At 72.0% G+C, this 55,519-nt stretch carries 56 protein-coding genes and 1 pseudogene; 35 read left to right on the plus strand and 22 right to left on the minus strand.

The window, feature by feature from the left end; genetic code table 11:
* The 5 genes and pseudogenes from DMB66_RS15010 to DMB66_RS15030 form a co-directional block, all read right to left on the minus strand.
* A pseudogene (locus DMB66_RS15010) lies at positions 1 to 499 on the minus strand (IS1380 family transposase); the annotation flags it as partial.
* A 153-nt stretch (positions 500 to 652) separates the two neighbouring features.
* Positions 653 to 3,190 carry a caspase family protein gene (locus DMB66_RS15015; RefSeq protein ID WP_158647245.1) on the minus strand — a complete coding sequence of 846 codons (2,538 nt, stop codon included), beginning with the start codon at positions 3,188 to 3,190 and terminating at the stop codon, positions 653 to 655.
* Positions 3,191 to 3,192: 2 nt separating this feature from the next.
* Complete coding sequence (locus DMB66_RS15020) at positions 3,193 to 3,567, minus strand: hypothetical protein (RefSeq protein ID WP_125804699.1); 375 nt, start codon at positions 3,565 to 3,567, stop codon at positions 3,193 to 3,195.
* A gap of 169 nt (positions 3,568 to 3,736) precedes the next feature.
* Positions 3,737 to 3,937, minus strand: coding sequence for a hypothetical protein (locus tag DMB66_RS15025; protein ID WP_125804700.1), 201 nt, complete (start codon positions 3,935 to 3,937; stop codon positions 3,737 to 3,739).
* Positions 3,938 to 4,017: 80 nt separating this feature from the next.
* Positions 4,018 to 5,529, minus strand: coding sequence for a carboxylesterase/lipase family protein (locus DMB66_RS15030; RefSeq protein ID WP_125804701.1), 1,512 nt, complete (start codon positions 5,527 to 5,529; stop codon positions 4,018 to 4,020).
* An 83-nt stretch (positions 5,530 to 5,612) separates the two neighbouring features.
* Here DMB66_RS15030 and DMB66_RS15035 point away from each other — a divergent pair, with 83 nt between their 5' ends.
* The 3 genes from DMB66_RS15035 to recQ all read left to right on the plus strand — a co-directional run bounded on the left by DMB66_RS15035 (position 5,613) and on the right by recQ (position 10,197).
* Positions 5,613 to 6,452 (plus strand): VOC family protein, encoded by an 840-nt coding sequence (locus DMB66_RS15035; protein WP_125804702.1) that lies wholly within the window; start codon positions 5,613 to 5,615, stop codon positions 6,450 to 6,452.
* Positions 6,453 to 6,627: 175 nt separating this feature from the next.
* Entirely contained in the window at positions 6,628 to 8,301 is a 1,674-nt protein-coding gene (locus DMB66_RS15040; RefSeq protein ID WP_233624570.1) for a PHP domain-containing protein, read from the plus strand.
* A gap of 57 nt (positions 8,302 to 8,358) precedes the next feature.
* Entirely contained in the window at positions 8,359 to 10,197 is a 1,839-nt protein-coding gene (recQ, locus tag DMB66_RS15045) for a DNA helicase RecQ (protein ID WP_125804703.1), read from the plus strand.
* 76 nt (positions 10,198 to 10,273) lie between these two features.
* Here recQ and DMB66_RS15050 read toward each other — a convergent pair whose 3' ends face one another.
* Positions 10,274 to 11,245, minus strand: a complete 972-nt coding sequence (locus tag DMB66_RS15050; protein WP_125804704.1) for a hypothetical protein — start codon at positions 11,243 to 11,245, stop codon at positions 10,274 to 10,276.
* Positions 11,246 to 11,309: 64 nt separating this feature from the next.
* Here DMB66_RS15050 and DMB66_RS15055 point away from each other — a divergent pair, with 64 nt between their 5' ends.
* The 3 genes from DMB66_RS15055 to DMB66_RS15065 all read left to right on the plus strand — a co-directional run bounded on the left by DMB66_RS15055 (position 11,310) and on the right by DMB66_RS15065 (position 13,821).
* Positions 11,310 to 11,672: a nuclear transport factor 2 family protein gene (locus tag DMB66_RS15055; protein ID WP_125804705.1), complete on the plus strand. Its 363-nt coding sequence runs from the start codon at positions 11,310 to 11,312 to the stop codon at positions 11,670 to 11,672.
* The gene (locus DMB66_RS15060) at positions 11,669 to 12,508 is read left to right on the plus strand and encodes a class I SAM-dependent methyltransferase (protein ID WP_125804706.1); all 840 of its coding nucleotides are present in this window, start codon (positions 11,669 to 11,671) and stop codon (positions 12,506 to 12,508) included. The genes DMB66_RS15055 and DMB66_RS15060 overlap by 4 nt, the downstream gene beginning before the upstream one ends.
* Positions 12,509 to 12,579: 71 nt before the next feature.
* Positions 12,580 to 13,821: an EAL and HDOD domain-containing protein gene (locus DMB66_RS15065; protein WP_233624571.1), complete on the plus strand. Its 1,242-nt coding sequence runs from the start codon at positions 12,580 to 12,582 to the stop codon at positions 13,819 to 13,821.
* Positions 13,822 to 13,838: 17 nt separating this feature from the next.
* Here DMB66_RS15065 and DMB66_RS15070 read toward each other — a convergent pair whose 3' ends face one another.
* Together DMB66_RS15070 and DMB66_RS15075 are read right to left on the minus strand one after the other, a co-directional pair.
* Positions 13,839 to 14,996, minus strand: coding sequence for an RNA polymerase sigma factor (locus DMB66_RS15070; RefSeq protein WP_199752364.1), 1,158 nt, complete (start codon positions 14,994 to 14,996; stop codon positions 13,839 to 13,841).
* Positions 14,997 to 15,052: 56 nt separating this feature from the next.
* Entirely contained in the window at positions 15,053 to 15,409 is a 357-nt protein-coding gene (locus DMB66_RS15075; RefSeq protein ID WP_125804750.1) for a YciI family protein, read from the minus strand.
* Positions 15,410 to 15,531: 122 nt separating this feature from the next.
* On the opposite strand from DMB66_RS15075, the gene DMB66_RS15080 reads away from it, so the two are divergent.
* Positions 15,532 to 16,686: a hypothetical protein gene (locus tag DMB66_RS15080; RefSeq protein ID WP_233624572.1), complete on the plus strand. Its 1,155-nt coding sequence runs from the start codon at positions 15,532 to 15,534 to the stop codon at positions 16,684 to 16,686.
* On the opposite strand, the gene DMB66_RS15085 is transcribed toward DMB66_RS15080, so the two are convergent.
* Complete coding sequence (locus DMB66_RS15085) at positions 16,683 to 17,684, minus strand: 3-oxoacyl-ACP synthase III family protein (protein ID WP_125804707.1); 1,002 nt, start codon at positions 17,682 to 17,684, stop codon at positions 16,683 to 16,685. The genes DMB66_RS15080 and DMB66_RS15085 overlap by 4 nt on opposite strands.
* A gap of 118 nt (positions 17,685 to 17,802) precedes the next feature.
* On the opposite strand from DMB66_RS15085, the gene DMB66_RS15090 reads away from it, so the two are divergent.
* Both DMB66_RS15090 and sodN read left to right on the plus strand, forming a co-directional pair.
* Complete coding sequence (locus DMB66_RS15090; protein ID WP_125804708.1) at positions 17,803 to 18,066, plus strand: hypothetical protein; 264 nt, start codon at positions 17,803 to 17,805, stop codon at positions 18,064 to 18,066.
* 105 nt (positions 18,067 to 18,171) lie between these two features.
* Positions 18,172 to 18,573 carry a superoxide dismutase, Ni gene (sodN, locus tag DMB66_RS15095; RefSeq protein ID WP_125804709.1) on the plus strand — a complete coding sequence of 134 codons (402 nt, stop codon included), beginning with the start codon at positions 18,172 to 18,174 and terminating at the stop codon, positions 18,571 to 18,573.
* A 23-nt stretch (positions 18,574 to 18,596) separates the two neighbouring features.
* Here the strand turns inward: sodN and DMB66_RS15100 are convergent, their stop codons facing one another.
* From DMB66_RS15100 to DMB66_RS15110, 3 genes are read right to left on the minus strand one after another with little or no spacing between them, the layout of a single operon-like run.
* On the minus strand, positions 18,597 to 18,779 hold the full coding sequence (locus DMB66_RS15100; RefSeq protein ID WP_199752366.1) for a hypothetical protein: 183 nt from the start codon (positions 18,777 to 18,779) through the stop codon (positions 18,597 to 18,599).
* A gap of 31 nt (positions 18,780 to 18,810) precedes the next feature.
* On the minus strand, positions 18,811 to 20,187 hold the full coding sequence (locus tag DMB66_RS15105) for a serine hydrolase (RefSeq protein WP_125804710.1): 1,377 nt from the start codon (positions 20,185 to 20,187) through the stop codon (positions 18,811 to 18,813).
* On the minus strand, positions 20,184 to 20,441 hold the full coding sequence (locus DMB66_RS15110) for a hypothetical protein (protein ID WP_125804711.1): 258 nt from the start codon (positions 20,439 to 20,441) through the stop codon (positions 20,184 to 20,186). The genes DMB66_RS15105 and DMB66_RS15110 overlap by 4 nt, the downstream gene beginning before the upstream one ends.
* Before the next feature lie 185 nt (positions 20,442 to 20,626).
* Between DMB66_RS15110 and DMB66_RS15115 the strand changes: the two genes are divergently transcribed.
* On the plus strand, positions 20,627 to 21,565 hold the full coding sequence (locus tag DMB66_RS15115; protein WP_125804712.1) for a MarR family transcriptional regulator: 939 nt from the start codon (positions 20,627 to 20,629) through the stop codon (positions 21,563 to 21,565).
* A gap of 70 nt (positions 21,566 to 21,635) precedes the next feature.
* Here the strand turns inward: DMB66_RS15115 and DMB66_RS15120 are convergent, their stop codons facing one another.
* Positions 21,636 to 24,509 carry a M36 family metallopeptidase gene (locus DMB66_RS15120; RefSeq protein WP_125804713.1) on the minus strand — a complete coding sequence of 958 codons (2,874 nt, stop codon included), beginning with the start codon at positions 24,507 to 24,509 and terminating at the stop codon, positions 21,636 to 21,638.
* Between the two features lie 155 nt (positions 24,510 to 24,664).
* Here DMB66_RS15120 and DMB66_RS15125 point away from each other — a divergent pair, with 155 nt between their 5' ends.
* The 4 genes from DMB66_RS15125 (at position 24,665) to DMB66_RS15140 (ending at position 29,220) form a co-directional block, all read left to right on the plus strand.
* Positions 24,665 to 26,113, plus strand: a complete 1,449-nt coding sequence (locus tag DMB66_RS15125) for an FAD-linked oxidase C-terminal domain-containing protein (protein WP_125804714.1) — start codon at positions 24,665 to 24,667, stop codon at positions 26,111 to 26,113.
* A 5-nt stretch (positions 26,114 to 26,118) separates the two neighbouring features.
* Positions 26,119 to 27,252, plus strand: coding sequence for an FAD-binding oxidoreductase (locus tag DMB66_RS15130; RefSeq protein WP_125804715.1), 1,134 nt, complete (start codon positions 26,119 to 26,121; stop codon positions 27,250 to 27,252).
* Positions 27,252 to 28,631, plus strand: a complete 1,380-nt coding sequence (locus DMB66_RS15135) for a (Fe-S)-binding protein (protein ID WP_125804716.1) — start codon at positions 27,252 to 27,254, stop codon at positions 28,629 to 28,631. The genes DMB66_RS15130 and DMB66_RS15135 overlap by 1 nt, the downstream gene beginning before the upstream one ends.
* Before the next feature lie 64 nt (positions 28,632 to 28,695).
* A complete protein-coding gene (locus DMB66_RS15140) occupies positions 28,696 to 29,220 on the plus strand; it encodes a 2TM domain-containing protein (RefSeq protein ID WP_125804717.1) in 525 nt (174 codons plus the stop codon).
* Positions 29,221 to 29,223: 3 nt separating this feature from the next.
* Here the strand turns inward: DMB66_RS15140 and DMB66_RS15145 are convergent, their stop codons facing one another.
* Positions 29,224 to 31,062, minus strand: coding sequence for a rhamnogalacturonan lyase (locus DMB66_RS15145; protein WP_125804718.1), 1,839 nt, complete (start codon positions 31,060 to 31,062; stop codon positions 29,224 to 29,226).
* Positions 31,063 to 31,201: 139 nt separating this feature from the next.
* On the opposite strand from DMB66_RS15145, the gene DMB66_RS15150 reads away from it, so the two are divergent.
* Complete coding sequence (locus DMB66_RS15150; RefSeq protein ID WP_125804719.1) at positions 31,202 to 32,287, plus strand: cellulose binding domain-containing protein; 1,086 nt, start codon at positions 31,202 to 31,204, stop codon at positions 32,285 to 32,287.
* Between the two features lie 92 nt (positions 32,288 to 32,379).
* Here the strand turns inward: DMB66_RS15150 and DMB66_RS15155 are convergent, their stop codons facing one another.
* A complete protein-coding gene (locus DMB66_RS15155; RefSeq protein WP_125804720.1) occupies positions 32,380 to 32,709 on the minus strand; it encodes a putative quinol monooxygenase in 330 nt (109 codons plus the stop codon).
* 187 nt (positions 32,710 to 32,896) lie between these two features.
* On the opposite strand from DMB66_RS15155, the gene DMB66_RS15160 reads away from it, so the two are divergent.
* The 5 genes from DMB66_RS15160 to smpB all read left to right on the plus strand — a co-directional run bounded on the left by DMB66_RS15160 (position 32,897) and on the right by smpB (position 37,843).
* A complete protein-coding gene (locus tag DMB66_RS15160; protein WP_125804721.1) occupies positions 32,897 to 34,171 on the plus strand; it encodes an ABC transporter substrate-binding protein in 1,275 nt (424 codons plus the stop codon).
* Positions 34,168 to 35,127, plus strand: a complete 960-nt coding sequence (locus DMB66_RS15165) for a carbohydrate ABC transporter permease (RefSeq protein ID WP_125804722.1) — start codon at positions 34,168 to 34,170, stop codon at positions 35,125 to 35,127. Before DMB66_RS15160 ends, DMB66_RS15165 begins: the two co-directional genes overlap by 4 nt.
* 2 nt (positions 35,128 to 35,129) lie before the next feature.
* Positions 35,130 to 35,963: a carbohydrate ABC transporter permease gene (locus DMB66_RS15170; protein WP_125804723.1), complete on the plus strand. Its 834-nt coding sequence runs from the start codon at positions 35,130 to 35,132 to the stop codon at positions 35,961 to 35,963.
* A 35-nt stretch (positions 35,964 to 35,998) separates the two neighbouring features.
* A complete protein-coding gene (locus DMB66_RS15175; RefSeq protein WP_125804724.1) occupies positions 35,999 to 37,165 on the plus strand; it encodes an ABC transporter ATP-binding protein in 1,167 nt (388 codons plus the stop codon).
* Positions 37,166 to 37,345: 180 nt separating this feature from the next.
* A complete protein-coding gene (gene smpB, locus DMB66_RS15180; protein ID WP_125804725.1) occupies positions 37,346 to 37,843 on the plus strand; it encodes an SsrA-binding protein SmpB in 498 nt (165 codons plus the stop codon).
* Between the two features lie 2 nt (positions 37,844 to 37,845).
* Here smpB and DMB66_RS15185 read toward each other — a convergent pair whose 3' ends face one another.
* Both DMB66_RS15185 and DMB66_RS15190 read right to left on the minus strand, forming a co-directional pair.
* Positions 37,846 to 38,106, minus strand: a complete 261-nt coding sequence (locus tag DMB66_RS15185) for a hypothetical protein (protein WP_125804726.1) — start codon at positions 38,104 to 38,106, stop codon at positions 37,846 to 37,848.
* Between the two features lie 57 nt (positions 38,107 to 38,163).
* Positions 38,164 to 38,688: a hypothetical protein gene (locus DMB66_RS15190; RefSeq protein ID WP_125804727.1), complete on the minus strand. Its 525-nt coding sequence runs from the start codon at positions 38,686 to 38,688 to the stop codon at positions 38,164 to 38,166.
* 106 nt (positions 38,689 to 38,794) lie between these two features.
* Here DMB66_RS15190 and DMB66_RS65870 point away from each other — a divergent pair, with 106 nt between their 5' ends.
* The gene (locus tag DMB66_RS65870) at positions 38,795 to 38,872 is read left to right on the plus strand and encodes a hypothetical protein (RefSeq protein ID WP_370318463.1); all 78 of its coding nucleotides are present in this window, start codon (positions 38,795 to 38,797) and stop codon (positions 38,870 to 38,872) included.
* Here the strand turns inward: DMB66_RS65870 and DMB66_RS15200 are convergent.
* Entirely contained in the window at positions 38,853 to 39,602 is a 750-nt protein-coding gene (locus DMB66_RS15200) for an SDR family oxidoreductase (protein WP_125804728.1), read from the minus strand. The two genes, DMB66_RS65870 and DMB66_RS15200, sit on opposite strands and share 20 nt — an antisense overlap.
* Positions 39,603 to 39,747: 145 nt before the next feature.
* Here DMB66_RS15200 and DMB66_RS15205 point away from each other — a divergent pair, with 145 nt between their 5' ends.
* Entirely contained in the window at positions 39,748 to 40,587 is an 840-nt protein-coding gene (locus DMB66_RS15205) for a helix-turn-helix transcriptional regulator (RefSeq protein ID WP_125804729.1), read from the plus strand.
* A gap of 67 nt (positions 40,588 to 40,654) precedes the next feature.
* On the opposite strand, the gene DMB66_RS15210 is transcribed toward DMB66_RS15205, so the two are convergent.
* Positions 40,655 to 42,109 (minus strand): FAD-dependent monooxygenase, encoded by a 1,455-nt coding sequence (locus DMB66_RS15210; RefSeq protein WP_125804730.1) that lies wholly within the window; start codon positions 42,107 to 42,109, stop codon positions 40,655 to 40,657.
* An 81-nt stretch (positions 42,110 to 42,190) separates the two neighbouring features.
* Positions 42,191 to 42,817 (minus strand): TetR family transcriptional regulator, encoded by a 627-nt coding sequence (locus DMB66_RS15215; protein ID WP_125804731.1) that lies wholly within the window; start codon positions 42,815 to 42,817, stop codon positions 42,191 to 42,193.
* Positions 42,818 to 42,942: 125 nt separating this feature from the next.
* On the opposite strand from DMB66_RS15215, the gene DMB66_RS15220 reads away from it, so the two are divergent.
* The 10 genes from DMB66_RS15220 to DMB66_RS65225 all read left to right on the plus strand — a co-directional run bounded on the left by DMB66_RS15220 (position 42,943) and on the right by DMB66_RS65225 (position 49,466).
* A complete protein-coding gene (locus tag DMB66_RS15220) occupies positions 42,943 to 44,253 on the plus strand; it encodes a hypothetical protein (protein ID WP_125804732.1) in 1,311 nt (436 codons plus the stop codon).
* Positions 44,254 to 44,276: 23 nt separating this feature from the next.
* Entirely contained in the window at positions 44,277 to 45,134 is an 858-nt protein-coding gene (locus DMB66_RS15225; RefSeq protein WP_125804733.1) for a hypothetical protein, read from the plus strand.
* A gap of 72 nt (positions 45,135 to 45,206) precedes the next feature.
* Entirely contained in the window at positions 45,207 to 45,932 is a 726-nt protein-coding gene (locus tag DMB66_RS15230; RefSeq protein WP_125804734.1) for an energy-coupling factor ABC transporter permease, read from the plus strand.
* On the plus strand, positions 45,929 to 46,276 hold the full coding sequence (locus DMB66_RS15235; RefSeq protein WP_125804735.1) for a PDGLE domain-containing protein: 348 nt from the start codon (positions 45,929 to 45,931) through the stop codon (positions 46,274 to 46,276). Before DMB66_RS15230 ends, DMB66_RS15235 begins: the two co-directional genes overlap by 4 nt.
* Positions 46,276 to 47,037 (plus strand): cobalt ECF transporter T component CbiQ, encoded by a 762-nt coding sequence (cbiQ, locus tag DMB66_RS15240; RefSeq protein ID WP_125804736.1) that lies wholly within the window; start codon positions 46,276 to 46,278, stop codon positions 47,035 to 47,037. Before DMB66_RS15235 ends, cbiQ begins: the two co-directional genes overlap by 1 nt.
* A complete protein-coding gene (locus DMB66_RS62570; protein WP_199752368.1) occupies positions 47,034 to 47,195 on the plus strand; it encodes a hypothetical protein in 162 nt (53 codons plus the stop codon). Before cbiQ ends, DMB66_RS62570 begins: the two co-directional genes overlap by 4 nt.
* Entirely contained in the window at positions 47,192 to 47,932 is a 741-nt protein-coding gene (locus tag DMB66_RS15250; RefSeq protein ID WP_125804738.1) for an energy-coupling factor ABC transporter ATP-binding protein, read from the plus strand. Before DMB66_RS62570 ends, DMB66_RS15250 begins: the two co-directional genes overlap by 4 nt.
* 69 nt (positions 47,933 to 48,001) lie before the next feature.
* Positions 48,002 to 48,619, plus strand: a complete 618-nt coding sequence (locus tag DMB66_RS15255; protein ID WP_125804739.1) for a metalloregulator ArsR/SmtB family transcription factor — start codon at positions 48,002 to 48,004, stop codon at positions 48,617 to 48,619.
* Between the two features lie 22 nt (positions 48,620 to 48,641).
* Positions 48,642 to 49,154: a DUF3291 domain-containing protein gene (locus tag DMB66_RS15260; RefSeq protein ID WP_125804740.1), complete on the plus strand. Its 513-nt coding sequence runs from the start codon at positions 48,642 to 48,644 to the stop codon at positions 49,152 to 49,154.
* Between the two features lie 186 nt (positions 49,155 to 49,340).
* Positions 49,341 to 49,466: a hypothetical protein gene (locus DMB66_RS65225; protein ID WP_255440688.1), complete on the plus strand. Its 126-nt coding sequence runs from the start codon at positions 49,341 to 49,343 to the stop codon at positions 49,464 to 49,466.
* A gap of 11 nt (positions 49,467 to 49,477) precedes the next feature.
* On the opposite strand, the gene DMB66_RS15265 is transcribed toward DMB66_RS65225, so the two are convergent.
* Complete coding sequence (locus DMB66_RS15265) at positions 49,478 to 51,049, minus strand: MDR family MFS transporter (protein ID WP_125804741.1); 1,572 nt, start codon at positions 51,047 to 51,049, stop codon at positions 49,478 to 49,480.
* Positions 51,049 to 53,208, minus strand: coding sequence for an RNA polymerase recycling motor ATPase HelR (gene helR / locus DMB66_RS15270; protein WP_125804753.1), 2,160 nt, complete (start codon positions 53,206 to 53,208; stop codon positions 51,049 to 51,051). Before helR ends, DMB66_RS15265 begins: the two co-directional genes overlap by 1 nt.
* A 186-nt stretch (positions 53,209 to 53,394) precedes the next feature.
* On the opposite strand from helR, the gene DMB66_RS15275 reads away from it, so the two are divergent.
* The 3 genes from DMB66_RS15275 to DMB66_RS15285 all read left to right on the plus strand — a co-directional run bounded on the left by DMB66_RS15275 (position 53,395) and on the right by DMB66_RS15285 (position 55,120).
* Entirely contained in the window at positions 53,395 to 53,811 is a 417-nt protein-coding gene (locus DMB66_RS15275) for a nuclear transport factor 2 family protein (RefSeq protein WP_125804742.1), read from the plus strand.
* 94 nt (positions 53,812 to 53,905) lie between these two features.
* Positions 53,906 to 54,559: a hypothetical protein gene (locus DMB66_RS15280; protein ID WP_125804743.1), complete on the plus strand. Its 654-nt coding sequence runs from the start codon at positions 53,906 to 53,908 to the stop codon at positions 54,557 to 54,559.
* Between the two features lie 93 nt (positions 54,560 to 54,652).
* Positions 54,653 to 55,120: a MarR family transcriptional regulator gene (locus DMB66_RS15285; protein WP_125804744.1), complete on the plus strand. Its 468-nt coding sequence runs from the start codon at positions 54,653 to 54,655 to the stop codon at positions 55,118 to 55,120.
* The last annotated feature ends 399 nt before the right edge of the window (positions 55,121 to 55,519 follow it).

The following is a 55,519-nucleotide window of genomic DNA, read 5'->3' on the forward strand; positions in this document are numbered from 1 at the left end:
AGCGGGTTGTATCCGCGTAGGTAGACGTTGTAGCCGCCGACCTTGGCGTGGCGAACCCGATGSCCTGTTTCTGTTTGCCGTAGACGCGGCGCAGCATCGAGTCGATGTCCACAAAGCACAGCGTGTCGGCGCCGTCCAGTAGCGGCACCCGGCCGGCCAGGCCGATCAAGGTGTCGCGGGCGGCGGCCTGCAACTGCCGCACGTGGCCGTGGGTGAACGTGCGCAGGAACGATCCGAGCGTCGAGGGCGCGTACACGCTGGTGAACAGCGACCGCATGCCACCGTGTCGGGCGATGTCGAGGTCGTCGATGCTGTCCGCGCCGGCGAGCATCGCCGCGACGATCGTGGCGAGCTTGCCCGCGGGGTTCGACCCTTTGTCCGTCGGCAGCCGGACCCGGCCGGCGACCGCGTCGTGCAGGCCGACCTGATCGGCCAGGCGCATCACCGGCACGAGCCCGGCGCACGACACGAGATTCGGATCGTCGAACGTTGCGCGCACGACTGGCGTGTCTTGGCGTAATCTCACCTGCGAGGTGCCCTCTCGAACCGGTGGAATAGAAGCGTCGTAACTCCTATCCTCCCAGTTCAGAGGGCACTTTCTATATCGGCACGCCGCCACCCATCAACATTCATCGGTGGATCGAGGCTAAGCTCAGCCAGAGACGCTGATGACGTCTTTGCCACAGAGAATGCCGACGTTGTGGGGCGAGACGGGTCCGAGCCCATCGAACGGCTGACCCTTGGGGCAGCCCTGGGCCGCTCTCTCGCGGCCGGTGTGCATGTCCACGATGTACACCCCCGACTCCGCCTCCAGGAACAGCAGATCGTTCCGGTGGATCGCCTTGAGCTGGGCTGTGCCCGCCAGGTTGGGTCGGACGCTCACGGTCCACAAGGCGAGGTTCGGCGCCCGCACCGAGAGGCCGATCAACTGCCACGATTGCGAGGCGGGTCGCCACAGCGGAATCACGGCGGTGACGAGGGCGCTGTCCTCGGTGATCCACCAGTCATCGGTCTTACGGACGGATCCGTCCGGCAACTCCAGCCGGCCGGTGGGGAGCCCGTTCACGTAGACGTCCGCCGCTCGGCAGCTGTCCGCTGTCTGCTTTGTCCAGACCAGCACCACCACCGATACGCCTTGGAGCTTGTCTGTCGCGCACCCCGACAGAATCGGTCGGTATTGGCTGTCGAGCAGCACACCATGCGCTTTCGCGTACGAGGTGAGCCGTTGCAGCGCGTGGCCGTCCCAGCGGCCGCGGATGAGGGGCAGGCTGGCGGCGACGATCCCGATCACCAGGAAGGCGACCACCGTGCCGCTGCCGCCGTCGAGCCAGCGCCGTCGCCAGAACTGGCGCACGGCGATGATCATGATGGTTGCCGGGGTCAGCAGCAGCAGGCCGACCAGAAGGTCGATCCCGAGGTAAGTGCCGTCGATGCTGTAGGCCTCCGGCGAGAAGCCCGGATTCGTCCAGGTCCGGGTGGCCGATGTCCCGACGATGCCGGACGTCACCAGGGTCGCCGCGGCAAGGAGCAACCAGCGGCGCTGGCGCCTTCGACGGCGTCGTCGGTCCTGCCGCTTGGCCGGTGCGGTGTGCGGCGCCGTCGACCGGGCCTCGTCCTGGCCCGCGCTCGCCAGCAACGCCAGCCGGGCCTCGTCTCGTTCGGCGATGGCGGCTTTGCAGGTCAGTGCCGCCACGGCAAGCGGACCGAGACGCGCATCGCCGCCGTCCGCCGTGACACGCGCGTCCAGCACCAGGCGTAGCCACCAGGGCGGCATGTCCCGATGCGGCGGCAACTCCCGTCCCACGGGGTCGAGAATCATGAGCAGCAACTGAGCGGCGATCGCCTCCTCTGTGGGGCGGGCCGCAGCCGGCACCTCGTCGATCGCGGCCCGCGCCGACGGCAGCACGTCGTCCCATCGCGAGGCGGCGGCCAGCAGCACGCCGCAGGCATTGCCGGGACCGCAGGGGTGTCCCAGGTCCGAGCAGTCGTGGCGGGAGAGCGTGCGCAACACGTTGTGGTGGTGGATGTCGGCCACGATGCGGGCGGCATCCGGGTGGCCGTCGACGGCGGCGGTGGCGATGGCAGCCAGGCCGGCAGCGTTCGCCCGCCAGCCGCGGAACGCGGCGTGGAGATGCGGCGCGAACGTGGCGATGAAGATGGCCGCCGCGGCCTCAGCCGCCGCGTGATCGCGCGGAGGCTTACGCAGAATGCTGCGCTCCAGGTTGCGGTCGCCGACGTCGTGATCGATCCAGTCGTAGAGCGCGCAGCGTTCCTCTTCGGAGACGAACAGGTCCGCGGCTGCCTCCGGCCGGCCGGCCATCGCCTCGGCGAGCGCGGTGGGAGTCGCGCGGTTCTCCCGAGCGAAGTGGAAGGGCGGGAATCGTGGGGCGAAGAAGTACGGCGTGCGGGTCACCCTCGTGGCGGCGATCGCAACCGGTATGCCGTTTCCCGCCTTGCCGGGAACCCGCGCGACGCGGATCTCCTTCTGCAGACCGGTTGCGAAGTAGGACGGTGTCTGCCGTCCGGCACACCGGACCTTGTCGTACGCGTATCTGTACAACTCCCCGGTCTCGACCCAGCCGTCGCCGTCCAGGTCCGCCGCGCCGGTCCGCAGGCCCTCGATGACCGCCTCGGTGAAGTGCGACGGCGTCGGCCGGTCGAGCACCACGTGGTCACCCTCGTAGGCGAGCTCATACTCGTTGCAGGCCGTCAGGCAGACGTAGCCGCGCGAGCCGCCGATCTCACCATCCAGCGGCCGCGGCGAACTCTTGGCGAAGCCGCGCGCGAACGCCCCGCTGTAACAGCAGTCAAGCAACAGCAGCCGGCCGCCGGCGACCGTGTGCTCGAGCTGATCGGAGACGAACGCGGCCGGGACAGCGGTGCTCGCCGGGCGAGCGAACCGGGTCCTGGTGGTGGCGAAGTGCAGTCGCCCGTGAATGTCCTGCAGGCCATGGCAGGAGAAGTAGACCAGCACGAGGTCATCGCTCTGGCGCTCGGCCACGAGATCCTCCAGTGCCCGGCGGATCTGGTGGTCGGGCGCATTCTCCAGCACGGTGACGTCGAAGCCGCCGATCATCGGATCCCGCAGTAGAGCGGCCAGCCCACGGACATCTTGGGCCGGCGACCTCAGCTGCGCGAAGTACGGGTCCTCGTAATCGCTGGCCGCCACGAGCAGGGCATAGCGACCCACGGTCAGGCTTCGTCGATCTCGGCGGCGGAATCCGTCCGGCGCAGCCACGCTTCCAGCGCGACGTGGCCGTCGCGCGCCGACCCGGCCTCAAGAATGAAAACCTCGTCACCGCGACGAATCTCGATACGCCGCTTCTCCGCACGTCGCACGGAGGCGAGCAGCACCTGACTCAGTGTCCGCAGGCCGGCCGCCGAGATCAACCCGCTGAGCACCAGCGAAGTCACCGTACCGACGCCGCTCTTCGCGCCCGGCGGCGTCGATGCGGCAGCCGGCTCGGCGGCGATCCCGGCGCGCCGCAGGTCACCATGCAGTTGGCTCAGCGTGTCACCGTGTCCGACGGTCGATACGGTGATCACAAGGCAGCCGGACCGGTGCATGAACACTCCCCGTAGTCACTGAAAGGCACGCGACACCATCACCCGCCGTGACCAACCTTGCAAGCCTTGTGTCGCGAATTTGCACCCGTTCATTAATTCCGATGACTACTGATCGGTAGGCCGTCACCCATTCCGGGGATGGACGGCGCGGACGCGGACACCGGCACGCTCAGCGCCGCCCGGTGCCCAGTTCACCGGACACCGGGCTCGCGGATCCGCTTTCTACCAGCACCGATGCCTGGCGCAGGCGGTGTGCCGCCCAACGCCCAGCCAAGGTCCACGGTCCCGCGACGCCGACGGCGATCGCCGCCTGCCCGACCACGTCTATCCGCGGCGCACCGAACGGGTCCGGGCTTGACGTCGGACGCATCTTGATCCACGCACCGTGACCGGCTGGCACGTGATGTGACGACGCCTCGGCCGTCTTCGCCCAATTACTGACAGTAGCCCCTAACGGGCGTCCCAGAATTCGCACTGGTGCTCGGCGGCCAGGCTCGCGTCGCTGATGAGCCGGCTCTGGCCGCCGGCGCGCAGGGACAGCACGCCGCGGGCGGACCAGCCAGGCGAGCCGGTGCGGGCGAAGGCGCCCCAGGCCTGTTTCATGTCGCGGGCCAGCCGGCGCTCGGCGCGGTCGAAGGTCGGCGCGATCGGCGTGCCGTTGTCGAAGCTCGGGAACAGGTACGCCAACTCCGCCGCGTGCCCGGCGCCCCAGACGTAGCCGGGGATCGGGGTCAGCCCCGGGCCGGTGCGGTGGCCGAACTCATACGACCAGGTCCGGGTCCAGCGGGCGAAGTCGTGGCTGAGCGCGCGCTGCGGGCAGCCGCCGATGCCGGCGATCAGGCCCGCGTCGGTCATGATCGCGCCGACCAGGTACGCGGCGGTGAACCGGTCGGCGGTGGCGGGCCACGGGTAGCGGGCGAGCACGGGCGCGCCGCCGTTCTGCGCCACCCAGGCCTCGTACTGCTCGCGGGCCGCGCCGATGAACCCCTGCGCGAAGGTCCGGCCCTCGTCGCGGTTGGCGCCGATCACCACCGGCACCCGGGCGAAGTCGCCGTTCGCGACCGCCACCGCCGGATCGGCCGGCAGCGTGAGCGTGCCGCGGACCAGTGCGAAGCCGCTCGACGGCGCGTCGATCAGCCGGGCCACCGAGGTGTTCCGCAGACACGCCACGTTCGTGCAGCCCACCGCCGTGGCGAGCGCCGTACCGGCGGCCTCGGCCGCCGGCTGCGTACGGGTCAGGCACGATCCGCTCTGGATCATCGCCTGGTTGAGCAGTCCCCCGGAGCCGGGTGCGACGAGGTGCCCGCACACCGACCAGCCGCCGGCCGACTCACCGCCGACGGTGACCCGGGCGGGGTCGCCGCCGAACGCCGCGACGTTGCGCTTGATCCACCGCAGCGCGGCCTGCTGATCCTGGAAGCCGTAGTTGCCGGACTCGCCGGCCTCGGCGGTCAGGCCCGGCAGCCCGAGGAAGCCGAGCACGCCGAGGCGGTAGTTGAAGGACACGCCGAGCACGCCGGTGGCACGCACCATGGCGGCCATGTCGGCCTGGTTCGAGCTGCCGTTGGTCAGGCCGCCGCCGTGGATGAAGACGTAGACCGGGCGGCGCTCACCCTTGCGCAGGCCGGTGGGGCGCTGCACGTTGACGAACAGGCAGTCCTCGGCCTCGGTGCGCGCGCCGTTGGTGCTGGCCGCGGCGGCGCAGCGGGCGCCGTACGCGGTGGCCGGGGCGGTGCCGGGCCAGGCGGCGGCCGGTTGCGGTGGCCGCCAGCGCAGGCCGCCGACGGGCGGGGCCGCGTACCGGATGCCCAGGAAGCTCTCCACTCCCGGCGCGCGCACGCCCTGCACGGCGCCGCGGTCGGTCCGGACCACAGGCCCGCCGCGGCCCTGGGCGGCGGCCGCCCCGGGCAGGACGACCGTGACGGCAAGGGCGGCGCCGATCAGCGCGGGAACGAGTCGCATGTGGATCAGCCCACTCCCGGTCACGGTCCCGTGTCAATACAGTGACGTCGATGTTTCCGATGGCGGACAGTTAGGCTGGCCGAATGGGCCAGCAGCGCACCTATCCGCACGGTGTCACGTCCTGGATCGACACCGAGCAGCCGGACATCGAGGCCGCCCGCCTGTTCTACACCGGGCTGTTCGGCTGGCGGCTGACCGAGGCGATGCCGCCCGGCGCACCCGGGTCGTACCTCGTCGCCACCCTCGACGAGCAGGACGTCGCTGCCCTCGCGCCGGCCCCGGCCGGCGCCGCGGCCAGGTGGAACACCTACGTCGCCGTCGACGACGCCGACGCCACGGCGGCCGCCGTCACGACCCACGGGGGGACCGTGATCGCGGCGCCGCAGGACGCCGGCCCGGCCGGTCGCGCCGCCACCTGCAGCGACCCGTCCGGTGCGGAGTTCCGGCTCTGGCAGGCCGGCCGGCGGCCGGGCGCCCAGCGCGCGAACTTGCCCGGGGCGTGGAACTTCAGCGACCTGCACACCGCCGACCGGGACGCCGCGATGGCCTTCTACCAGCCGTTGTTCGGCTGGCGGGCCGCCGACCTCGGCCAGGGCGCCGGAACGATGCTGCAGGTGCCCGGGTACGGCGACCACCTCGCCGCCACCGTCGACCCCGGCATCCACGAACGGCAGGCCTCGGCGCCGGCCGGATTCGCCGACGTGATCGGCGGCCTGGTCGTGATCGGCGCCGGCGAGACACCCCACTGGCACGTCACCTTCACCGTGGCCGACCGCGACGACAGTGCCGCCACCGCGGAGCGCCTCGGCGCCACCATCGTCAGGTCCTCCGACACCATGTGGACCAGGGACGCGCTGGTGCGCGACCCCCAGGGCGCCGAGTTCACGGTCAGCCAGTTCACCCCGCCCGACGGCACCTGGTAGACCGCGCCTCCCTCCGGGAGCTGATCCGAGGGATGCCTGGCAGCAAATTGGCGCGCGGGCGTCCATGACCTGCACTCGGGCACGCCCACAGGCCGGCTGCTCACGATCACCCGTTCGCGTCCCGGTCATCTCGATGTCGGCCGGCCGCCTTCCGCGCTGCCTAGCGTCACCCGGCATGAACGAGCTTGCGAGCGAATCATCAACTCCGCGCCCGACGAATGTCATCGCCGGAGCGCCGGCGGAGGCGATGGCCATCAGCGCGATGCCCGAGTGGGCCGACCCCGCCGTACCTGATCAGCAGCTGGACCGGCAGGGCCTGAGCCGGCGCGGCATGCTGCGCCGCGCGGGCCTGTTCGGCGCCGGTTTCGCCGCGGCCGCCGCGCTGGGACCCGCCGAGGCCGCGTCGGCCACCCCGGCGTCCGATCCGGAGCTGGTCTACCTCGTCGGCGATCACCATGTGCACACCGTGTACAGCCACGACGCGAAGTACACCGTCGCGCAGACCGCCCGGCGGGCGGCGCAGTTCGGTCTCGACTGGATGGTCTGCACCGAGCACAGCAACCTCGGCCACGACCGGGTCGGCGCCGAGCTGGAGCACACCGACATCCCCGCCGCGCGGGCGGAGAACCCCCGGTTGCTGATCTTCCAGGGGCTGGAGTGGTACATCCCGGGCGCGGAACACGCCACGGTCTTCACCGCTCCCGGACCCGGCGAGGTGTCCCTGCTGCGCGACTTCGAGCGGGCCTTCGACGGCAAGCTGCTCGCCTCCGCCGACGAGGCGCTGGCCGTGGCGGCGCTGAAGTGGCTGGCCTCCCGGCCGGCCGAGACGCTGGTGCTGGCCAACCACCCGTCGCGGCTGGGCATCGACTCGCCGCACGAGTTGCGCGCGTGGCGCGACGCGGCCCCCGGGATCATGATCGGCATGGAGGGTGCTCCCGGCGCGCAGGGTGCGGCCGTGCCGGGCCTGCGCGGGGCCACCAGCGTCCGCGGCGAGTACGAGAACAAGCCCTCCGCGCAGTCCTGGCCCGGCTATCCCCCGGCGGCGTACGTGACCTACGGCGGCTTCGACTGGATGACCGCCACCGTCGGCGGCCTGTGGGACGCGCTGCTCGCCGAGGGCCGGCTCTTCACGGTCACCAGCAACTCCGACAGCCACCGGACCGTCTTCGACACCCTGCGCAACGGCGACTGGGCGCCCGGGGCGAGCTTCGACACCACCGGCAGGGTGCCCGACCCGGTCGAGGCCGGCTCGCCGCAGCCGGGCAGCGACTTCTGGCCGGGCCAGTTCAGCCGTACGCACGTGGGCGTGACCGGGTACGGCTACCGCCAGGTGATGGAGGGGCTGCGGCGGGGCCGGGTCTGGGTCGACCACGGCCAGTTGGTCGACGGCATCGACGTCCGGCTGAGCACGTCCGGCGGGCGGGCGGCCACCCTGGGCGGACGGCTGCGGGCACGGCGCGGCGAGCGGCTGACCCTGACGGTCACGGTGACCACCGCGACGCGGCCGAACCTGCACGGGATCGTGCCACGACTGGCGTACCTCGACGTCATCCGGGGCGCCGTGCGCGGTCCCGCCCGCGACCGGGACGCGTGGCGGGCGCCGGACACCCGGGTGATCGACACCGCCGACGTCTCCCGGCGGGCCGGCCGGTACACCCTGCGGTTCACGCTGACCGCCCGGGAGTCCTCCTACCTGCGGATCCGTGGCGCGGACGGGCGCCGCAACGGCCCGGGCCAGCTCGGCCGGCGGATCGACCCGCACGGCCCGCTGGCCCATCCGCCGGGGGACGGCGACCCGTGGCTGGACACCTGGCTCTACACGAACCCGATCTTCGTGGATGTCTCCTGACGGCCCGTTGTCCACCGGGTCCGGGCCGGCCCCGGGAGAAGTCACTACTATCGCGGGGTGACTTCCGCCCCCGAGATCTCCCGGTCCGCCGCCACCGACGTGCTCAACAGGGTCTTCGGCTATGCCGCCTTCCGCGGTGAGCAGCGCGAGATCATCGAGCACGTCGTGGCCGGCGGTGACGCCCTGGTGCTGATGCCGACCGGCGGCGGCAAGTCGCTGTGCTACCAGATCCCGGCGCTCGTGCGCGACGGCGTCGCCGTGGTGATCTCCCCGCTCATCGCCTTGATGCAGGACCAGGTCGACGCGCTGCGCACCCTCGGCGTGCGGGCCGGCTTTCTCAACTCGACGCAGGACGTCAACGAGCGCCGGCGGGTCGAGCAGGCCTTCGTCGCCGGCGAGCTCGACCTGCTCTATGTCGCGCCGGAAGGGCTCGGCGTCCCGTCCACCCAGCGCCTGCTGGACCGCGGCCGGATCGCGCTCTTCGCCATCGACGAGGCGCACTGCGTGTCGCAGTGGGGCCACGACTTCCGTCCCGACTATCTCAACCTATCGATGCTGCACGAGCAGTGGCCCGACGTGCCGCGCATCGCGCTGACCGCCACGGCCACCTCCGCCACCCACGCCGAGATCGCCGAGCGCCTCGACCTGACCGGCGCCCGGCACTTCACCGCCAGCTTCGACCGCCCCAACATCCAATACCGCATCGTCGCCAAGAACGAGCCCCGCCGGCAGCTGCTCGACCTGCTGCGCACCGAGCACCCCGGCGACGCCGGCATCGTCTACTGCCTGTCGCGGGCCTCGGTGGACAAGACAGCCGAGTTCCTGGTGCAGAACGGCATCGCGGCGCTGCCGTACCACGCCGGTCTCGACTCGCGCACCCGCGCGGCCAACCAGTCCCGGTTCTTGCGCGAGGACGGGCTGGTCATGGTGGCGACAATCGCGTTCGGCATGGGCATCGACAAGCCCGACGTGCGCTTCGTCGCCCACCTCGACCTGCCCAAGTCGGTCGAGGGCTACTACCAGGAGACCGGTCGCGCCGGGCGCGACGGCCTGCCGTCCACGGCCTGGCTGGCGTACGGGCTGCAGGACGTGGTGCAGCAGCGCAAGATGATCGAGACGTCCGAGGGCGACTTCGCGCACCGGCGCAACCTGGCCGCGCACCTCGACGCCATGCTCGCGCTCTGCGAGACGGTGGAGTGCCGGCGCGGCCGGCTGCTGGCCTACTTCGGCCAGCGCGGGGCGGAGGCCTGCGGCAACTGCGACACCTGCCTGAGCCCGCCCGAGTCCTGGGACGGCACGGTGCCGGCGCAGAAGCTGCTCTCCACGGTGCTGCGGCTGCAGCGCGAGCGCGGCCAGAAGTTCGGCGCCGGCCAGTCCATCGACATCCTGCTGGGCAAGACCACCGAGAAGGTCACCCAGTTCCGCCACCACGAGCTGAGCGTCTTCGGCATCGGCGCGGAGCTGCGCGACGTCGAGTGGCGCGGCGTCGTCCGGCAGTTGCTGGCCCAGGGCCTGCTCGCGGTGGAGGGCGACTACGGCACGCTGGTGCTGACCGACGAGAGCGGCAGCGTGCTGCGCAAGGAACGCCAGGTCATGATGCGCCGCGAGCCGGAACGCACCGGCCGGGCGCCGAAGGCGCGCACGAGCAAGGCGGCGCCGGCGGCGGACCTGCCGGCCGAGGCGGCGCCGGTGTTCGAGCGCCTGCGGGCCTGGCGGGCGGCGGCGGCCAAGGAGGCCGGGGTGCCGGCGTACGTGGTCTTCCACGACGCCACGCTGCGACAGATCGCCACCCAGCGGCCGGGCAGCCTGGCGGAGCTGTCCACGGTGAGCGGGGTAGGCCAGAGCAAGCTGGAGAAATTCGGCGACCAGGTGCTGGCGGCGCTGCAGGAAGCATGAGGCAGCCCGGACCAGCGGCTGGGCCGCGCCGGCGACGACCTGCGGCGCACCTTGGCCCGGCTTTCAGGCCGGCCGGCTACGCGTCCTGGGGCCGGTCCGGGCCGGCGCCCGGCCAATCCGGGCCGGCCGCCGGTGGTTCGCCCGGCGGGCCGACCATGGCGTCGGTGCCCGCGGTGCGGACGGCGCCGGCCGCGAGCAGCGCCGAGGCCAGCAGCAGAGCAGCCGTCGCCGTGGCCGCGTCGAGGTGCCAGTCGGGGGCGGCAACGGCGGCGAAGGACACGTCGATCCGCAGGCCCGGCTCCAGGAACGCCGAGCTGGTCTCGAAACCCCCGCCGCCGAACGACCACCACGCGCCGGCCGCGTCCTCCGCCCGGTCCGCCGTCGTGACCTGCAGCAGCAGGGCGCCGGCCGGCAGCAGGAACCAGCGGTCCGCCCGCGACACCGCCAGCACCAGCGCCAGCCCGGCCAGCACCGTGGCCGCGAACCCCGGCGCGAAGTGCCAGATCAGCACCGCCGCCTCCCGGTTCGACAGGAACGGGTCGCGCTGCGCCCCGGCGGCAGCATGCGCCACGGCCGCGACCGGTCCCAGCGCCACCAGGCCGGCCAGCGCGGTCAGCCACACCGGCCGCCGGAACTGCGGCAGCGCCGCCACGCCCAGCACGAGCGCCGCGGCGGCGATCAGCAGCAGCACCGTGCCGGCGTGGAGCGCGTCCGCCCGCTGCGAGAGGATCGCGTCGAGGCCGGCACGGCTCACGTCCAGCGGCGACACGTCGTCGAGGCCTGCGCGGCGGCTCACGTCCAGCGGCGACACGTCGTCGACGACGGCCCGGCTCACCACCGGGACAGCCGCCAGCACCACGATCCCCGCGCTCAGCGCCCGGCGGGCCACCGGCCGGCGGACGAGCAGCGCGACATATGCCGCGGCCGCCAGCAGCGCGATCGCGCCCGCGGCATCCGGCACCCCGCCGTCGAGATCGGCGAAGGTGGTCAGCACCGACACCGCCGCCGCGCCGGCGAAGACCAAGGGCAGGATCCGGCGAGGGGGCACGGGCCGGATCCTGCCACACCGAAATTGGTCCCGCTGTCCGGATCGCCGCTGCCATGATTCGCCCATGGATTTCCTCGACGCAGTCAATCAGCACCTGGCCGCGATCGGCCGCCGGGACGTGGACGGCTACCTCGCGACCGTGCACCCGGAGGTCAGCCTGATCATGCCGAACGGCACGCTGCTGTCCGGCCACGACGAGCTCGCCACGTTCCACCGGGAGTGGTTCGGCGACCCGGACTGGAGCTGGGAGCTGGACCTGCGGCGCACCGCGACCGCCGGCGACACCGGGATCGCGATCTTCGCGGCCGACTACCACGACCTGGACGGCGAGGGCCGGCCGTACGAGCTGAGCTACCTGCTCACCCTGGTGTTCGCACGCGACGGGGAACGGTGGCTGCTGCTGCACGACCAGAACACCCTCCGATGACCGGCCTCGACGCCGAGACCCGGCGGCTGATGGCCGTCATCGAGGCCAACTGGGACGAGCGCACCCCGATCCACCTGGCCAGCCGCTTCTACGACGTCGGCCGGCGGGACCCGCAGAGCTGGTTCGCCGGCTACGAGTGGACCGACCTGGGCGACCTGACCGGCCGTGACGTGCTGCACCTGCAGTCGCACCTGGGCACCGAGACCGTCGCCTTCGCGCGCCGCGGTGCCCGTACCGTGACCGGTCTTGATCTCTCCGGGGCCGCGGTCGGCGCGGCGCGGGAGATCGCCGCGGCCGCCGGGGTGGAGATCGAGTACGTGCGGGCGAACGTCTACGACGCGGTCGAGGCGCTCGGCGGGCGCCGCTTCGACGTGATCTACACCGGCAAGGGTTCGCTCTGTTACCTGCCGGACCTGGACCGCTGGGCCGGGGTGCTGACCCGGCTGCTGCGCCCCGGCGGGCGGGCCTACGTGGTCGAGTTCCATCCCGTGCTCCAGTCGCTCGGCCTGGTGGGCGCGGCGGACGAGGGGCTCGAGCTGCGGCACGACCTGATCGGCGGCGGCGGGCCGGTCGAGCGGGACGCCACCCGCACCTACACCGACGGCCCGGCCCTGCGGGAGGCCACCACCAGCTACGAATGGGCGCACGGGCTGGGCGAGGTGATCACCGCGGTGAGCGCCGCGGGGTTGACCGTGCGGTCGCTGCGGGAGAGCGACGAGCTGCCCTGGCCGCGCTGGGCCGGCATGGAGCAGACGCCGGACGGGTGGTGGCGGCTGCCGGCCCCGGCGCCACGGGTCCCGCTCTTCTACGCCCTGCTCGCCGAACTACAGCGATAGGAACGCCGGAAACCAGCGATAGGAGCACCGGAAACCTCAGACCGCCGCGGGAACAGCCGATCAATCAGGCCGTGAACCCAACGGTGCCGTTCCCGCTGCCGGGCACACAGCTCGTGCACGTCGGCCGGCAGCCCATCTTCGACCGGACCGGCGACGTCGTCGCCTACGAGCTGCTGTTCCGCGGCAGCATGGACGCCGTCGACGCCGGCCGCCGCGACACCTACGCGACCAGCCAGGTCATCGTCAACACCTTCACCGAGTTCGGCATCGAGGAGGTCGTCGGCGACCGGACCTGCTTCATCAACCTGACCCGCGAGTTCCTGACGGGCGAGCTGGTGCTGCCGTTCGGCCCGGAGCACGTGGTGCTGGAGGTGCTGGAGACCGTCGCGGTCGACGACGAGGTCGTCGCCGGGGTCACCGCCCTGGCGGCACAGGGCTACCGGATCGCGCTGGACGACTTCGTCTACGGCTCGGGCCACGAGCGGCTGCTGCCGCTGGCCTCGTACGTCAAGCTCGACCTGCTGCAGGGCGATCTCACCCACCTGGACCAGATCGTCGCGGCCTGCCGGGAATATCCTGACATCCAGATCGTCGCCGAGGGCCTGGAAACCCCTGGGCACCTGGCGCTGAGCAACCGCTACGGCTTCGAGCTGCGCCAGGGGTACGTGCTGAGCCGCCCGCAGGTCCTCACCGCCACGGCGCTGACCCCGTCGCGGCTGCGCCGGCTGGAGCTGCTCGGCGCGCTCAGCGCGACCGACGCCGACCTCGAGCGGATCCTGACGATCATCGCCGGCGACCCGGCGCTGACCATCCGGGTGCTGCGGGCCAGCAACTCGGCGGCGGTCGGCGCCACCACCAAGATCTCCTCGGTACGGCAGGCCGTCGTCATGCTCGGGGTCCCGCACATCCGGCAGTGGGCCATGCTCATGGTCGTCGACGACGTCGCCGAGGCGACCGAGGTCCAGCTGGCCGACGCGCTGACCCGGGCCCGGCTCTGCGAGAACATCGCCACCGCGTTCGGCGCGGCCTCCGACGCGGCGTTCATGGCCGGGTTGATCACCTCCGTGGCCGCCATGCTGGGCCTGTCCCCCGCCGCCATGGCACACCAGTTGCCGCTGAGCACCGACATCGCGAGCGCCCTGGAACGGGGCACCGGGCCGCTGGGCCAGGTGCTGCGGGTGGTGAACGCCTACGAGCGCGGCGACCTCGCGGAGGTGGCCGAGGCCTACATCGGCGACGACCTCACCGGCACCGTGATGGACGCGATGCGCTGGTCCCGGAGGGCCGTCCAGGCCGCGCAGACCGCCGCCTGACCGCCGCGGGCGGGCGCCTACCGGACCTCGCCGAGCCGGGCGGTCAGGAAGGCCCGCTCGACGTCGTTGTCGGTCAGCGTCAGCGCCTCCTCGTACGCCACGGCTGCCTCGCCCCGGCGGCCCAGCCGGCGCAGGAAGTCGGCGCGGGCCGCGCTGAGGTAGCCGTACGTGGCCAGCGCGGGCTCCGCCAGCAGCGGCGTCAGCGCGTCCAGCCCGGCCTGCGGGCCGTCCCGCTCCCCGAGCGCGACCGCCCGGTTCAGCTCCACGACCGGCGACGGCCACAGCTCACGCAGCACGTCGTAGAGTCCGACGATCTCGGTGAAGTCCGTGTCCGCCCAGGTCGGCGCCTCGGCGTGGACGGCGGCGATGGCGGCCTGCACCGCGTACCGGGAGGGCGGTCCGGCCCGCAGCGCCTCGGCCAGCAGGGCCGCGCCCTCGGCGATCTGGCCGCGGTCCCACCGGCTGCGGTCCTGCTCGGCGAGCAGCACCAGCCGCCCGCCGGCGCCGACCCGGGTGTCGCGCCGCGCGTCGGTGAGCAGCAGCAGCGCCAGCAGGCCGGTGGCCCCGGCGTGCCCGGGCAGCAGCCGGTGCAGCGTCCGGGCCAGATCCAGGGCCGCGTGCACCAGGTCGCGGCGCGCCAGCACCGCCCCGATCGGCGCGGTGTGCCCGGTGCTGAAGACCAGGTGCAGCACCTCCAGCACGGCCTCCACCCGCTCGCCCAGCTCACCCGGGCCCGGCACCCGGTACGGGATCCGGGCCGCGGCGATCTTCTTCTTGGCGCGGGTGATCCGGGCCGCCATGGTGGCGTGCGGGACCAGGAACGCGCGGGCCACCTCGGCCGTGGACAGCCCGCACAGCAGCCGCAGGGTCAGCGCCACCCGCGCGTCGGCCGCCAGCGCCGGGTGGCAGCAGGTGAAGATCAGCCGCAGCAGGTCGTCCTCGGCCGGCCCGGCGGCCGGCTCGTCCATCACCAGCAGCGGCAGGGTGCGGCGCAGCACGGACGCGCGCCGCAACGCGTCCAGCGCCCGGTTGCGGGCGACGGTGGTGAGCCAGGCGCCGGGCCGCTCCGGGATCCCGCCGGTGGCCCAGGTGCTCAGCGCGTGGGTGTAGGCGTCCTGCGTGCACTCCTCGGCCAGGTCGAGATCGCGGGTGACGCGCACCGTCGCGGCGAGCACCCGGGCCCACTCGCGACGATGCGCCTCCGCGACCGCCTCGCGGACGCCGTCCGGGATCAGCTCATCTCCCGGATCGGCCGGATCTCCACCCCGCTGTGGCTCACGGCCACCTCCGGCAGCAGGCCGGCCAGGGCGATCGCCGCGTCGAGGTCGGCCGCCTCCAGCACGTAGAAGCCGCCGAGCACCTCCTTGGTCTCCAGGAACGGGCCGTCGGTGACCGTGGGCCGCTCCGCCGTGCCCTGCCGCAGGGTGGTCGCCGTGGCCGGCGGCATCAGCTCGTGCCCGCCCACCACCGCCGCGCCGGCCGCCGCGGCGAACCGCCGGTGGCCCGCCTCGGTGCGCGCCCGCTCCTCGGGCCCGGTATTCGCCCATTCCTTCTCGTCGCCGTAGATGAGCACCAGGTACTTCGCCATGTCACACGTCCTTCGCGCGGGGCCCGGGCGGGCCCGATCACCACTGCGACGAACGAGCCGGTCCGGAATCGACAACCCGCTCGGCTGTTCCCGAAACCCATGCTGACACCTACCATCGTGCGGTGCGTTCCCCGCTCGCTGTCTCGCTGACCGTGACCTGCGCCCTGGCGCTGTCCGGCTGCGCCGCCGATCCCCCGCCGCCGACGTTCGTCGCTCCCGCTCCGACCGCTTCGCCGTCCGCGCCGACCGTAGCCACCCGCGCGCCGGTCCCGAGCTCCCGACCGAGTGCGAGCACGGCCCCCAGCCCTTCGCAGCGGCCGCGGGCGCTGCCGAGCCCCGGCAACCCCGACGGCGCCGCCGCGGTGCCGGCGGAGGCCAAGGCGGCGGACACCCGCGAGCCGGACCGGGTCATCGGCAAGGGCACGCCCGCGAGCTGCACATCGGCGGCGGTGGTCGCGGCCGTCGCGGCGGGCGGGGTGATCACCTTCGACTGCGGGCCGGCCCCGGTCACGATCGCCATGAAGGCCACCGCCAAGGTCCGCAACGACCACGGCCCCGACGTCGTGCTCGACGGCGGCGGCCGGGTGACGCTCAGCGGCGGCGGCCAGCGCCGCATCCTCTACCAGAACACGTGCGACAAGGCGCAGCGCTTCACCACGTCACACTGCCAGGATCAGCCGACTCCCCGGCTGACCGTGCAGAACCTGACGTTCACCGGCGGGGACGCGAGCGGCGAGACCGCCGAGGGCGGCGGCGGGGGCGCGATCTTCGTGCGCGGCGGCCGGCTGAAGGTGGTCAACTCACGCTTCACCGGCAACCGCTGCGACGGTACGGGCCCGGACCTCGGCGGCGCGGCGATCCGCGTGCTGTCGCAGTCGCAGAACCGGCCGGTGTACGTGGTGCACAGCACCTTCACCGGCGGGCGCTGCTCGAACGGTGGCGCGCTGAGCAGCATCGGCGTCTCGTGGACCGTGCTCAACAGCGTGTTCACCGGCAACAAGGCGATCGGCCGGGGCGCCAACCCGGCCCGCGGCGGCACGCCGGGCGGCGGCTCGGGTGGCGCGATCTACACCGACGGCGACGACTTCGCCGTGACGGTCAAGGGCACCGTGATCCGGGACAACAATGCGAACGAGGGTGGCGGCGCGATCTTCTTCGTCAGCAACGACCGCACCGGCACCCTCACGATCGGCGGCTCGACGCTGCGCGCCAACCGCAGCGCCGGCTTCGAGACGTATCCCGGCATCTTCTTCCTCGGCGCGAAGATCAGCCGCTAACGGGCGTACCAGCGCAGCAGGGCCGCGCCCACCGACATGCCGCCGCCGAAGCCGGCGAGCAGGACGAGCTCGCCGTCGTGCAGGTCGCCGGCGCGCGCGGCCACGTCGAGCGCGATGGCCGCGGACGCGCTGCCGGTGTTGCCATAACGGTCCAGGACCAGATGGGTACGGGCGCCGAGCAGGCCGGCCGCCTCGACCAGTTCGCCGACCATCACGCCGTTGGCCTGGTGCGGCACGAAGTGGTGGACGTCCTCGGCCGTGACACCGGCACGCTTGAGCAGGTCGGCCAGGACCGGAGGCACGCCGGCCAGCACGAAGTCGCGGACGCCGCGGCCGTTCATCCGGAAGAAGTGGTCACCGTCCGCGACCGTCTCGGCGGATGCGGGCAGCCGGCTGCCACCGGCCTTGATGTGGATCAGCTCGTGCGCGTCGCCGCGGCTGACGAGTTCCACGTCCATGAGCCCGTACGGGTGGGGAACCGCGCCGACCACGGCCGCCCCGGCACCGTCGCCGAACAGGATGGCGGAGCGCCGGTCGTCGAAGTCCAGGATCCGCGAGTACACGTCGGCCGCCACGACCAGGACGACCGCGTCCGGCCGGGCGGCGACGAGGCCGTCGGCCAGCGCGAGGCCGAAGACGAAGCCGGCGCAGACCACGTTGATGTCGAACGCCGCCGCCCGGTGCGCGCCGATGGCGTGCTGGACCAGCGAGGAGGTGGGCGGCTGCGGCGAGTCGGGGGTCGACGTCGACACGATCAGATAGTCGGCCCGGTCGGCGGCGATGCCGGCGCGGGCCAGGGCCTCGACCGCGGCCTTGGTGGCCAGGTCGGAGGTCGCCTCGTCGGGGGCCGCGAAGCGGCGGGCCTCGATCAGGGTCTTCCGGGAGATCCACTCGGGCGTGGTGTCGGTCACCCGTTCCACCAGTGCCTCGTTCGTGACCTCGTGCTCGGGCAGGTAGGAACCTGTACCCAGGATGCCGACTCGCGCTACCGGTTGCATGTCCCCGCTTATCGGCGGCGGGCCGCCCCGCTTGAGGATCGGCGGCCGATCGGGATTTCCGCGCGGAGCACCGGGCTGGCGGCGTGCGGGCCGACGATCAATAGCGATAATCGTGACTGTGACGAATTGGGAGTACGCACGGCTCGAGTACCGTGCCGCGGGCACCTTCGGTGCGGACAAGTTCATGGACTGGACCGCCACGTTCTATCACCCGGGCGGGACGCTGCGCTGGGGCACCGACGAACGCTTCGACGACCTGCGACACCTCAACCGCGCGGGCGCGGCGGGCTGGCAGTCGTACGACCGGGCGGCGATCCACGTGATCAACGAGCCGCACCGCCTGCACGGGGTCACCTACTCGATGCGCCGCCCCATCCCGTAGGCCGTTGACATGAAGTGCGGTTGAGGTTTTAGCGTCTCGGCGTGGATCGGTGATCCACCGCGCCAGGACGTTCGTCACCTCATCATCGTTGTCGGAAGGAATTTGATGCACCTGCCACGCCTTCTCCGCCCGCGCGTCGTCGTGAGCGCTCACTGCGATCTCCCCTGCGGCGTCTACGACCCGGCGCAGGCCCGGATCGAGGCCGAGTCGCTCAAGGCCATCGCCGAGAAGTACCAGGCGAGCGACGATCCGGAGTTCCGGACCCGATCGCTGATCATCAAGGAGCAGCGGGCCGAGCTCGTCAAGCACCATCTCTGGGTGCTGTGGACCGACTACTTCAAGGCACCGCACTTCGAGAAGTACCCGCACCTGCACCAACTCTTCAACGAGGCCACCAAGCTGGCCGGCGCCGGCGGCGCGAAGGGCTCCGCGGACCCGGCCGTCGCGGAACAGCTCCTCAGCAAGATCGAGGAGATCTCCAAGATCTTCTGGGAGACCAAGCATTGAGGAGAGCGAGCAAATGATCTAGGTCAGCGGCGCGTGTCCGGTGGCGGTGCGGCGGCGATGCCCGCCGGGATGCCGCGGAGCATGGCCTCGTAGCGCGCCTCGTGGTCGGGCGAGGCGGGCCGGGGGCCGCGGGCGGGCGTCTCGCACGACTGGATCAGCAGGTGGACGACGCGTCGCCGGGCCTCGGGAGCGGTCCTGGTCGGCATGTCGGCGAAGCCGTGGCCGGGGGACCCGCGGTCACTCCGATCGTGGGTGCACCCGGCAATTGGTGTGCAGATAACGGGCGGCGCCGCCCGCGAAGTCATAGATCGCGACCGTCTGGGTGTCCTGCGACGAGTCCGCCGGCGGCATCAGGAAATGCGTCTCGCTGACCGGGAGCAGTTCATATCTGAGGCGATCCGGTTGCTGGAGAAACTCCGCCCGCATCGGGTCGAGGACCAGGGTCAGGTACGGCCGTCCACCCTCGGCCGACACCTCGTACCGCGCGCCTGGGCGCTCGTAGACACCTTCGTATCGGGACAGGTCGAGCCGCAGCGCCGGGTCCGGTGCCGGCAGGTCCGGGATGGTGACCGTGCCGAGCTCGGTCAGGATCTCGTTGAACACCCGGTGATAGAGGCTTTCCCGCGGTCCGCCGTTGGTCAGCATCGCGATCGCGGTGTCGGAGTCCGGCAGGAGCCGCAGCCGGGCGTTCTGGCCGATCGTGCTGCCGTCGGTCGCGTAGACGGTTTCGCCGTGCCAGTCACACACGATCAGGCCGAGTGCCCATTCCGGCCCGAACATGTACGGGTCCGGGATGGGCACCCGCGAACGCGTCATCTCCGCCATGCTTCCGGCCGAGACGATGCGCTTTCCGCTCGGCGCCGTGCCCTCGTGGAGCAGGACGTGCGCCATCGCGAGCACCTCACCGATCGTCGAGGTGATGGTGCCGCCGGGGCCGAAGGCGCGCGGCAGATGGTCCACCGGCGTGACAATGGGTCCCTCCGCGAGGGACCGGATCAGGTGCCCGGTCGCCGCCCGGGTTTCGTCCACCTGCTCGTGCCAGCTGTTCGTGCTGGTCAGGCCCATGGGGTCGAAGAGGCGCCGGCGAATGACGTCGTCCCAGGGCTTGCCGTCGTGCACCTCCAGGATCCGCGCGAGAACGGCATAGCCCAGCGCCGCGCTGTAACCGTGGGTGTGGCCCAGCGGGAAGACCTGGGGCGCGTCGGCGATGTTCTCGACCATGCGCGCATAGACGTCGTCGCCCTCGCCGGGATCGCCGTAGGCCTCCTCGATGCCGTTGGTGTGCTGCAGCAGGTGACGAGGGGTGACCCCGGCGCTCGCCTCGGGGTCGGCCACCGTGAAGCCGGGCAGGTAGGTCCGCACCGGCTCGTCCAGATCGACCTTCCCCTCGTCGACGAGCTGCAGGAAGGCCAGCGCGGTCCACGTCTTGGTCATGGAACCGCACTGGTAGACGGTGTCCGTCGTCGCGGGCTCCCGCGTTTCCACGTTCTTGACGCCGACCGCGAACTCGGTGAGCTCTCCCTCGTGGAGCACGCCGATCGCGGCGCTCGGAATGCCGTACGCCGCCAGGAGCTCGGCGACCCGGGCCCGCATCCGCGGCACGTCGATCGTCATCGCGGGAGACCGACCGCGTTCGCCGCGTCCGCTTCGAAGTATTCCGTCGTGGCGTAGGCGCCGGCGTGTGCCTCGAAGAATTCCCGGACACCGTCGATGGAGTCATGGGCGATGACATTTACCGCCTTGGCCCCGTCCGTGCTCGCGACAGCCAGCTTCCACTTGGCGCCCCGGGGGAGCCTGGCGTGTGCGTTCTTCAGGCCACTCCAGAACTTGCCGCCATCCGAGACGGTCGATACGGCCAGCACCTGCATAGCTACTTCCTCTCTTTCAGAATGAGAAAAAGCTACGTTGCGTTTCATGCACTGTCAACGCGATGAACCCGCAATATACGAGCCAGAGCACCAATCGTTGCAACAGGATTGTCAATGAACGCAACTACCGCGGCCGGGCCGTTGCAATGTACTGTGACTGAACGCACGAGAACGGAGGCGTACCGGTGCCGGGAGGCAGGCTCACCCACGACGACCGCCGGCAGATCGCGGAATGGCTGACCGACGGGCTCGGATATGCCGAGATCGGCCGGCGGCTGGGCCGGCCGACGTCCACGATCAGCCGCGAGGTGGCGCGCTGCGGTGCGCCCGGCGGCTACCTGCCCGACCACGCCCAGCAGGCCGCCGACCACCGGGCCCGCCGGCGCAAGCCGGTGCGGCCCGCCGAACCGGCGAGCGACGGGCAGCCGACCGAGGCGGCCCGCGCCTTCGTGGACCGGTTCGCGACGCTGCTGGCCGCGACCGGCCTGCCCCGGATGACCGCCCGGGTCTTCGTCTGCCTGCTCACCGCGGACGCCGGCGGGCTGACGGCGGCCGACCTGGTGCGCCGGCTGCGGGTCAGCCCGGCGTCGGTGTCCAAGTCCATCGGCCAGCTCGAAGCCATGGAGCTGGTGGCGCGCCGACCGGATCCCGGCAGGCGTCGCGAGCGATACCTCATCGACGACGACGTCTGGCTCCGGGCGTGGCAGGCCGACACCGGCGCGCACGGCGAGATCGCGACCGCCGCCCAGCGGGGCATCGAGATCTTCGGCGCCGAGTCCACCGCCGGCGCCCGGCTCGGCCGGATGGGCCAGTTCTTCGCCCGGCTCAGCGAGCAGATGGGCGGCAGCGCCCTCGCCGAGACCGCCACGCCCGACGCGCTGACCGTGCTCGCCGCCCTGGTGCACGCCGGCCGGCCGCTCACCCTGGGCGCGCTGGCCACCGCGCTCGGCTGGCCCCTCCAGCGTGCCACCGCCGCCCTGGACACGGTCCGACGCCGGCCGGCCATCGCCGATCCCCTCGCCCTGCGGGCCATCGGCACCGAGACGTACGCCCTCAGCGCACGACCGGATCGGCTGAGCCCGGCGCAACGCCAGGGGCTCGACCTCCGCCCGGTGGAGGGGTAGCCGCCAGAGCCGGGGAGGTGCGCGGCCGCCACCGCGCGCCTCCCCGGCGCCGTTCAGTTGGAGCCGTCGGTCAGCTGCTGAAGACCTCGAACTCCGCCGCCACCACGTTGGCCGCGGCGGGTGCCACGGTCGCGCAGTCGGTGGCCGCCCGCGGGTCGTTCTCCTGCTCGCCCGCGTACAGCGGGTTGCCGGTGCACTGGTTGGTCAGCACCCGCAGCTTCACGTGGGTCGCCAGGGTCGGGCGCACCGGGAACGACTTCATCAGCAGGTTCGGCACCTTCGGCCGGAACTGCGCGGTGTCGAAGGCGTTCGCCGGGCTGGTGTAGGCCACCCGGTAGCCGGCGTCGGTCGCGCAGTCCGCACCCGCGGTCGCGTTGCAGGTGAGGATCTCGAACCGGCGCACCGTGCTGTACATCGACGCGGTCGTGCCGCCCGCGCCCGGGAACGCGCTGAGCTGCACCCGGGAGACCAGCTTCGCGGCGGTGGCCGGCAGGTCGACGGTGACCTGGCGGCCCGCCGCCCCGCCGGTGGCGGTCCAGGCCGTGCCCTCGGCGTCGTCGGTGAGCCGGCCCAGGTTGGTGCCGTCACCGGTGATCGTGGCGCCGGAAGCGGCCGAGGCCAGGTTGGCCGGCATGACCACGCCGACCGTCGCGGTGACACCCGGATAGACGGTCTGGGTGAACCGCTTGTGGCCGTAGCCCGCGCCGATCGCCAGGAACTTGTACGTGCCCGGCGCCAGCGTGACGGTGGCCGGCAGGTCGGTGGCCGGGTCGGTGTCGGCCACCGGGACCGTGCCGTAGTCGTAGTCGCCGACGTAGAGCCGGACCGGCTTGCCCGACGCCTCGCCCAGCGCCTTGAAGGTGACCTCGACGTTCTCCACGTACGGCGACGCGAAGCTCGGCACCGGGTCGGTGTCCGAGGGGCCGCTGGCCGCGCCGGCGCCCAGGCCGCGGGCGGCGAACGCGTTCCACAGCAGGTCGGCGTTGGCACCGTCGAAGCGCAGCGCGTCGGCGGTGATCATGTTGTCGCGCATGTCCAGCATGCTGATCGAGCCGGTCGCCGCGAGCAGGAACGAGTCGAACACCAGCTGCGCCCAGCGCCGGTTGCCCGGGCAGGCGGTCGCCGGCGTGGTGCCGGCCGCGCAGCTCTCCTGCAGGGCCCGGGTGCCCGAGCCGTAGCGGGCGAGGAAGGCGCGCCGGACGTCGAAGTTCGTGGCGCTCCAGATCTCACCGTCGGGGTGCACCGCCGCGCCCCGGTCGTAGCCGTAGTTCGAGTAGTTGAGCGGGCTGTTGCTCATGTCGTAGTTGCGGATGCCCGTGCCCAGGTCGCCGGTGACGTACGCGCCGGTGACGTACGGCGTGCTGCCGCGCGGGGTGTAGCCGCTCTCGAACAGGTACTCCATCGCCATGAGGTCGGACCAGCTCTCCCCCATCGCGCCGCCCTGGCTGGAGCTGATGCCGCTGTCCGGGCCGGCGATCATCCGGTTGCTGATCGCGTGGGTGTACTCGTGCCCGATCACCGTCATGTCGTAGTCGCCGTCGACGCAGGGCGGGTACGCGCTGCCGGCGAACGGCTGCCACATGTACATGTTCGAGACCGGCTGCATGCCGTCCGGCGGGGTCGCCTGGTTGGCGTTGTTGCGCGTGGTCGCGGTCGCCGCGCCCTGCTGGGCGTTGCCCCGCTCGGCGTCCGCGCCCAGGCCGTACGGCTGGGTGTTGGTCTTCTGCAGGTTCCAGGTCGCCTCGGTGAAGCCCAGCTTGTACGACCAGTCGTGCATGCGGTTGTGCATGGCGAACAGGTTCGCGGTGGCCGCGTCGGCGTCGGCCTGCTCGGGCGAGGTCAGCGAGTTCGGGTCGCACTTGCTGGTGTTCCACTGGTTGGTGAACGGGTAGACGTACTCGCGGTCGGGCCTGCTCGCGGCGGGCACCGCGGGCGACCCGGCGCCCCACAGGCGCACCGAGTCCGCGGAGTTGCCGCTGGTGGTGAAGGTGGGCGTGCCGGTGGCGGGGTCGATGTCCCAGGCCTTGCCGGTGGCCGGGTCCAGGACCTGCCGGGCGCAGCCCGGCGCGGTGGTCGCGCACCAGGTCTGCCGGGTGTCGGTGCCGGCCGCGGCCGGCGTGCCCGGGAAGACCTTCCAGTGCGGGTCGTCCTCGGCGAAGTTGACCAGGTTTTCCCGGATCAGGATCGCGCCGTCGCGGGCGTCCACGTAGGTGGTGTATCCGAGCGGGTGCTCGGCGTCCTTGGACAGCACGACGACCTCGTAGGCCGCGCGCGGGGCGGCGCCGGGCATCGGCACGGCGACCTGGCGGACCCGGGAGTCGGCGAGCTGGTCGCGGGCGATGCCGGCGTCCGCCAGCGCCGCGGCGAGCGCGGCGTCCGGCTTGAGCGTGGCGGGCTCCGGCGCGGCGGCCCGCGGGCTCAGCGACGAGGTGACCCGCAGGACGTCGCCGCCCTTGACCGCCACGGCGACCAGGCCGTCGTGGGCGGCGGGCAGGCCGCCGAAGCGCTGGCGCAGCAGCACGACGGTGCCGTTGCCGACCTTGGTCTGGGCGATCGTCTCCAGATCGTCGACCGCGGCGGCCCGCAGGGCGAACAGCCCCACGCTGTCGGTGAGGTAGCCGCGCGCCACGGCCTCGGGGTCACCCTCGCCCCCGGTGGCCAGCGGGCCCTTGGCCGGGGTGACCGAGGCCGGGGTGCCGAGCTTGTTCCAGCGGGTGACCAGGTTGTCGTCGCGGACCAGTGAGCGCTGGCCGGCGGTGGGTGCGGCGCTGCCGCCGCGGTTGTCGACGAAGTCGTACTCGTCCTCGAGGTGCTCGCCGGTCAGCGGCGTGGCCGTGGCCGGCTGCGGGTCGGCGGGAGCCGCGGTGGCGCCGATGGGCGCGGCGGCGATGATCGTGGTAGCGGCAAGGATTCCGGCGATGGCGGACCGTCTGCGTAAACGCACGCATGCCTCCTGGGATCGGCCTGGAGGATCTCTCCAGCCGATCGAGACACTACGCTCGCATTGACTTTCATAGATGAACGAAATGTTTCAACCATGACGGCGACTCTCGACTGCCGCGCCGCGGGAAGGTTACGTTGTCGGCAGGGGGGTCGCCGATGACCATGCTTGACGGACTCGCCGCCCGGCTGCGCGCCGAGCTGGGCGCCGACCGGATCGTGAACGACCGGCAGCAGCTGCGCACCTACGAGTGCGACGGGCTGGCCCACTTCAAGGTCATCCCGGGCCTGGTGGTGCTCCCGCTGGACGCCGCGGAGTGCGCGGGCGCGGTCCGCGCCTGCGTCGAGGCCGGGGTGCCCTTCGTGGCCCGCGGCTCCGGCACCGGGCTGTCCGGCGGCGCCCTGCCGCACGCCGAGGGCGTGCTGATCGTGACGTCGAAGATGCGCGCGATCGTCGAGGTCGCGCCGGAGGACGAGCGCGCGGTCGTCGAGCCCGGCGTGATCAACCTGCACGTGACGAAGGCTGCCACGCCGCACGGCTACTACTACGCCCCCGACCCGTCGAGCCAGCAGATCTGCTCGATCGGCGGCAACGTGGCGGAGAATTCCGGTGGCGCGCACTGCCTCAAGTACGGCTTCACCACCAACCACGTGACCGGCGTCGAGGTGGTCACGCCCGACGGCGACCTGGTCGAGCTGGGCGGGCGCGCGCCGGACACCCCCGGCTACGACCTGCTCGGCGCGTTCGTCGGATCGGAGGGGACGCTGGGCATCGCGACCCGGGTCACCGTCCGGCTGACCCGGCTGCCGGAGTCCGTGCGTACCCTGCTCGCCGCCTTCCCGACCACCGACCTGGCCGGCGCCGCCACCTCGGCGATCATCGCCGCCGGGGTCGTCCCGGCGGCGGTCGAGATGATGGACGCGCTCGCCATCGAGGCCGCCGAGGCGGCCGTGGCCTGCGGCTATCCGGCCGGCGCCGGTGCGGTGCTGATCGTCGAGCTGGACGGGCCGGCCGCCGAGGTGGACGCGCAGTTCGACCAGGTCACCGCGCTGTGCGAGGCCAACGGCGCGTTCGAGCTGCGGGCCGCGGCCGACCCGGCCGAGCGGGCGCTGTTCTGGAAGGGCCGCAAGTCGGCGTTCGCCGCCGTCGGCCGGATCAGCCCGAACTACATCGTGCAGGACGGCGTGATCCCGCGGACGGCGCTGCCCGAGGTGCTGCACCGCATCGGCGAGGTGGCCCGGGCGCACGGCGTCCGGGTCGCCAACGTCTTCCACGCCGGCGACGGCAACCTGCACCCGCTGGTGCTCTTCGACGACGCCGTGCCGGGCGCGGCCGAGCACGCCGAGGAGGTCTCCGGCATGATCATCGACCTGTGCATCGCCCACGGCGGCTCGATCACCGGCGAGCACGGGGTGGGCATGGACAAGGCGAGGTTCATGCCGCGGATGTTCACCGACGACGACCTCGACACGATGCAGCTGCTGCGCTGCGCGTTCGACCCGGCGGGGCTGGCCAATCCGGGCAAGATCTTCCCGACGCCGCGGCTCTGCGGCGAGGTGCCCCGCCGGCACAAGGCCGGCGAAACGATGCCCGCGGAGTTGTTCTAGTGGAAATGTGGGCCGAGGCGACGGAGGAGGACACCGTCGCCGGCGTAACGGCCCGATTCGTCGCCACCCCGAGGACCACCGACGAGGCCGCGGCCGTGCTGGCGGCGGCCGCGCGCGACGACCTCGCCGTGGTCGTGCGGGGCGCCGGCACGAAGCTGGACTGGGGCATGCCGCCGCGCCGGCTCGACCTGATCGTGGACACGTACCGGCTGACCGGGGTGGTCGAGCACGCGGCCGGCGATCTGATCATGGTGGCCCGGGCCGGCACCCCCCTCGACGGGCTGGAGCTGGGTGATCAGCAGCTCGCGCTGGACAACCCGCTGCCCGGCGCCACCGTCGGCGGCACCGTGGCGGCCGGCGCCAGCGGGCCCCGGCGGATGCTCTACGGCACGGCCCGGGACCTGCTGATCGGCCTGACGGTGGTCCGGCCGGACGGCCGGATCGCCCACGCGGGCGGCAAGGTCATCAAGAACGTCGCGGGGTACGACCTGGGCAAGCTCCTCACCGGCTCGTACGGCACGCTGGGGCTGATCACCGAGTGCGCGTTCCGCCTGCACCCGCGCCCACCGGTCGCCGCGACCGTGCGGCGCACCGCCCCGGCGGCGGAGATCGGCGCGCTGCTGGCCGCCGTCCGGGCCGAGCAGGTCGTGCCGTCGGCGGTGGAGATCGATGCGCCCGCCGAGGGCCCGGTGACGCTCGCCGTGCTGCTGGAGGGCACCGCCGCCGGGGTCCGCGAGCGCGCCGCCCGGCTGGAGAAGGTGCTCCTCGGTCAGGTGACCGAGGACGTGCCGGGCTGGTGGGGCCGCTACCCGTGGGACCGGGTGGGCATGAAGCTGACCGTTCCGCTGTCCCGGGTGCCGGAGCTGCTCGGGCTCGGGGCGGCGGTGCGCGGCTCGGCCGGCACCGGCGTGCTCTACGCCGACGTCCCGGTGGCCGACGCGCCGGCCGTGGTGGAACGGCTGCGGGCCACCGCCGTCCGCGCGGGCGGGCACGCGGTGGTGCTCACCGCGCCGCGGGCGGTGCGGGAGATCGTGGACATGTGGGGACCGGTGGCCGGGCTGGCGCTGATGCGCCGGGTCAAGGACCGGTTCGACCCGGGACACCGGTTCGCGCCGGGCCGCTTCGTGGGAGGCATCTGATGGTCGACGCGACCTGGGGCAGCGATCCGGCACCGCGCGACGTGCTCGGGCCGATCGCCGGCGAGCCGGCCTTCGACGGGCACCGGCCGCCCCGGCGCGACCTCGTGAACGACTGCGTGCACTGCGGCTTCTGCCTGACCACCTGCCCGACGTACGTGCTGTGGGGCGAGGAGATGGACTCGCCGCGCGGGCGGATCCACCTGATGAAGCAGGGGCTGGACGGCGAGCCGATGAGCGACACCATGGTGCGGCACATGGACGCCTGCCTCGGCTGCATGGCCTGCGTGACGGCGTGCCCGTCCGGGGTGCGGTACGACCGGCTGATCGAGGACACCCGCGCGCAGGTCGAGCGCCGGCATCCCCGGCCGGCCGGACAGCGGGCGCTGCGTGCGGCGATCTTCGCGCTGTTCCCGTACCCCCGGCGGTTGCGGTTGCTGCGGGGGCCGCTGCGCGCGTACCAGGCGACCGGGATGCAGCGCCTGGTCGGGCGCAGCGGCCTGCTGCCCCGGCTGGCGCCCACGCTGGCCACCCTGGAATCGCTGGCGCCGCGGCTGACCCGGGTGCCGCGGCCGCCGCGCCGGGTGCCGGCGCGGGGCGCCCGGCGCGCGGTGGTGGGCGTGCTGACCGGCTGCGTGCAGAGCGCGTTCTTCCCGGACGTGAACGCGGCGACGATCCGGGTGCTGGCGGCCGAGGGCTGCGACGTGGTCGTGCCCCCGGCGCAGGGCTGCTGCGGGGCGCTGAGCGTGCACAACGGCCGCGAGGCGGAGGCGCGGGGCTTCGCGCGCCGGCTCATCGACACCTTCGCCCGCGCCAGGGTCGAGCACGTGGTGGTGAACGCGGCGGGCTGCGGCTCCTCGATGAAGGAATACGCGGACCTGCTGCGCGACGACCCGCGATACGCCGGGCGGGCGGCGGCGTTCGCGGCGAAGGTCCGCGACCTGTCCGAGATCCTGGTCGAGCTGGGCCCGGTGGCGCGGCGGCACCCGCTGCCGGTCACGGTGGCCTACCACGACGCCTGCCATCTTGCGCACGCCCAGGGCGTACGGGCGCAGCCCCGCGCGCTGCTGGCCGGCATCCCCGGCCTCGAGGTCCGCGAGATCGCCGATCCGGAGATCTGCTGCGGCTCGGCCGGCGTCTGGAACGTGCTGAACCCCGGCCCGGCCGCCGAGCTGGGTGACCGCAAGGCCGCCGACGTGCTGGCCACCGGGGCGCAGCTGCTGGTCACGGCGAATCCCGGCTGCCTGATGCAGGTGGCCGCCGCGGTGCAGCGGCGCGGCGGCGAGATCGCGCTGGCGCACACGGCCCGGGTCCTGGACGCGTCGATCCGCGGCCTGCCGGTGGCGACGCTGCTTCAGCCGGCGGCCAGCTCGTCCAGGTAGGCGTCGAGCTCGGCGGCGGCCGCCTCGGGGCTCAGGTGGCCGGCCAGCACGTGCACCGTCAGGCATGATCGCGTTCATCGTGGCCTGCGAGATCGGCTTCTGGGTGCTGCTCGGCGCCGGGCTGGCCGCGCGGTACCTGCTGCGGGCCCGGGCCCTGAGCACCGTGCTGCTGATCTGCGTGCCGCTGATCGACGTGGTGCTGCTCGCGGCCACCGCGATCGACCTGCGGCGCGGCGGCGAGGCCGGCTTCACCCACGGTCTGGCCGCCGTCTACATCGGCGTGTCGCTGGCATACGGCCACCAGCTCGCCGCCTGGGCCGACCAGCGGTTCGCCCACCGGTTCGCGGGTGGACCCGCACCGGTACGCCCACCGCGTACCGGGCGGGCCCACGCCGCCCGCGAGCGCCAGCAGTGGCTCCGGCATCTGTTGGCCTATGCCGTCGCCGCCGCCGCGCTCGCCGTCCTCTCCCTCATCGTCGGTGACCTGGACCGGACCCTCGGGCTGTGGGCCGTGCTGGGGCCCTGGGGCATCGGCCTGGTCATCGACTTCATCGTGTCGTTCAGTTACACCCTGAGACCCCGGACCTGAGCCTCAGGGCTGGGTGATGCTGGGCCGCGGCGGGGTGGCCATGTTCGCCCCGATGAAGAAACTCGGGTGCGGCGGCTGGTTGTAGGCGGTGTTCTGCCAGGCCAGCGCCAGCCGGTACTGCCCGTCCTGGAGCAGGGTGGTGATCCGGCGGTCCGTCGCGGTCGGCGTCGCGTAGATCCGCAGCGCGGTGTTGTCGCTGGTCGGCCAGATCACCTCCTCCCGCCAGTCGCCGAACAGGTCACCGGAGATCGACGGGGTCGACTTGGTGCCGTTGTTGGAGTGCACGCTCGCCGCGGTCAGCAGCCGGGTGTCGGCCGCGGTGCCGTACTTGTCGATGTGCGTTCCGTCCAGCAGTTCCCGGACCGGGTCGCCGTCCCACCAGGCCAGGAAGTTCGTCGAGCCGGGCTTGCGGCTGGCGACCACGCCGCCGGACGGGCCGCGCACCCCGGCGACGGCGGCGGACCAGGCCTCGGCGCCCGCGCTGCCGGACCAGATGTCGGCGGCGACGCCCCGCCCGTTGTCGCCGCTGGCCGGGGTCGACCAGAGGATCTGACCGGTACGGGCGTCGGCGAACCACGACGACGGCTTGCTGGCGTCCTCGTCCACCTTGAACACCTCGAGGCCCGACCGCGCCGGGTCCAGGTCGCCGACGTGCAGGGTGTCGCCGTGGCCGAGGCCGGTGTTCCAGAGCCTCGCGCTGTTGTCGTCGATGGCCAGCGAGCCGTAGACGATCTCGTCCCGGCCGTCGGCGTCCACGTCCGCGATCGACAACTGGTGGTTGCCCTGGCCCGCGGTGCCGGCGTTGGTGGAGCTGTTGCTGTCGAAGGTCCAGCGCCGGGTCAGCGCGCCGTTGCGGAAGTCCCAGGCGACGACCACGGTCCGGGTGTAGTAGCCGCGGGCCATGATCAGGCTGGGGCGCTGGCCGTCGAGGTAGGCGGTGCCGGCCAGGAAGCGGTCGACGCGGTTGCCGTACGAGTCGCCCCAGGAGGAGACCGTGCCGCGCGGCGGCTCGTAGTTCACCGTCGACAGGGCGGCGCCGGTGCGGCCGTCGAACATGGTCAGGAACTCCGGCCCGGTCAGGATGTAGCCGCTGGAGTTGCGGTGGTCCGCGCCGGAGTTGCCGATCACCTGCCCGGTGCCCGAGACGGTGGCGTCGGCGGTCTTCATCGCCACCTCGGCGTCGCCGTCACCGTCGTAGTCGTAGACCTGGAACTGGGTGTAGTGCGCGCCCGCCCGGATGTTGCGGCCCAGGTTGATCCGCCACAGCCGGGTGCCGTTGAGCCGGTAGGCGTCGACGTAGACCGGGTCGGTGACCCCGGACTGCGAGTTGTCCTTGGCGTTCAGCGGCTCCCACTTGAGCACGATCTCGAGCTGCCCGTCGCCGTCGAGGTCGCCGACGCTGGCGTCGTTGGCCGCGTACGCGGAGCTGCCCGGATTCTGGATCGGGACATCGAGATAGCCGTTCGCGAAGTTCAGCGCGGCGCCCGAGGCGGCCTGCTCGACGCCACCGACGACGGCCCGCACGGTGTAGGCCGCCCCCGCCGCGGCGCCCGCGTCCAGGTAGTTGGTCGAGGCGGTGACCGGGCTGGCGTTGACCTTGGTGGCGCCGCGGTAGACGTTGAAGCCCACGTCGGCCGGGTCGGCGGCGAGCCAGCGCCAGCTCACCAGGTTGCCGCTGCCGGAGCGCACGCTGATCAGGCCGCGGTCCAGGCGCTCCATCTGGCGCGCCGCGGCGGCGACCGACGACGCCGGCGCGGACGCCGCCGACGCGTCGATGGCGGTCAGCAGCGCGGCACCGAGCGCCACGACACCCAGGCCGGCGATCTTCGTGATCGTGCGCATGCGGATCCCCTCGAAGTGACGCTCATCTATTGGGAGCGCTCCCAGCGTGCCGCCGCGACCCGCCCGCGTCAAGCCCCGGAAATCAACATTTGTAAATATCTTCCTATGCATGGGAGCGCTCCCATGAGATGATGCGGTGATGTCCCTCAGCAAGCCGGCGGTAGCGCTGGCCGCAGCCGCCCTGGTCGCCCTCGGCCTCGCCACCGCATCCTCCCCCGCGTCCGCCGCCGCGGGCTGCCGGGTGGCCTACACGGTCACCAGCCAGTGGCAGGGCGGCTTCGGCGCCGCCGTCGCGGTGACCAATCTCGGCGACCCGGTCACCAGCTGGACCCTGGGGTGGAGCTTCCCGTCCGGGCAGACCGTCACCCAGCTGTGGAACGGCGTGGTCAGCCAGTCCGGCGCCGCCGTCACGGTCCGCGACGCCGGCTACAACGCCGCCATCGCCACCGGAGCGTCGGCGTCGTTCGGCTTCAACGGCGCCTGGACCGGCAGCAACGCGGTCCCGGCCGCCTTCACCCTCAACGGCGTCACCTGCACCGGCGGGGTCACCCCCACGACGCCACCGCCCATGACCACACCACCCACCACCACACCACCGCCCACGGGTGGCGTCGTCAAGGTGATGGCGCTGGGCGACTCGATCACCGGATCGCCGGGCTGCTGGCGGGCGCTGCTGTGGCAGAAGCTGCAACAGGCCGGGCAGGCCGCCGCGGTGGACTTCGTCGGCACCCTGCCGGGACAGGGCTGCGGCTTCGCCTACGACGGCGAGAACGAGGGCCACGGCGGCTTCCTGGCCACCAACGTCGCGGACCAGAACCAGCTGCCGGGCTGGCTGTCGGCCACCGACCCGGACGTCGTCATGATGCACTTCGGCACGAACGACGTCTGGAACAACCGCTCCCCCGCCACGATCCTCGCGGCGTTCACCAAGCTGGTCGGCCAGATGCGCGCCTCGAACCCGGCGATGAGGATCCTGGTGGCGCAGATCCTGCCGATGAACCCGAGCAACTGCGCCGAGTGCGCCCAGCGGGTGACGGCCCTCAACGCGGCGATCCCGGCCTGGGCGGCGACGACCGGCACGGCGGCCTCCCCGGTCACGGTGGTCGACCAGTGGACCGGCTTCGCCACCGCGACCGACACCTCCGACGGCGTGCACCCGAACGACGCCGGCAACCGGAAGATCGCCGACCGCTGGTACCCGGCGCTGACGGCGGCCCTGTCCTGACGGCGGCCCTGTCCTGACCCCTCAGCGCCGACCCAGCGCTGAGGCCACAGCGGCGGCCCCGGACCGGGCGGAGGTCCGGGGCCGCTTCGTGGTCACCGGCCGGGCACGGCCAGCTCGCCGAGCTCGGACCAGTCGTCCTGGTCGACCGCCTGGCTGACGATCTTCGGCGTGGCGACCAGGTGCGCCGGCAGGTCCTGCTGGGCCTGCTTGAAGTGGGCCGAGCCGACGTGCGCCGCGCCCGCCTCGCCGTCGCGGAACGCCTCCACCAGGACGTACTCGTCCGGATTGTCGACGCTGCGGGACCAGTCGAACCACAGGCAGCCCGGCTCGGCGCGGGTCGCGGCGGTGAACGCCGCCGCGATCAGCGGCCAGCGGTCGGCGTCCTCCGCCTTGATCAGGAACTTCGCGGTAATAAAGATCATCTTTGCCCCCTTTCGCAAGTGTCCACACTGTCACGGTTGATGACCACCTCATCACTGAGTGATGAGAATCGGTCGCCGGAAATTCAGTTCTGCCACGACTCGCGCAGGTCAGGGATATCTGGCAATGTCAACGTCAGGGCTGTGAGCTGGGCCACAACTGCCAGCGGTTTGCCCGGACGGAGGATCGATGATGATTCAACGACCGACGGCGCTCAGGCGACCGTCGCGGTGGGCCTCCACGATCGGCGTGCTAGCACTGCTGACCTCGGTCGCGGCCTGCTCCAGCGGCCCCGAGGGCACAGTGGTCAACCTCTACGGCGGGGCCAGCGGGGTCGGCTTCGACAAGATCATTGACGACTGCAATCAACAGGCGGCCGGCCGCTACACGATCGTCGGCAACCTGCTGCCCAGCGACGCCGACGGCCAGCGCGACCAGTTCGTGCGCCGGCTCGCCGCCAAGGACGACGGCATGGACCTGCTCGGCATGGACGTGACCTGGACCGCCGAGTTCGCCGAGGCCAAGTGGATCCGGGAGCTGACCGGGGACCAGAAGGCCCAGGCCACCAAGGACACCCTGCAGCCACCGATCGACACGGCCACCTGGAAGGACAAGCTCTACGGCGTGCCGCGCACGACCAACGTTCAGCTGCTGTGGTACCGCAAGTCGCTGGTGCCCACCCCGCCCAAGACGTTCGACGAGATGATCTCGATGGCCCAGCAGCTCAAGGCCCAGGGCAAGCCCTACGAGATCGGTCTCACCGCGGCCCAGTACGAGGGCTACGTGGTCAACGTCAACAACCTGATCACCGCGTACGGTGGCACGCTGGTCAACGAGGACAGCTCGGCGCCCACCATCGACGACAAGACCGTGCAGGCGCTGACCCTGCTGCACAAGCTCGCCACCTCCGGCGTGACCAGCGCGTCGCTGTCCAACGCCCAGGAGCCGGAGGTGTTCGCCGACCTGCAGGCCGGCCGCTCCGCCTTCTCGCTCAACTGGCCCTACGTGCTCAGCTCGATGCGCGAGGCGAACCCGGGGATTGTCGACGACCTCGGCTACGCGCCGTACCCGTCGGTGGACGGCGGCCCGCCGAAGGTGACGCTGGGCGGGATGAACTACGCCATCAGCACGTTCAGCAAGCATCCGGAGGAATCGTTCGAAGCCGCGATGTGCCTGCGCAACTCCAAGAACGCGCTCAGCGCCGCCCTCGACGCCGGTGACGTGCCGGCCCTGGCCACCGTCTTCGACCTGCCGGAATTCAAGGAGGCCTACCCGATGGCCGACGTCATGATGACCGAGCTGGAAGCCGCCGTGCCGCGGCCGGTGTCGCCGGTGTATCAGAACATCTCGACGCTCGTCTCCACCACGCTGTCGCCGCCGCAGAGCATCAACCCGCAGCAGGCGGCCGACAAGCTGCGCGACTCCATCAAGGACGCGATCGACGGCAAGGGAATCGTGCCATGACCGCCACCCCCACCGCGGCGGCCGCGGAGGCGGCCGGGAACCAGATCGACGACGGCACCACCGAGATCGCCCGCCAGCGGCACACCGACGCCAAGCGGGCCGAGCGCAAGCTGGGCCTGCTGCTCGTCGCCCCGGCCGTGGTGATCATGCTCGCGGTGGCCGCCTATCCGATCCTGTACGCGTTCTGGCTGTCGCTGAACAAGGCCGACCTGCGCCGGCCGGACGCCAACCAGTTCATCTGGTTCGACAACTACGTCACCGTGCTGTCCAGCCCGATCTGGTGGACCGCGTTCGGCGTCACCATGTTGATCACCATTGTCGGCGCGACCCTGGAACTGGTGCTGGGCATGCTGCTGGCGATCGTCATGCACCGCACGATCGTGGGGCGCGGGCTGGTGCGCACCTCGGCGCTGGTGCCGTACGCGATCGTGACCGTGGTCGCCGCCTTCTCCTGGCGTTTCGCCTGGACCCAGGGCCTCGGCTGGCTCGCGAGCGGTGATTCGGCGCCGCTCACGGAGTTTTGGCCGTCGATCGGGATCATCATCCTGGCCGAGGTCTGGAAGACGGTCCCGTTCATGGCCCTGCTGCTGATGGCCGGGCTGGCGCTGGTGCCCGAGGACCTGCTCAAGGCCGCCTCGATGGACGGCGCGAACGCGTGGAAGCGCTTCTGGATGGTCACCGTGCCGCTGATCAAGCCGGCCATCCTGGTGGCGCTGCTCTTCCGCACCCTGGACGCGTTCCGGGTGTTCGACAACATCTTCATCCTCACCAGCGGGTCGAACAAGACCAGTTCGGTGTCGATGGTCGCCTACAGCAACCTGATCCGAGGGCTGAACCTCGGCATCGGGTCGGCGATGTCGGTGCTGATCTTCATCACCACCGGGATCATCGCGTTCGCGTTCATCAAGCTCTTCGGGGCGGCAGCGCCCGGATCCGACGCTGAGGGGAGGCGGTAGTCATGCAGCCGGAGACCACGAACCGCAAGCTGATGTGGTGGGGTGTCAACGCGATCGTCCTGCTGTACGCGTTCGTCCCGGTGTTCTGGATCGTGTCGCTGTCGTTGAAGGACGACGCGACGCTCAACGACGGGAACTACTTCCCCACCGCGCCGAGCGACGACAGCTACTCCGCGATCTTCAACAACCCCGACTTCCTCCGGGCGCTGGCCAACTCGATCGGCATCTGCGTCATCGCCACCTTCATCGCCATCGCGTTCGGCACCATGGCCGCGTACGCCATCGCCCGCCTCGATTTCCCGGGCAAACGGACGATCGTGGCGACGGCGCTGCTCGTCTCGATGTTCCCGCAGATCGCGCTCGTCACGCCGCTGTTCAAGATCGAGACGGCGATCGGGCTGTTCGACACCTGGCCCGGCCTGATCATCCCGTACATCGCCTTCGCGCTGCCGCTGGCGATCTACACGCTGTCGGCCTTCTTCCGGGAGATCCCCTGGGACCTGGAGAAGGCGGCGAAGATGGACGGCGCGACGCCGTACCAGGCCTTCCGCCGGGTGATCACCCCGCTGGCCATGCCCGGCATCTTCACCACCGCCATCCTGGTCTTCATCTCCTGCTGGAACGACTTCCTGTTCGCCCTGTCGCTCACCTCGACGTCGAACGCGCGCACCGTCCCGGCCGCGATGAGCTACTTCACCGGGGCCACCACCTTCGAGAAGCCGACCGGGCCGATCGCGGCCGCGGCCGTGGTCATCACCATCCCCATCGTGATCTTCGTGCTGGTCTTCCAGCGGCGGATCGTCGCGGGGCTGACCTCGGGCGCCGTCAAGGGCTGACCCCTACCCCGCATACCTACTCCGGAGGAGCTGACGTGGCCGAGATCGTTCTGGACCATGTGGTCAAGCGTTATCCCGACGGCGCCCTGGCCGTGGACGACTTCAACCTCGAGATCGCCGACGGCGAGTTCATCATCCTGGTCGGCCCGTCCGGGTGCGGGAAGTCGACCACGCTGAACATGGTGGCGGGCCTGGAGGACATCACCGCCGGCAAGCTGCTCATCGACGGCCAGGTGGTCAACGACAAGGCGCCGAAGGACCGGGACATCGCCATGGTGTTCCAGTCCTACGCGCTCTACCCGCACATGACGGTCGGCGACAACATGGGCTTCCCGCTCCGGCTCGCCGGCATGGACAAGGAGACCATCAAGCAGAAGGTGGGGCAGGCGGCGGAGATGCTGGAGCTGACCCAGCACCTGGACCGCAAGCCGGCCAACCTGTCCGGCGGGCAGCGCCAGCGGGTGGCGATGGGCCGGGCCATCGTCCGGTCGCCGAAGGCGTTCCTGATGGACGAGCCGCTGTCGAACCTGGACGCCAAGCTGCGGGTCCAGATGCGCACCCAGATCTCCCGCATCCAGAAGAACCTCGGCACGACGACCCTCTACGTGACCCACGACCAGACCGAGGCGATGACCCTGGGCGACCGCGTGGTGGTCATGCGCGCCGGGGTGGTCCAGCAGGTCGGTTCGCCGGCCCACCTGTACGCCCACCCGGCCAACCTGTTCGTGGCGGGCTTCATCGGCAGCCCGTCGATGAACTTCTTCCCCGGCCAGCTCCGCGGGGACAGTGTGGTGACCGCCCTGGGCGAGGCGGTGCTGCCGGACAACGTGCGCCAGGCCCTGGGCGAGGCGAAGGGAGAGCGCGAGGTCATCATCGGCATCCGCCCGGAGCACTTCGAGGACGCCGCGCTGGTGGGCGACAAGCCGGGCGCGACCTTCGACGCCCCGGTCGACATCGTGGAGGCGATGGGGTCGGACGTCTACGCGTACTTCACCATGACCGGCGAGGGCGCCCACTCCCAGGACCTCGACGACCTGGCCAAGGACACCGGCAACGACCTGCACAGCGGGGGCGTCGACGTGACCGCCCGGCTGGACGCCGCGGCGAACGTGCGCCGCGGCGGCACGGCCCGGATCTGGTACGACACCTCGAAGATCCAGGTGTTCGAGATCGCGAGCGGCAAGAACCTGATCGCCCCCTGAGCTGGTTGGTGAGGTATCGCGGGAAGCCCGCCGCCGGTGACCCGGCGGCGGGCTCGCCGTAGGTGTCGGCGTCCTCGGTCACCCGGAACGGATACGCGCGGCGGCTGCCGGTTTGACGGTCGGGGCCGACGGCGGCAGTCTTCGTTTGCGAGGATGAGCGGCAGATGACCGTCCGGCGACATCGAGGGGGCTGCCACGGCCAGGGAGACCGGCCGCAAGGTCATCGCGTCGAACAAGAAGGCGCGACACGACTACGCGGTCCTCAAGACGTACGAGGCCGGCCTGGTGCTGGCCGGCACCGAGGTGAAATCGCTCCGCGCCGGGTACGCGTCGATCGTCGACGCCTTCGCCCAGGAGCACGAGGGCGAGCTCATGCTCTACAACCTGCACATCGCCGAGTACGGCTTCGGCTCGTGGACCAACCACGCGCCCCGCCGGACCCGCAAGCTGCTGCTGCACCGCATCGAGGTCGACCGGATCCTGGACAAGCTGCGCGAGCCCGGCAACACCCTGGTCCCGCTATCGCTGTATTTCAACGACGGCTGGGCGAAGGTCGAGCTGGCGCTGGCCCGCGGCAAGCGGGAATACGACAAGCGCCAGGCGCTCGCCGAGCGGGACGCCAACCGCGAGATCGCCCGCGCGATGGGCCGCCACCTCAAGGGACGCACCCGTGGGTGAGCTCAGACCCGGATGAGGTGCGCCGCGCACTGGAAATTCTCCGCGGCGTGCAGGCTGCGCCAGTAGGTCACCACCACCGAATTCTGCAGGCAGCCCTCGTGGAAGCAGCGCACCCGCAGCCGGGTGCCCTCCGGCACGAAGGCTGTCCGGCCGGGATGCCGCCGGCAGGTGGTGGTGGGCGTCAACTCGTGCACGAAGTTGCGCCAGTGGCAGGTCTCCTCGGCACAGACCGCCAGTTGCCCGCGCGGGTAGAGAGTGCGCATGTCGACCACCTCCGGGTGACGCGCTCCACCCTCGAAGCTACGCCGCGCCCGCGCCGGTCACAAACGCCGTCCACCCTGCTCCGGCAGGGGCGATTCGGCCGCTTCCGGCAGGGGCAACTCGGCCGCCTCGCCGGCGGTCGGCGGGGCCGCCGAGTGGGTCGGCGCCGGGCGGTCCGGCCCGCTGCGCCGCGAATACCGGCCCTGGCCGCGGGTCACCGGCAGGCCGATCATGTGGATCGGCGCCGGCGGCTCGTTGAAGCGGCCCGGCCCCCAGCGGATCCAGACCGCGATCCGGCCGGCTTCGGCCTCGGCGAGCAGCTTGTCCACCGTCCGTCTGCGGTCGGTGTGGTCGACCTCGACGACGATCGGCGGCGCGGCCGGCCGGGCCAGCGCCACGTCGAGCACCGAATGCTGCTTGTCCATCGGCGGCGGCAGCCTGACCACGCTGGGGGCGCGCCGGTAGACCCGCCAGCCCCGCGCGAGCCCCCAGGCCGCCACCTCGTCGATGATCCGGCCGGTGACCTCGTCCTGGGTGAGGCCCGCGAAGGTCAACTCGGCCAGCCGCTCCGCCAGGTCGTCCATCAGGGCAGATTAGCCGCACCCCCCGACACCCGGCCCGGCGACTTACCCACGCTATTGAAAACGGTTATCACTACTGCAGGAAGCGGGCAAGACCACGCTCGCCGCCCTGTTCAGCCGCCAGCTCGCCGCGCAGGGGCGCACGGTGCTCGCCCTCGACGCCGACATCAGGCTCCGACGCCGCTGAGCATGGCCAGGGCCTGGTCGTAGACGCCGTTGGCCGCGGCGTGGCGGAAGAACCTGGCGCGTTCCACGACGATCTCGTTGGCGTCGGGCTGAGCGCCCAGCAGCGTCATGGTCTCGGTCAGGAATTCGTCGAGCGGCATGGCGTTGTCGCTGTTCTGCTGGTCCATCAGGGTGGTCCGGACCCCCGGCGGGGCCACCTCGATGACCTGGACGTCGGTGCCGTTCAGCTGGACGCGCAGGCTCTCGGAGAAGGAGTGCAGGGCGGCCTTGGTCGCGTTGTAGGTCGGGGTGATCGGCAGCGGCACGAACGCCAGCGCGGAGGTGATGTTCATGACGACCGCGTCGGCCTGGGTCGCCAGCCGGGGCAGGAAGGCGTACGTCATCCGGATCGTGCCGAGCAGGTTGACGGTGATGTGGTCCTCGGCGATCGGCAGCGAGGCCGGGTCGAGCAGGTTCTCCGGCAGCATGATGCCGGCGTTGTTGATCAGGACGTTGAGCCGCGGGTGGCTCGCGGCCAGGGTGTCGGCGGCGCGGGTGATGGCGGCGGGGTCGGTGACGTCCAGCACGATCGACTCGATGCCCGGGTGTTCGGTGGTGATCTGGTCGAGCAGTTCCTTACGCCGGCCGGCGATGATCACCTTGTTGCCGGCCTCGTGCAGGCGCAGGGCCAGGCCGTGCCCGATGCCGGCGGTGCCGCCGGTGATCAGGATCGTGTTGCCGGTGGTCTTCATGGGGTGTTCTCTCCTTCTCCGCGGCGGGCCGGCATACGCCCGCGGCACCGACTATGCGGGCGGCTCGGCACGGGCGGGAGAGGACGGCTTATCCATGGATCGCGGATCCCTGGCTGGAACGGCCGGAGGCGGACACCATGGGGTCATGCACAAGAAGGAGCTGGCCGACTTCCTGCGCCGGCGGCGCGAAACGCTGCAACCCGGCGACGTTGGACTGCTGCCGGGCCCGCGCAGGCGCACCGGAGGACTACGCCGCGAGGAGGTCGCCTCGCTGGCCGGCATGTCCACCGACTACTACGCCCGGCTCGAGCAGCAGCGCGGCCCGCAACCCTCCGTCCAGATCACCGCCGCGCTGGCCCGGGCGTTGCGCCTGACGCAGGACGAACGCGACCACCTCTTCGGCCTCATCGGCCACCACGCGCCGGCCCGATTCCACCACTCCGAGCACGTCAGTCCCACCCTGATGCGGGTCCTCGACCGGCTCGGCGACTGCCCCGCCCTGATCTTGTCCGACCTGGCCGACACCCTGGCGCAGAACCCCCTTTCCATCGCCCTGGTGGGCGACCAGACCCGCCACACCGGCCTGGCCCGCAGCGCCTACTACCGCTGGTTCATCGATCCGGCCGAACGCCTGAGTTACCCCGACGAGGACCGAACGCGCCACGGCCGCGCCCAGGCCGCCCGGCTACGGTCGGCGCTGACGACCGGCAGCGACACGCACAGGGCCGCCCGGATCGTCGCCGAGCTCCGAGACCGCAGTCCAGAATTCGTCCGGCTCTGGGACCTGCAGGAGGTCGCCCAACGCTACGACGCCCACAAGACGCTCGTCCATCCCGAGCTCGGCCGGATCGACGTCGACTGCGAGGTCCTGTACGCCGAGAACCGCGCCCAGACTCTCATCGTGCTGACCACCCGCCCCGGCACGGAGAGCCACACCAAACTCCAATTGCTCTCCGTCATAGGACACCAGCAGCTCACGTCCTGACCCTCGGGCGGCGCACCCGCTGCCCGCCACTTCCCGGACCGCGAGGTGCTGCTTCGCCCGCCTGACGTCAGGGCTTGCCGAACCAGGCGGCCAGCGCCTGCTCGAGACCGTCGCCGGTGGAGCCCTCCCAGGCGACGTAGCAGTCCGGGCGCAGCAGCAGCGCGGTGTCCAGGCCCGGGGCGGCGGCGACGTCGACCCGGGCGGCCCAGCGGCCCACGTCGAGGCGGCCGGTGGGGTCGAGCAGCAGCGGCCGGCCGGTCCGGGTCAGCGCCGTCAGGCCCGGCACGTCCGGGGCCCAGCGCCCCACGTGCGGCCCGGTCGCGCCGGGCATCCCGTAGCGGATGTCGGCGCCCGCGATCAGCCCGGCGAGGTGCCGGCGGGTGTCGGCGGAGGTCAGCAGCTCGCCGAAGAGCTGGCGCAGCGCGGTCACCTCGCCGCCCGGCCCGACCAGCACGGACTGGGCCCGGGTGTGCATGGTGACCCGCTCGCCGACCGGCCGGCGCTCGGCCTCGTAGGTGTCCAGCAGGCCGTCCGGCGCGTGGCCGCGCACCTCGGCGGCCAGCTTCCAGCCCAGGTTGATCGCGTCCTGCAGGCCGAGGTTGAGCCCGGGGCCGCCGAGCGCCGAGTGCACGTGCGCCGCGTCGCCGAGCAGCAGCACCCGCCCCGCCCGGTAGGTCGAGGCCAGCCGGGTGTTGCCGCCCTGGAGGCGCCGCAGCAGGTGCGGTCCGGCGCCGGTGGGCGCGGCCAGCGGCAGGTCCGCGCCGAGCACCCGCGCCGCGGCGGCCCGCAGCTCGGCCAGGGTCATCTCGCCGTCGCCGGGCTGGTGACGCTCCCCCACGCTGATCAGCGGGTCGCGTCCCGGCATCGGCGCCCAGGCGATCATGCCGTGCTCGGTGCGGGTGTGCAGGAACGGCGGCACCACCCCGAAGCCCGGCACGTGCAGGGCGCCCCGCGCGTCGACCATGGTCGCGGGCACGCTGACGTGCGCCGTCCGGGAGACCGTGTCGTCCCTGGTCACTCCCGGGAAGTCGATCCCGGCGAGCTTGCGGACCACGCTGTGCCCGCCGTCGGCACCGACCAGGTAGGACGCCTCGACCGGGGCCGCGCCGGCGACCTCGACCGTCACCGACCCCCGATGCTGGGTCAGGCCCAGCACCTCGTGGCCGCGGCGGACCTCGACGCCGAGCTCCGCCGCCCGCTCGGTCAGCATCTGCTCGATCCGGCGCTGCGGCACCAGCATCGTGTGCAGCGGGTTGTCCGGCAGATCGTGCAGGTCGAGCGGGAAGGCGCCGAAGGTGAAGCCCGGCGCCGGCTGCGGCGGCCCCGGGCTGTCGGCGAGGCGCTCGTAGAGCCCCCGCCGGTCCAGCATGCGGATGACCTGCCCGACCAGGCCGTTGGCCCGCTGCTCGGTGGTGGGCTCCGGCAACCGTTCCAGGACCAGCGGCCGGACCCCGGCCAGGGCCAGCTCGCAAGCGAGCATGAGGCCGTTCGGTCCGGCTCCGGCGATGACGACATCGATCATGGTCACATCCCTTTCCGGGTACGGGGCATCGGCCCGGCCGGATCCGACGGGGCTGACGCTGGGCAGGTCACAAGCGGTGGGTCAGGAGCCGGGCGGTGGCTCCGGGGCGGGCAGCCCCGCGGCGAACTGGGCGAGGGCCTCGGTGAGCAGTTGGCTCATCGGCACCCGCGGCTCGGCCCGCAGGGAGTGGGTCTGCGCGACATCGGTGGCGGCCATCACGGCGGCGGCCACCAGGTGCGGATACATGTCCTTGTGCGGGTCTGTGCCGGTGCGGTCGGCGACGGCGACGGCGAATTCGGCCTGCGCCTGCACCGAGGCCCGCAGCAGATCGCCCTGCAGGGCCGGTTCGGCGATCATGGCGCGCACCCCGGCGACCCAGGAGTCGCGGTCGGCCACCGGGTGGGCGAGCAGCTCGGGACCGGGCTCGAAGTAGGTGAGCGCGGCCTGGGAGATGGCCGTCCACAGCGGCTCGTGCGCCGGCCGGGCCCGCAGTTCATCGGCGCCGCGCCGGAGCCGATCGAGGTGGCGGGAGACGATGGCCTCGCCCTTGCTGCCGAAGTAGTTGTTGAAGGTCCGGGGTGACACGCCGGCCGCCGCGGCGATGTCTTCCACTCTGACGTTGTCGAAGCCCCGCTCGACGGCGAGGCGGATGGCGGCCCAGCTCAGCGCGGCGCGTGTCTCGGCCTTCTTGCGCTCGCGGAGCCCCATGGCCACGACTGTAGCCCAAATTGCGTGACACGCAAAGATGCGGGGCGCGCAAGATTCGTACCCGTTCCGATCCGCGCGGGGCTGGATTCCGTACCGGTCGATGGCACCGACATGGAGGTATCACCGTGCATGGAATCCCCGACGCCGGTTCCACCGACGGATCGCCGGCGGCGGCGCCGCCGGACTGGCCCGAGCCCGACGCTCCCCTGCCCGCCGAGGAGCCGACGATCGAGCTGCCGCCCGTCACCGAGGCCATGCTCGCCGAGGACGCGTCGACCTCGACGCCCACCCTGGCGGCAGCCGCGCTCTCCCTCGCCCTGGCCAAGCCCGCCCGGTCCCGGATCCGCATCCCGGCCCTGGAGCGGCGGAGCCCCCGGCCCGCGCGGCCGGCCGCCGCGGCCAACACCGTCGGGCTGGACGACCTGCTGGCCGACCGCGACGACACCGACCGCGACGACACCGGCCGGGACCAGACCGGCTGGGACCACAACGACTGGGAGCAGAACGCCCAGAACCGGACCGACTGGGACCACAACGGCTGGGACCAGACCGACCGGGACCAGAACGCCCAGGACCGGACCGACTGGGACCAGACCGGTTGGATCGGGCCGGCCGAGGATTCCGCCGGCCCGGCCGAGCCAACCGATCGAGCCGAAGAACCGGTGAGCGGCGAGCAGCCGCCCCCGCCCGGCCGGCGCTGGCTGGTCGGTGCCGGGATCGCGGCCGCCGCCCTGCTGCTGACCGGTACGACCGTCGTGGTGCTGACCCGCGGCGGCGAACCCAGCGACGCGGGACCCGCCGGCTGGAGCCCGCCGATCGCCGCGGCCGTCGCCCCCTCGTCACACACGGTGACCGCCGCGCTCGACGGCCGCACCGCAGCCGGCTTCGACCTGGTGGACGGCGCCAAGCGGGTCATCGTGCGGGCCGCGGACCTCGGCGACACCCTCTACCGGATCACCACCCCGGAGTCCGGTGCTGCGGTGCCGCGCGTCGACGAGCAGGACGGCCGGGTCCGGCTGAGCCTCGGCGGCGGCGCCCAGGCCGTCGACATCACCCTGAACGCGGCCGTGCTCTGGGATCTGCGGTTCTCCGGGGGCGCCGAGTTGTCCACCATCGACCTGAGCGCGGGCCGGGTCGGCGGCGTGGATCTGACCGGCGGGGCGAGCCGGATCGCCCTGACGCTGCCGCCGCCGGACGGCACGCTGAGCGTCCGGATGAGCGGCGGGGTCAGCCTCTTCGACGTGCGCGCGGCCGGGCAGACCCCGGTCCGGGTCCGGGTCGGCAGCGGCGCCGGGCAGGTCACCCTGAACGGACAGAACCACGCCGGGGTCTCCGCCGGGCAGACGTTCACACCGGCGGACTGGGGCACCACCGTGGACCGCATCGACGTCGACGCCGCGGCCGGGATGACCGCCATGACCGTCGCACCCTACTAGCCGGTAATGACAGGATGGCGGGCATGACGGATGTGACGCCCGCGCTCGCCCGCGAGGCCTGGCGGCTCGCCGAGCCGCTGCACGCGATGATCTATTTCGCCCCCGAGGTGCGGGAGCGCTTCGCGGCGCTCGGCGTGCCGGCCGGCACCGACTACTTCGCCTCGCGCGGCGCCGCGCTGGGTCCGGTCGGCCCCGCCCCGGTGGTCGCGACCTTCTACAACTTCAACCCCGCCCTGGTCGCGCGCGCCCTGCCCGCGGCCTGGGAGATCGTGACCCCGGCGGCGGCGCTCGCGGCCCGGCTCGACGCCGCCGGCGCGGCGCTGACCCGCGGCCTCGGCGACGCCGTCGGGAGCCCCGAGATGGCCGAGGCCGCCGAGCTCGCCCGGCGGGCGGCGGAATCGGCCGGCGCGTACGCCGCCGGGCGGGCGCTGTTCGCCGCGCATGCCGACCTCGACTGGCCACAGGCGCCGCACCTGGTGCTCTGGCACGCCCAGACGCTGCTGCGCGAGTTCCGCGGCGACGGGCACCTGGCAGCGTTGCTGGTGGCCGGGGTGAGCGGGCTGCAGTCGATCATCCTGCACGCGGCGTCGGGCAAGGCCAACGCCGGGTTCCTGCGCTCCAGCCGGGGCTGGAGCACCGAGCAGTGGGCCGACGAGGCGGCCGCGCTGCGGGAGCGAGGGCTGCTGACCGGCGACGAACTCTCCGACCAGGGCCGGGCGCTGCGCGACGGTCTGGAAGCCGACACCGACCGGCTGGCCGCGCCGGCGTACCAGGTGCTCGGTGCCGACGGCGCCGCCCGGCTCGCGGAGCTGGCCCGGCCGCTGAGCCGGACTCTGGTCAAAGCGGGCTTTCTGGCCCCGGCGATGCCGCCCCGGCGGTGATCCACATCCCAGCCATCTCGATGCTGTTGCCAAGACTTTGCAACTGCCACGGAGCGCAATATGCTGTACGGCATGGACATTCAGGCGATGCACATCGCCAACGGGATCGTGAGCGGCCCGGTCTCGGCGGTCTTCGCGGCCTTCGCGGCCCTGGCCCTGGCGGTCTGCGTGTGGCGCGCCCGCGCCGATCTGGATGACCGGCTGGCCCCGATGGCCGGGCTGGTCGCGGCGTTCATCTTCGCCGTGCAGATGCTCAACTTCCAGGTCCTGCCCGGGGTGTCGGGCCACCTGCTCGGCGGCACGCTGGCCGTCGTCCTGGTCGGGCCCTGGGTCGGCGCGCTCTGCGTCTCGACCGTCCTGATCATCCAGTGCCTGCTCTTCGCCGACGGCGGCCTGACCGCGCTCGGCCTCAACATCACCAACATGGCGATCATCGGCACGGCGGCCGGCTACCTGCTGGTGGCGGGCCTGCTGCGGGTGCTGCCCAAGACGCCGTCCGGGCTCGGCGCGACCGCCCTGATCGCCTCGGTCATCGGCGTGGTCGCCGCCTCGCAGGGCTTCGTCTTCGAATACTGGCTCGGCGGCACCACCCAGCTCTCGCTGCCCTGGGTCGCCGGCACCATGGCCGGCACCCACGTGCTGATCGGCATCGGTGAGGGCCTGATCGCGGCGACCACCGTGGCCACCGTGGCCCGGGTCCGCCCCGACCTGGTCTACGCGCTGCGCCGGTTCCGCAAGCCGCCGCCCCCGGTCGCGGCCACCGCCGCGCCGGCCACCGTCTCGGGAGGCAACGCGTGACCAAGCGACTCGGCTGGTTCCTGGCCGGCGGCCTGCTGGTCGCCCTGCTGCTGGCCGGCGTGGTCAGCAACTTCGCCTCCAGCAGCCCGGACGGCCTGGACGCGACGGCCCGCGAGGGCTGCACGTTCGACGCCCACGGTGAGATCACCGGCGGCACCTGCATGCTCCAGCAGGAGCAGGACCACCAGCTCGCGAGCAGCCCGCTGGCCGACTACGGCATCCGCGGCATCGACAACCCCTACCTGTCGACCGGGCTGTCCGGGGTGCTCGGCGTGCTGGTCACCTTCGCCATCGGCGGCGGCGTCTTCTGGCTCGTGCGGCGCCGCACCCCCGAGCAGGTCTGATGGGCGCGGGCCACGCCCATCCGCTGCACCTGGAGAGGCGGAGCCCGGTGCACGCCCTGCCGCCCGAGGTGAAGATCCTCGCGACCCTGCTGTTCACGATCGTGGTGGTGGCGACCCCCCGCACCGAGTTCGCCGCCTTCGGCGGATACGCCCTGCTGCTCGCGACCGTGACCGTGCTGGCCCGGGTGCCGGTCCCGTGGCTGGCCAAGCGCGCCACCATCGAGCTGCCGTTCGTCGTGCTCGCCGTCGCCCTGCCGTTCGCCGGGCACGGTGAGCGGATCACCTGGCTGGGCATGTCGCTGTCGGTCGACGGGCTCTACGGCGCGTGGAACATCGCCGCCAAGGGCACGCTCGGCGTCGTCGCCTCGCTGCTGCTGGCCGCGAGCACCACCATGCGCGACCTGATCCTGGGCCTGGACCGGCTGCGCTGCCCCCGGGTCTTCACCCAGATCGCCACATTCATGCTGCGCTACCTGGACATCCTGGCCGACGACGCCCGGCGGATGCGGATCGCCCGGCTCTCCCGCGGCTACGACCCGAGATTCCTGTGGCAGGTCAAGGCATTCGCGGTCGGCGTGGGCGCGCTGTTCCTGCGGGCATACGAACGCGGCGAGCGGGTGTACCTGGCGATGGTGTCCCGCGGTTACGACGGACGCCTGCCCCGGCCCGAGTCCGCCGGCGCGACGAAGGCCGACTGGGCGAGCTCGGCAGCGCTGCCCGCGGCGGCCGCCGCCATCGCACTGGCGGCGGTGCTGGCATGAACGAGCGCGCGATCCCCATCCCCATCCCCATCCCCATCCCCATCCCCATCCCCATCCCCATCCCCATCCCCATCCCCATCCCCATCCCCATCCCCATCGCCATCCCCATCGCCATCGCCATCGCCATCGCCGGAGCGCCGGCCGAGGTGATGGCATGAGCCTGGAGATCGCGGGGCTGACCTTCGCATACCCGGACGGCAGCGTGGCGCTGCACGGGGTCGACCTGACGGTCGGCGCGGGCGAGCGGGTCGCGCTGCTGGGCCCCAACGGCGCCGGCAAGACGACCCTGGTGCTGCACCTCAACGGCATCCTGCACGGCGGCGCCGGCACGGTCGACGTGGGCGGGCTGCGGGTGGACGCGGGCGACCGGGCCCGCCTCGCCGAGATCCGGCGCCGGGTCGGGATCGTCTTCCAGGACCCGGACGACCAGCTGTTCATGCCGACCGTCGCCGAGGACGTCGCCTTCGGGCCGGCCAACCTCGGGCTGCGCGGCGCCGAGCTGCGGGCCCGGGTCGACGAGGCCCTCGAAGCCGTCGACATGGCCGCGCACCGCGACCAGGTGCCGCTGCACCTGTCGTTCGGCCAGCGCCGCCGGGTCGCGGTGGCCACCGTGCTGGCGATGCGGCCCGAGCTGCTGGTGCTCGACGAGCCGTCGTCCAACCTGGACCCGGCGAGCCGCCGGGAGCTGGCCGAGATCATCGAACGGCTGCCGGTGACGGTGCTGATGGTGACGCACGACCTGCCGTACGCGCTGCAGCTCTGCCCTCGCGCGGTGATCCTCGACGACGGCCGGATCGTGGCGGACGCGCCGACCACGGATCTGCTGGCCGACGAGGAGCTGCTCCGGGCGCACCGGCTGGAGTTGCCGTTCGGCTTCCACCCGGTCCGCCGCTGACCCTGATCGCCCGCGGATCGGGGCCTTCCCTACGGAGTTGCCGCGACGGCCCGCGGGTAGCGTCGGGGTATGTCGTTCGAGGCGTTCGGGTCGTTGCGGGAACCGGTGCGCCGCGCGGTGTACGAGCACGTCGCGGCGTCCGCCCAGCCGGTGAGCCGCAACGCCGTGGTCGAGGCGCTGGGCATCGGCCGCACCCTGGCGGCGTTCCACCTGGACAAGCTGGTTGACTCGGGGCTGCTCGAGACGGCCTACGCCCCGCGCTCCGGCGGGCCGGGCGCCGGCCGGCCGGCGAAGCTGTACCGCCGGGCGGCGACCGAGTACGCGCTGGCCCTGCCGCCACGCGACTACCGGCTGCTGGCCGACGTGCTCTCGGCCGCGGTGCAGCAGGCCGGCGCGGAGCCGGCAGCCTATGCGGCGGCCCGCGAGCAGGGCGAGAAGCTCGCCGGGGGCGAGCTGGTCGAGAGCCTCACGGCGCTCGGCTACGAGCCGGCCGAGGACACCGACGGAACGGTACGGCTGCGCAACTGCCCGTTCCACGCCATGGCGCAGGCATACCCGCCGCTGGTGTGCGGACTCAACCTGGCCCTGATCGAGGGTCTGGTGGGCGACGGCGGCCGGGTGGCGCGGCTCGACCCGGGACCGGCGGGATGCTGCGTGACCGTCACATGTAAAAACAATAACCATTGACTTACACGGTAGGCTGCTCGGCATGGCTGGCTATCACCTCGCGCAACTCAACCTCGCCCGGCTGCGCGCCCCGCTCGAAAGTCCCGAACTGGCCGACTTCGTCGCCCGGCTACCCGAGATCAACGACCTGGCGGAACGCTCCCCCGGATACGTCTGGCGGCTCCAGGACTCCTCGGGCGACGCGACCGCGCTGCGCCCCTTCGAGCCGGACGTCATCGTGAACCTGACCGTGTGGGAGTCGGTCGAGTCACTGCACGCATTCACCTACCGGTCCGGGCACCTGGAGCCCATGCGCCGGCGGCGCGACTGGTTCCGCACCTTCGGCGGACCGCACCAGGTGCTGTGGTGGATCCCGGCCGGGACGCTACCCACCGTCACCGAGGCCGGCGACCGGCTGGCCCTGCTGACCCGACTCGGCCCCTCACCGGAGGCCTTCACGTTCCGCGAGCCGCATCCGGCCCCCGGCCCGACCATCAACCCGACCCCCGACGACCAGGCCGTCGACCCGGCGGTCGCCGGCCAGCCCAGGGCCTGAACGACAATCGCCTGCCGGCCCCGCGCGGCCCGGCTGCGGATCAGCCCATCGGTGAGATCGGCCCCCTGATCGAGCACCGGATTGATGGGCTCGCCGGCGCCAGGAGTGACGCCGGGCACCACGCGTAAGCATCCTAGGTTGCTGGGATAGAGGGGTTTCGGGGGCCACGGCGACGGTCGGCCGCCGATGCCGCCCTCGAGCCCCCGGCTTGGGGCCGGCCTCGGCATCCTGGGCCTGGTCGCCGGCGCGGCCGGGGCCGCACCGGTGACCGCCACCCGGCCGGTGGGCCGGCTGATGAGCGGCGTGCGCTGAGGCCCCCAGGGTCAGCCGGCGACCGCTTCCTCCCGCGCGCGCCGCTCGTCGCCGCTCAGCGTGTGCAGCGGCTTCTCCTCGATGAACAGGACCGCGATCACGGCGAGCAGCGCGATCGGGGCGCCCACCAGGAACAGGCCGGCGGTGGCCTCGCCGTAGACGTCCCGGACGACGGTCAGCGCCTGCGGCGGCAGGGTGGCCAGGTCGGGCACCTTCGCCGTGCCGCCCGTCGCGGTCGCGCCGAGGCGTTCGGCCAGCAGCGAGGTCACCCGGCTGGCCAGCACCGCGCCCAGCGCGCTGACCCCGATCGCGCCACCCATGCTCCGGAAGAACGTGAGCGACGACGTGGTCGCGCCCAGTTCCTGCGCCGGGACGTCGTTCTGGGCCGCCAGCACCAGGTTCTGCATCAGCATGCCGACGCCGACGCCGAGCACCGCCATGTACGCCGACAGCGTCAGCACGCCGGTGTGCGCGTCGATCGTGCTGAGCAGCAGCATGCCGCCGGTCATCACCACCGAGCCGGCCACCAGGTAGGCCTTCCAGCGGCCGTACTTGGTGATGAGCTGGCCGGCGACCGTCGAGGACACCAGCAGGCCGAAGATGAGCGGCAGGCTCATCAGCCCGGCGACCGTCGGCGACTTGCCGAGCGAGATCTGGAAGTACTGCGACAGGAAGACCGTGCCGCCGAACATCGCCACGCCGACCAGCACGCTGGCGACGATGGTCAGCGAGACCGTCCGGTTGCGGAAGACGCTCAACGGAATGATCGGCTCCTTGGCCCGCGATTCCACGTACCCGGAAAGGGCGAGCAGCAGCAGCCCGCCCACGACGAAGATCGCGGTCGGCCACGACGCCCAGGCGAAGTGGTGGCCGGCCAGCGTCGACCAGACCAGCAGGGTGCACACGCCCGCGGTGATCAGGACGGCGCCGAGCCAGTCGATCGAGACCGGCTTGCGGGGCGTCCGGGGCAGGTGCAGCGTCTTCTGCAGCAGCGCGATCGCGGCCAGCGAGAACGGCACCCCGATGAGGAAGCACCAGCGCCAGCCGAGCCAGGAGGTGTCCACCAGCAGGCCGCCGATCAGCGGTCCGGCGATGGTCGCGACGCCGAAGATGGCGCCGAACATGCCGGAGTAGCGGCCCATCTCGCGCGGCGGGATCATCGCCGCCATCACGATCAGCGCGAGCGCGCCCATCCCGCCCGCGCCGACGCCCTGGACGATCCGGCTGACGATCAGGACGCCGACGTTCGGGGTCAGGCCGGCGATCAGCGAGCCCGCGACGAACAGGCAGAGCGAGAGCTGGATCAGGAGTTTCTTGCTGTAGAGGTCGGCCAGTTTGCCCCACAGCGGCAGGGTCGCCGTCATGGCCAGCAGTTCCGTGGTGACGATCCAGGTGTAGACGGACTGGGTGCCGCCCAGGTCGGCGATGATCCGCGGCAGGGCGTTCGACACCACGGTGGAGGCCAGGATCGACACGAACAGGCCGAGCATCAGGCCGGAGAGCGCCTGGACGACCTCGCGATGCGACATCTTCCCGGCGGCCTCCGCCGGCTGTTCGACCGTGCTGCCGGTGGCCGACGTCATCACGCTTCCCCCGTCGTGAGAATGACAAGTTGCTGAGTGGCCCGGGTCATCGCGACGTAGCGGTCGACCGCTCCCTCGATGCCGGTGCCGAACGCCTCCGGGTCGACGAGGACGACCAGGTCGAACTCGAGCCCCTTGGACAGCTCCGGGGTCAGCGACCGGACGCGGTCGGTGGCCCGGAAGGTGGGGTCCCCGATGACGCAGGCGACGCCTTCGGCGTGCGCGGCGAGCCAGGCGTCGAGGGTCGCGCTCAAGGCGGAGACCGATCCGTGTACGACGGGGACGCCGTTGCTGCGGATCGAGGTGGGCACGTTGGCGTCCGGGAGCACGGCCCGGATGACCGGCTCGGCCGCAGCCATGACCTCCTCCGGCGTCCGGTAGTTGATGCTCAGTGCGGCCAGGTCGATCCGGTCGAGCCCGATCCGCTCCAGCCGTTCCCGCCACGACTCGGTGAACCCGTGCCGGGCCTGGGCCCGGTCCCCGACGATCGTGAAGCTCCGGGACGGGCAGCGCAGCAGCAGCATCTGCCACTCCGCGTCGGTCATCTCCTGGGCCTCGTCCACGACGATGTGCGCGAACGGGCCGGCGAGCCGGTCCGGCTCGGCGCCGGGCAGCGCGGCGTCGTCGACCAGGGCGTCCCGCAGATCCTGGTGCCGCAGGCTCACCAGCACGCCTTCACCGTCGTCGTAGGCGGCGGAGTCGATCAGGTCGTCGACAACCGTGGCCATCCGCTCACGCTCGACGGCGACAGCGGCGTCGCGCCGGCGGTTGCGCCGGGACGCCTCCGGGTCGCCGAGCCGCTGCCGTGCCGCGTCCAGGAGCGGCAGGTCGGACACCGTCCAGGCGTGGGCGTTGCCGCGCTGCAGCTTCCGGATCTCGTCGGGGCCGAGCCAGGGAGCGCACTTGCGCAGATAGGCGGGCACCGACCACAGGTCCCCGACGAGGTCGGTCGCCTCGAGCAGCGGCCAGGCGCGGCTGAAGGTGGTGCGCAGTTCCCGGTTCCGCAGCAACGACGCGCGGACCAGGTCGTCCGGCTCATCGCCGTCGTACTTCGCCAGCAGGATCGTCAGCAGTTCTTCCCAGACCTCGTCCCGCGCCTCGTTGTGCGGGGTGCCGGGTCCCGGCGCCTCGAACGCCTCGGCCCAGTCGCCGGCGCTCAGCCAGATGTCGGCATCGCCGGCGGTGACCGTCGTGCCCTTGGCGGGCGGCTGCTCGTAGAACCTGACGGCGGTCTCGATCGCCCGCACCAGATCCGCGGACGACTTCAGGCGGGCCACCTCCGGGTCGGTCTCGGCCGCCGCCGTGGCTCCCTCGGCGACGAGGTCGCGCAGGGTGCAGATCTGCACGTCCTCCTCCCCGAGGCTGGGCAGCACGTCGTCGACGTAGGCCAGATAGGGCTGGTGCGGACCGATGAACAGCACACCACCGCGGCGCTGACCCAGGCGGGGATCGGAGTAGAGCAGGTAGGCGGTGCGGTGCAGGGCGACGACGGTCTTGCCCGTACCCGGGCCACCGTCGACGACGAGAGCGCCGCGGGATCCCGCCCGGATGATGGCATCCTGGTCGGCCTGGATGGTGCCGAGCACGTCCCGCATCCGGGCCGACCGGTTGCCGCCCAGGCTGGCGATGAAGGCGGACTGGTCGTCGAGCGCGGCGTGCCCGGCGAAGCCGTCCGGGGTGAACACCTCGTCCCAGTAGTCGCTGACCCGGCCTCGGGTCCAGCGGTACCGGCGCCGGCTCACCAGGCCCATCGGGTTGGCGTGGGTCGCGCCGAAGAACGGCTCGGCCGCCGGCGAACGCCAGTCGAGCAGCAGCCGGCGCCCCGCGTCGTCGGTGAGGCCGAACCGTCCGATGTACACCGGCTCGGCATCGTCGGCGCTGACGATGCGGCCGAGGCACAGATCCAGGCTGAAGCGGCGCAGTGCGCGCAGGCGAGCGGTCAGCCGGTGGACCTCGGTGTCCCGGTCCACCGCCTGCCGTCCCTTGCCGGCGGGCGCCTTGCGCTGGGTGTCGAGGCTGTCGGACAGCCCGGCGATCGACCGCGCGAGGCTCTCCGCGATGGCCGCGAAGTGCTGCTCGTCGCCGGCGATCAGCGCCGGGTCGGCCTTGGGGAGGAGGTTTTCAGGAAGATCGAACGCGCTGGTGGTCAGAGGGTTCACAGGCAAGCTGAAGCTCCCGTTTCCGCAGGTTTTTGGCCTCGGCGGACGATTCTGCGGTATGACCCGGGTCTTGCGGCAAGCCCCCCGGTGCGGTATACGTTAGAGGTGGAAGGGTGTGGTCACTCCCCTTCATCCCCTCCCCGCCCGGCTTTTGTCCGGGCTTTTTTGCGGTCTTAGCCTGGTCCCATGACGAACGCGACGCGGATCCCCGGAGCGCTCGGCGTGGTCGAGCAATGGCTGGCGGCGGTCAACGCCGGAGACGGCGCCCGCGTCGAGTCCCTGAGCCGGGAGCAGATCGACATCGTGGGTCCACGCGGGCGCGGCAGCGCGCCCCGCTCGGTGCTCAGCGACTGGCTCGCCCGCTCGGGCTTCTCGGCGTCACCGCTGCGCTGGTTCTGCGGCGGGGACGGCCTCGTGGTGGTCGAGCAGGAGGCCCGCTGGCGGGATCCCGCCACGGGCGAGCCGCAGGACAGCTTCCGGATCGGCTCACTGTTGCGGATCATCGACGGCCGGGTGACCCGGTACGAGCGTTTCGACGCCGGGGTCGACGCCGCGCTCGACGCCGCCGGGCTCGACGCCGGCCGCGACGAGGTGACCCGTTAGCGCCGACCTGGCCCTGCGGTGGCTGGCCGGGGCTGGGATAACACCGCTCGGGCCCGGTCGATGGCTGAACAGTAGGCCTTTCGGTGCGACGGAGATGTCGAACGACGACGTGGCTTTCGGCTGTGCGTACGAGATGGTCTTCGAAGGCCCGGCAGACCCGGTGCGGCGGGTCCGGACCGCACTGGGCCTGCTGGATCTGACCGGTGAGTTCGAGGTGCTGACCCATGTGAACGAATACGTTCGCGACCACCACGACCCAGCGGTCATCGACGCCTTCCGGGCCGGCTGCCGCACCCGTCTGGAAGCTGCCGATCCGATCGAGAATCTGCGGTTGTCCCTGCGGACGTACTGGTTTGTCGGAGACACCTCCGCAGCCGCATTCGCCGCGTTGATCGGCGACGACGTACGCCGTCTCGCGGCGAACGGTCTCCTGCCGCGGCTGGCCCACGGTCCGCTGCACCGCCGCGCCCGCCACGTGCTGGAAGACTCCGGCGCGGTCCGCTGGGCCGACAAGCACGACATCCTCCAAGCCGCCGCAACAGTCGCCGAGCTGCACCCGGCGGTGCTCCACGGTCTGCTGGCCGGCTATCACGAGGTCTACGGCGACCTTCAACCGGCGGAGGCGCTCACTCTGCTGGAGCGCCTGCGCCTTCCGGCAGGCGCCGATGGCCTCGCCCGGCTGCGGACGGTTCTGCGCGAGGGCGCCAAGAACCACTACGACGACCCCGCTCTGTGGAGAGCGTCGTAGCACCACGTCGAAGTCCGGCGGCGGCGTTTGACTTCAACCAAGGTTGAGGTTCTACATTCCATTCCTCGATCATTGGCCAACGGAGGTGGACCTGTGACGACAGAGCAGTTGTCCGATGCCGAACTCGCAGCCCAACCTGCCGCCTATTGGACAGGCGTCGCGTACGAGTCTCTCATCACGTTCACCCGAGCCCGGCATGCCGAGCTCGGTTTCACTCAGCCGCAGTTCTGGCTGCTGCGCAACCTCTCCAAGAACGACCTCCTGCCGGCTGGTGGCGGAATGACAGTCCCGGAGCTGCGGCAGGCGATGAGCTCCTATCTCAGGGCCGAGGACGATCTGGCCGGCGAAGCGGAGATTCTGCTGGAACGCGGATGGCTGACCAGAGACGGCGAAGGAAGGCTGTGGATCACCGAAGCGGGGGAAGAGGGCCGCGTCAGCCTCAAACAGCATGCGCCGGCGATCCGCGCTCGCATGCACGAAGACATTGATGAGGCGGACTACGTCACGACGCTCAAGGTGCTCCGGCAGCTGATCCGAAACACCGGCGGCTCGGTGGACTGAGCACCTGCCCGATCGCCTTCCCGAACCGGTCGCGGAGCGACCGCCGCCCGGCGGCGGCGCTGACAAAGAGCAAAGATCAATGGCCGCCAGCGACTTCGCTTGAGCACCCGGCGACACGCTGATCCACGCGGGTGGGGCCGGGGTTGGCTCCGGATCGTCCAGGCATTGATCCGCAGACCGCTGGGCGACCGTACTTCCCGGTAGAAGACCAGACGGTTGCGGAAGGATGGTCACGTTCGTGGCAGCGGCGTTCCCGGAGCATCCGGCAGCACACGATCGAACACCTGACGCAGAGCACCGAACCAACCCCGCACAGTATCGACAGCCAGCCGCGACCCGACCCCCGCTGCCACGTCAACGCGTCGCCTACCTCCAACCCAGCCACGACCAACCACCACC

The sequence above is a fragment of the Actinoplanes sp. ATCC 53533 genome, assembly GCF_003947245.1.

Coding starts and splice junctions, on each gene's coding strand:
- DMB66_RS15100 (WP_199752366.1), bottom strand. CDS start 18,779: ATGCCGACCAGGACCGCTCCCGAGGCCCGGCGACGCGTCGTCCACCTG.
- DMB66_RS15225 (WP_125804733.1), top strand. CDS start 44,277: ATGACGGATGTGACGCCCGCGCTCGCCCGCGAGGCCTGGCGGCTCGCC.
- DMB66_RS15250 (WP_125804738.1), top strand. CDS start 47,192: ATGAGCCTGGAGATCGCGGGGCTGACCTTCGCATACCCGGACGGCAGC.
- DMB66_RS15140 (WP_125804717.1), top strand. CDS start 28,696: ATGATCGCGTTCATCGTGGCCTGCGAGATCGGCTTCTGGGTGCTGCTC.
- DMB66_RS15260 (WP_125804740.1), top strand. CDS start 48,642: ATGGCTGGCTATCACCTCGCGCAACTCAACCTCGCCCGGCTGCGCGCC.
- DMB66_RS15145 (WP_125804718.1), bottom strand. CDS start 31,062: ATGCGCACGATCACGAAGATCGCCGGCCTGGGTGTCGTGGCGCTCGGT.
- DMB66_RS15135 (WP_125804716.1), top strand. CDS start 27,252: ATGGTCGACGCGACCTGGGGCAGCGATCCGGCACCGCGCGACGTGCTC.
- DMB66_RS15055 (WP_125804705.1), top strand. CDS start 11,310: ATGGATTTCCTCGACGCAGTCAATCAGCACCTGGCCGCGATCGGCCGC.
- DMB66_RS15060 (WP_125804706.1), top strand. CDS start 11,669: ATGACCGGCCTCGACGCCGAGACCCGGCGGCTGATGGCCGTCATCGAG.
- DMB66_RS15035 (WP_125804702.1), top strand. CDS start 5,613: ATGGGCCAGCAGCGCACCTATCCGCACGGTGTCACGTCCTGGATCGAC.
- DMB66_RS62570 (WP_199752368.1), top strand. CDS start 47,034: ATGAACGAGCGCGCGATCCCCATCCCCATCCCCATCCCCATCCCCATC.
- DMB66_RS15020 (WP_125804699.1), bottom strand. CDS start 3,567: ATGCACCGGTCCGGCTGCCTTGTGATCACCGTATCGACCGTCGGACAC.
- DMB66_RS15130 (WP_125804715.1), top strand. CDS start 26,119: ATGTGGGCCGAGGCGACGGAGGAGGACACCGTCGCCGGCGTAACGGCC.
- DMB66_RS15275 (WP_125804742.1), top strand. CDS start 53,395: ATGACGAACGCGACGCGGATCCCCGGAGCGCTCGGCGTGGTCGAGCAA.
- DMB66_RS15025 (WP_125804700.1), bottom strand. CDS start 3,937: ATGCGTCCGACGTCAAGCCCGGACCCGTTCGGTGCGCCGCGGATAGAC.
- DMB66_RS15150 (WP_125804719.1), top strand. CDS start 31,202: ATGTCCCTCAGCAAGCCGGCGGTAGCGCTGGCCGCAGCCGCCCTGGTC.
- DMB66_RS15170 (WP_125804723.1), top strand. CDS start 35,130: ATGCAGCCGGAGACCACGAACCGCAAGCTGATGTGGTGGGGTGTCAAC.
- cbiQ (WP_125804736.1), top strand. CDS start 46,276: ATGGGCGCGGGCCACGCCCATCCGCTGCACCTGGAGAGGCGGAGCCCG.
- DMB66_RS15215 (WP_125804731.1), bottom strand. CDS start 42,817: ATGGGGCTCCGCGAGCGCAAGAAGGCCGAGACACGCGCCGCGCTGAGC.
- DMB66_RS15155 (WP_125804720.1), bottom strand. CDS start 32,709: ATGATCTTTATTACCGCGAAGTTCCTGATCAAGGCGGAGGACGCCGAC.
- DMB66_RS15160 (WP_125804721.1), top strand. CDS start 32,897: ATGATGATTCAACGACCGACGGCGCTCAGGCGACCGTCGCGGTGGGCC.
- sodN (WP_125804709.1), top strand. CDS start 18,172: ATGCACCTGCCACGCCTTCTCCGCCCGCGCGTCGTCGTGAGCGCTCAC.
- DMB66_RS15265 (WP_125804741.1), bottom strand. CDS start 51,049: ATGACGTCGGCCACCGGCAGCACGGTCGAACAGCCGGCGGAGGCCGCC.
- DMB66_RS15210 (WP_125804730.1), bottom strand. CDS start 42,109: ATGATCGATGTCGTCATCGCCGGAGCCGGACCGAACGGCCTCATGCTC.
- DMB66_RS15105 (WP_125804710.1), bottom strand. CDS start 20,187: ATGACGATCGACGTGCCGCGGATGCGGGCCCGGGTCGCCGAGCTCCTG.
- DMB66_RS15185 (WP_125804726.1), bottom strand. CDS start 38,106: ATGCGCACTCTCTACCCGCGCGGGCAACTGGCGGTCTGTGCCGAGGAG.
- DMB66_RS15255 (WP_125804739.1), top strand. CDS start 48,002: ATGTCGTTCGAGGCGTTCGGGTCGTTGCGGGAACCGGTGCGCCGCGCG.
- DMB66_RS15040 (WP_233624570.1), top strand. CDS start 6,628: ATGAACGAGCTTGCGAGCGAATCATCAACTCCGCGCCCGACGAATGTC.
- DMB66_RS15030 (WP_125804701.1), bottom strand. CDS start 5,529: ATGCGACTCGTTCCCGCGCTGATCGGCGCCGCCCTTGCCGTCACGGTC.
- DMB66_RS15190 (WP_125804727.1), bottom strand. CDS start 38,688: ATGGACGACCTGGCGGAGCGGCTGGCCGAGTTGACCTTCGCGGGCCTC.
- DMB66_RS15230 (WP_125804734.1), top strand. CDS start 45,207: ATGGACATTCAGGCGATGCACATCGCCAACGGGATCGTGAGCGGCCCG.
- DMB66_RS65225 (WP_255440688.1), top strand. CDS start 49,341: ATGCCGCCCTCGAGCCCCCGGCTTGGGGCCGGCCTCGGCATCCTGGGC.
- DMB66_RS15200 (WP_125804728.1), bottom strand. CDS start 39,602: ATGAAGACCACCGGCAACACGATCCTGATCACCGGCGGCACCGCCGGC.
- DMB66_RS15280 (WP_125804743.1), top strand. CDS start 53,906: ATGTCGAACGACGACGTGGCTTTCGGCTGTGCGTACGAGATGGTCTTC.
- DMB66_RS15075 (WP_125804750.1), bottom strand. CDS start 15,409: ATGGCGAAGTACCTGGTGCTCATCTACGGCGACGAGAAGGAATGGGCG.
- DMB66_RS15165 (WP_125804722.1), top strand. CDS start 34,168: ATGACCGCCACCCCCACCGCGGCGGCCGCGGAGGCGGCCGGGAACCAG.
- DMB66_RS15085 (WP_125804707.1), bottom strand. CDS start 17,684: ATGCAACCGGTAGCGCGAGTCGGCATCCTGGGTACAGGTTCCTACCTG.
- DMB66_RS15205 (WP_125804729.1), top strand. CDS start 39,748: ATGCACAAGAAGGAGCTGGCCGACTTCCTGCGCCGGCGGCGCGAAACG.
- DMB66_RS15110 (WP_125804711.1), bottom strand. CDS start 20,441: ATGCAGGTGCTGGCCGTATCGACCGTCTCGGATGGCGGCAAGTTCTGG.
- DMB66_RS15125 (WP_125804714.1), top strand. CDS start 24,665: ATGACCATGCTTGACGGACTCGCCGCCCGGCTGCGCGCCGAGCTGGGC.